Genomic DNA, 57501 nt, shown 5'->3' with positions numbered 1-57501 from the left:
AGATTTTTACCCGGCGTTCAAGATCGCCCGCGATGCCGGACTTGGCTGCACCACCCATGCCGGCGAGGTCGAAGGACCGCAAAGTGTCTGGGATGCGATTGAAAAACTTCCTGTGACACGGATCGGCCATGGGGTGCGATCAATCGAAGACCCCAAATTGGTCGAAACACTGGTTAAGCGTGATATCGTTCTGGAAGTTTGTCCGGGATCGAATATAGCCCTTTCGGTTTTCCCGGATTACACATCCCATCCGCTGCGCAAATTCTACGATGCGGGGGTCAAGGTGACCCTTGGCTCGGACGATCCGCCGTTTTTCTTTACCTCGCTTGCAGCCGAATATCAACGTGCCGAGGAGGTGTTTGGCTTTAGCCCCGAAGAGCTTGGTGGTCTGACCCGCACCGCGATCGAGGCTGCCTTTGTTGATGATGCGACCAAGGCGAAACTTCTGGCAAAGCTCTAAGGTAAAAACCACTCAAATCATCGCCGAGGTCTCCAGGATTTACTTTTTTGCGTGCGCGCGATGTGCGCATCGAAAATTTGCCAGAACCTGTTTCGATAAATGTCGCGTTCCTGAAGGACTTCGTGGCGGGCTTCGGGGATCTCCGCGATGGTGATCGATGGGACGTTGCCAAACAGATCTTCTGTCGTCTGGTTTGAAACAACCTGATCGTTCCCGGCCAGAACAATGGTGATGGGGGGCAGGGACCATGTGCCTGCCTTCATCTGTTCGATCCGGGTGGTCAGGGATGCTTGCGCCTTGAAACAGGCATCAAGCCAGCCGGCAGAAACGCCACCAACCACAAGGTTTGGGCTGCTTTGTAAGATGGCAACATTTCGCGCATGGCGGACTGGATCGGAAGTCAGAATGTTTTCGGCCTCAAACCCGGCAAGCGGGCTTAGTTTGCGTTGGCCGGGCAGGTACTGTTTGTCAAATCCATAGCGACACATGCTGTCGGCGACAAATTGCGCCGCCAGTGACAACCAGTCAGGGCCGCCCAGTCCAAAAAATGGCGCGACCATTACCACGCTTTCCCACAGATCCGGTTGATCGAGCATCATCGCCATCGCAACCAGCCCGCCGGTCGAGTGCGTTATCAGCAGCGGGCAGGCAATGCCGTAGACTTTATTGACATGATCAACAACATGGCGTGTATCGGCGATATATTGCGCAACATCATGAACGTATCCCATGACCGGATCATTCGTTTCGCGCGACGACCCACCGTGGCCGCGAAAATCAAAGGTCACACAGCCGAAACCACGTTCGGCAAGTTCGTCTGCCGTTTCCTGATAGCGTTCAATATACTCCCCGCGCCCTTGCAGGATCAGGACATGCTGGCGCGCGTTTTCGGGCGTCTGAACACCAAAGCGCAGATTTATCCCGTCCGGTGTTTCGAAAATGTCGGTCGCAAAAGTCATGGGGCGGGTTCAGTTCCTAGTCCTGCGCAGTGATTGCCTTTGCGATAAAGGCAGCCATTTTATCCATCATACCCGGGAAATCGGGATTGAATGTGCCACGACGCATTGTGCCGGGAGGCGCGTTGTCAAAAAGATTGCGTTCGCCATACAGGACATCCGTGCCGGATTGGCAGTTTGAGCGGGCAGCCTCGTCATCATAATGCCCGCAATCGGGGACCGCGCCATCAAGGCCATAAATGGGATCCTTGGGGCTCATGGTAATTGCGGTGTGGGCATGGTTGAGTGTGCGCATTTCGTCGTCTTCCGAGCGGACAATTTCAATGCCGTCACAAGTTGCGCTGTTAGCCGGCGGGTCGATTTTGCCCTGATACCAGATCAGGTGTTTTTGCGGGCTGGTGACCTTGTTGCAGAAGAAATCACGCATCAGGGCGGGGTTGATGGTCTGATCGTCCGAACTGACAACGCCTAAAACCGGCACATCGAAATCGGCCAACTTTCCTTGGCCAAAGGGCTTGGTCAGCAGATAAAACTCTGCTGCTGCGTTCATGGCCATCGAACCATATTTACCCGGATCGTTATTTTCACCCTCACTGACCCAGTCTTTGACATATCGGACATAGGGGGTAAGCCAGGCCTGTTCGCTTTTGGCTGCGAGACCGGGCGAAAGCATAACGAGTGCGCTGATCCGATCACTGTTTGCCTGTTGTTCGCTATAGACCCGCCCAATCAGGGCGGCCCCGGTCGAAAAGCCCATCGGGATGATGTGATCGATCTCATCCCCAAAGCTGTTCATGCCGAAACGAACGGTTTCAAGCCAGTCTTCATATTCGACATCAAGCAGATCGCCCGGCACCGTGCCATGCCCCGGAAGAAGAACACCGTGAAACGTCGCACAGGGAAAGCGTTCGCGAAGATCATCACGGATGTCACTTAACCAATAAGGGCTGTCGGTCAGTCCATGCACCATCAGGAAGCCAACACCATTTCCCTGCGCAGGGTCGGTTTCGTCGGTGGTGCAGGTGACGCTCACCGGTCCAAGTGCGAAAGGCGCGCGCATATCGACAACCTGATCAAGGGTATGGATGCCAAACGGTTTTTCTTCATGCGCAAATCGTGTCGTGGAAAGGACGTCGCGGAGTTGCTGGCGTGTGGAGCGGACATAATCTTCAAACGGCAATCCTTCGGCGGGCGGAGCAATCGCGGCACCGGATGGCGAAAGCGGGTCGTCTGATTTTGCGCAGACACCTGTCGTCAAAAGTCCCAGCAGGGCAAGGGATGCCAAACCAGTCTTAAATATGCGGGACGTACTCATGATGATTGCTCCGTTCGGTTCCCGGGATTGGACTTGGTTTTTCTATTGTTGTCAGAAGATGTTAACGCGGGAAGTCACATGGTGCGAGAAACAAAAAAGCGATCTGTGAACAGATCGCTTTTTCATCAATATCGCCGCTATGAGTAACCGGATTATTCCACCAGTTCCCAGCTGTGCGTGACCTCTGCGGCCTTTGACAGCATGATGGATGCTGAGCAGTATTTTTCTGCCGAAAGCTCGACAGCGCGGCCGACCTTGGTTTCATTAAGGTTTTCACCCTTTACCTTGAAGTGCAGGTGGATTTTGGTGAAGACCTTCGGGTCAGTTTCTGCACGTTCGGCCTTAACGTCGGTTTCGACATCAAGAACGTTTTCACGACCCTTTTTAAGGATATGAACAACGTCAATCGACGAACAGCCACCGATACCAAGCAGAAGCATCTCCATCGGGCTTGGGCCAAATCCGTTATCCCTGTCGCCATCCATGACGACACCATGTCCGGTACCACTCATTCCGGTGAAGGTCAGGTTTTCAAGCCACTTTACACGCGCTTCCATCTTCGCATTCCCATATGTGAACAATTGTTGTCTTAACCTCTAGCCCGCCTTGCGCTTACCTGCAAGGTGAGATCATGGAAAGTCGGCCGGGCTGTTGTCGCAAATGCGACCGTGAGTGGTAAGTTGTTATAGGAGTTTTTACTTTCCGGATGGATACTGGTGTAATTATTCAGATCCCTATGGTGCAGGAGTATCAGTCATGACAGAGGATCCGACGCGCAGCAAAAGCCGTTTCATGATGGGCATGGAGCATGTCCTGCGTGAGATCAATCACGAAATCATCAGCCCGGCCATTCCGGATATGTCGGTCGAAAATGCTGTGCCGCTGATGATCACCGTTGCACGGCTTCGGGCGGATTATCTGAAATTCGCCTTTCATCTTTGCGATGATCGCGCAGAGGAGCACCCGACGGTGGACGAGCTGGCAAAGCTCAAGCATCTGAGAGAAAGCTTTCAGGAAATGCTGGCCGTCGCCAAGGAACTCGAACACTGCATTGATCGCGGTTACATCGATCTTCCTGCGAAAAAATAACGATATTCTGACCTGCACCCGTGTTTGATGTCCTGCTATTCAAAAAAATAATGACTTATTCTCCAGTATATGCAATGGGTTGCGCATATAAATACACAAGGCCGTCTTAAAAGGTCTGATCTGGGACATCACATAAAACACGAATAAAGGGAGAGCGCTGTTTTGCAGCGCGCCGGGTGTCTTGTCAGTCAGTGCGGATGTGGTGGCAACTGCGGCGTTGTCACGCGACAGTCTTATTTTTCTTGATCCGGACGGCCTTACCGTCGTCTATGTCAACGCGGCTGCGGAAAAGCAGCTTGGCGATGCAAAGTCTGTTTTGCGTAAAGGTACAGAGGTCAAACAGCTTCTGGCCTATCTTGCCAAAAACGGTGAATTTACCGATGGCGACGCGGTAGCAGCAGTTCGCAACGCCCTCGCATCCATTTCGTCGGGCAAACATGCCGAACTTCCGGCTTTCCGTCTGGGGAAAACGCCGTTTAACTGGCATTGCGATGTCGGACCGTCCGGGACATTTGCGCTGGTGTTACGCGATGCCGGGCGCGCCCAGGAACTTGCCAAGGCACTGTCAGAGCACAAGACGTTCATTCAGCACCTGATTGATGTTTTGCCAACCCCGGTTTACCTCAAAAACCGGGAAGGGGTTCTGACCCGTTGCAACGGCGCCTTTGCCGAACTGTTTGGTACGGATGTCGAAACGGCGATTGGCAAGAGAATGGCGGACTTCGCGCCCAAATCACTTGCCAAAACCGTCGGTGAACTCGAGGCACCGTTACGCGATGCCGAGGGGCAGGTACGTGACGAGATTACCTTTGCGATTGATGACAAGGAATGCACGGCCCTGTTTGCAGCCGCCACCCTTAGGGGCCCAAGTGGCGCGATCGCGGGCACCATCGGGTCATTGATTGACGTGAGCAGCCTCAAAAAGGCGCAGGCCGAGGTCGCCGAGGCATCCCAGCGTCTGACAGGGTTGCTTGAAAGTGCACCGATCGGGGTCGGGATTTCCAACCGGGAAAGCGGCGTTTTCAAATTCTTCAACAGCACATTTTCCAAAATGCTCGGAATTGAAGACGAAAGCCAAGCAACGGATTCCATACTTCTTTCCGAACGTTATCGAGAGAAATCGCTCGAGGATATGGATGCGCTGGGCGAACTTCAGGATGTCGAGATCCGGTTGCGCCGATCTGATATGCCCGAAGCACGCTGGCTTAAAACATCGATCGAACCGCTTTCGTTCCAGGGGGAGGAAAGCGTGCTTTGGTGGACCAGCGACATCACCAAGCAAAAGCACGCCGCGCGTGAATTGCAAAACAAGGCCAATAATGATGAGCTGACCAGGTTGGCCAACCGTGCGCGGTTCATGCAGAAGCTTGATCAATGCGAAACCGTGTTGCGCGGAACCGATACGCCAGCGGCGATCTTTATCCTTGATCTTGATGGCTTCAAGCAACTGAACGACACGCAAGGTCATGCCGCGGGGGACTGGGTACTTGTTGAAACCGGCAAGCGCCTGAAACGTGCAGCCAGACGCGCTGAAGAAGTCGCACGACTGGGCGGGGACGAGTTTACCTTGTTGTTCTTAAACAAGGGCGCTGAGAAGGAAATGGCGGAGGCCGCCGAAGCCATTCTTGCCGAAATGAGCCGTCCATTTGTCTGGGAAGGACATGATTGCGATATTTCCGCCTCGATCGGGCTGGCTGTGTTTGATGGCGGCAACTGCGATATGAGCGAGCAACTCCGCCGGGCTGACAAGGCGATGTATGAAGCCAAGGCGGCAGGCAAGGCGCAATACCGCCTCTATGCCCCGGATATGGAACCCGATCTGCATACTGACGACTGAGCTGACGGGAATTCTTTTCCACGAAGTATCGGCGCGCTTGGTTCAATCGGGTTTGATGCCCAGGGCTTTCAACAGCGGTTTGATATAGGGTGCATACGGTTTCCAGCGTTCAACACTGGTCTGATAAAGACCTTGCCGGACCTGTGCCGCACTCGCAGTGCGGACAGAGCGCTCCGTCTTGTGGAAATCCAGCATCGCGCCATCCCAAGGCAGGCCGAGAAAATCGATCAGCCTGCGGGCTTCGGGCTCGATATTGGTGACCAGATCTTCGTAATTGATCTCGATAAACTGATCCTTTGGCAGGACGGCGCGCCAATGCGTCATCAGGTCCTCATAGGCGCGGTAAAACTCGCCCAGTTCTGTCTGGTTGCAGGTATAGACCTGCAGATTGGCAAAGCGTTTTGAATAGCAAGACAGACAGGTGTCGACCGGATTGCGGCGACAATGAATGATCTTGGCCCCCGGCACGGAAAGCAGGATCAACCCAACCCAGGAAAAATTCCCCAGCATCTTGTCGATGATCAGCTTTGTCGCCGGGGTGGGCGGATACATCGCGTGGACTTCTTCGCGATAGGATTTCGCGAGTTCCGCGAGCAGCGCAGAATTGCCGATTTTGTCATGGTCTTCCGGCTGACTGGGGAAAAGCGTACCAAACAGGCGATCCTTGAATTTCGGGAATGTCCGCAACTCACCCGTTGCCAATGTTTCTGGATGACTGCCAAGAATTTGTTCGGTCAGCGTGCTGCCACAGCGTGGCATACCAACGATAAAGGCATGAGCTGGGCCGTTGTCGTCTTGTTGCGGCAGGTCTTTGAACAGCTCCGCCGGAAAATAATCGGCAATCGCGCGCACCCGCCCGCAGGCAATTTTTGAGTCGTAGGCCTTTTGCGTCGGCGTATTTTCGGCGAAGTCCTGACGGCGCAGCGCATTGGCGGCATCAAGATGGTGGATGGCCTGCTTTGGGTCTTTGCTGTCGATATAGGCCTTGCCAAGTGCAAAGCCGATCATCTCCCGATCAACCTTTTGCAGCACGATGTCAGTATCGTTGAGGATATCGTTCATCATCTTGATTTCGGGACTGTCGGGCTCGAACTTCATGACATCGGCCAGATCATGCCAAGCACGCCCTGATGTAGGGTTTTGGGCGATGACTTTCCGGAAGCATTCCTGCGCACCTTCCAGATCGCCCATGTGACGTTTTGCTTCGCCGAGTTGTAGCAGATTGCTTGTTCGGCGTTCTGGATCATCCGGGCCGATCTCTTCTGCGCGGGCAAGGTATTCCAGTGCTTCTTTTTCGCGCCCGACCTTAAGCAATGCTGCCCCAAGATTGTTCAATGCCTGCCAGTTATCGGGGCTAAAGCTGACGGCCTTTTCAAGGATGGTGATGCCTTGGGTGATGTGTTCGCTCTGAATAAGGTAAACGCCAAGGTCGCTGTAGGTCTGTCCGTGCGTAGGGAATTTCCGGATCGCGGCAAACAGGATTTGCTGGACCAGATCATAGCGGCTTGCACTGGCAAAAATGCCAGCAAGTTCACGGAAATAGTCAATTTTACTGTCAGGCAGATTGCAGGCGCTTTGCAGTAACTGTGCTGCTTCGTTCAGATTGCCCGTTGCGCGGTGGATCTGCGCCATCATCATCAAGGCGGGGCCGTAGCCTGGCGCGGTTGACATCGCCTGCTGTGCGCGTGCCAAGGCATCTGCGGCATTGCCTGATGCAAGGGCGCTTTGTGCCGCCTGGATCAGTTTGTCAGCCTTTTGACGGCTGCGCTTTTCCGCGAAACTCGATGGTGATGCTGCCTTGGTCATGAAGCTGATTAAATCCCGATGCGAAAGGTAAGGTCAAGCTTAGCGGCAAAGGGGTAAGCAAACTGTTAGGGCAGGGACGGTGAAACGAAAAACGCCCGGCCGATGGCCAGGCGTTTCGCGTAAGCATTGTCTTCCGGATGGAAGATTAGCCGCTGTAGTACATGTCGAATTCGACCGGGTGCGGAGCCTGTTCGAAACGAACGACTTCTTCCATCTTCAGGGCGATGTATGCGTCGATCAGGTCGTCGGTCATCACATCGCCTTTTTTCAGGAATTCGCGGTCTGCATCGAGGCTATCGAGAGCTTCGTGCAGCGAACGGCAAACGGTCGGAACTTCTTTGAGCTCTTCCGGCGGAAGGTCATAGAGGTTTTTGTCCATTGCTTCGCCCGGGTGGATCTTGTTCTCGATACCGTCAAGGCCAGCCATCAGCATTGCAGAGAATGCGAGATACGGGTTGGCAAGGGCATCCGGGAAGCGGATCTCAACGCGCTTGCCTTTCGGAGACGCGGTGTACGGGATACGGCAGGAAGCGGAACGGTTACGTGCAGAATATGCCAGCAGAACCGGTGCTTCGAAGCCCGGGACCAGACGCTTGTAGGAGTTGGTCGTCGGGTTGGTGAAGGCGTTCAGAGCTTTGGCGTGCTTGATGATACCGCCGATGTAGTACAGAGCGGTTTCAGAAAGGTCAGCATAGCCATTGCCAGCAAACAGCGGCTTGCCTTCGTGCCAGATCGACTGGTGGGTGTGCATGCCCGAGCCGTTGTCACCGAAGATCGGTTTCGGCATGAAGGTTGCGGTTTTGCCATACTGGTGAGCAACCATGTGGATGCAGTATTTGTAAACCTGAACCGCGTCAGCATGTTCGATCAGGGTGCCGAATGCGATACCCAGTTCGTGCTGCGACGGTGCAACTTCGTGGTGGTGCTTTTCGCAACGCACGCCCATTTCGTTGATGTAGTTGACCATTTCGGCACGGATGTCGTTTGCCGAGTCAACCGGCGGTACCGGGAAGTAACCACCCTTCGGACCCGGACGGTGGCCGCGGTTGCCGCCTTCGAATTCGGTGCCGGTGTTGTACGGACCTTCTTCGGAGTCAAGCGCATAGGCCATGCTCTCCTGCGAGGTGCTCCAACGAACGTCGTCGAACATGAAGAATTCCGGCTCTGCGCCGAAATATGCGGTGTCGCCGATACCAGCGGATTTCATGTATGCCAGTGCGCGTTTCGCGGTCGAACGCGGGCAACGCTCGTAACCCTGGCCGGTGGCCGGTTCGATAACGTCACAAACAAGGATCAGGGTCGGCTGCGCGGTGAACGGATCAACAACGGCGGTCGACGGATCCGGCATCAGGATCATGTCGGATTCGTTGATTTCTTTCCAACCGGAAATCGAGGAACCGTCGAACATGATGCCGTCAACAAAGACGTCTTCGTCGATGGTGCAGATATCCTGTGCGGTGTGCTGCCATTTACCTTTGGTGTCGGTAAAGCGCAGATCGACAAACTGGATGCCTTTTTCTTTGATCAGATTAAGTACAGAAGCAGCGTCAGACATGATGCAACCCTTTAAAACTCATAAACAGTTACCGTATGGTGTTCAACGAAAGGCGTGACCGATCAGATCGCGTCGTTACCCCGTTCACCAGTACGAATACGGATCGCGTCCTCAAGTGAGGAAACGAAAATTTTACCGTCGCCGATACGCCCGGTATGAGCGGCTTGCTGGATTGCCTCAATCGCACGCTCTACCAGCGTGTCCTCGACGACGATTTCCAGCTTTACCTTCGGCAGAAAGTCCACAACGTACTCGGCGCCGCGATACAGCTCCGTATGACCTTTCTGACGTCCGAAACCTTTGGCTTCGGTGACGGTAATCCCTTTGAGACCAATCTCTTGAAGGGCCTCTTTTACCTCGTCAAGCTTGAACGGCTTGATGATGGCTTCAATTTTTTTCATTAGCGCCCTCTGCTTTTTGGCGAGAGTTGCGTTGAACTCTGTAAAGCGTAATGCTTCGCCCGCTGACTATTGCACGGACCATGCCAGTTTTCACCGGCAACGGCATTCTAAGGATTCTCTGTGCGAAAACCCAGCAAAACCCATGAAATTTTTAAGATTTTCTGGTTTGCTGGTGACTGTGTTTTAGGCAAGATGTTCAAAAAATATGCAAACACCCTGTTTGAAGGGCAGGCAGGCCGCATCAAACCTCTCCGGGCTTGCCATTCCGGGGCCATCATGCGACAGGATTTGCTATGCAAGGGTGTGGTCGGGCACAAAAATTATACCTGATGATCGGGACTCGACTGACCATGATACGCCGGGGGCCACCATCCGGTGAACGACCATAATATAAAGGACGCCTCATGACCGAATTCGTCGGCAATCCGCTTTTCGCTTCGGGCGGGATCACGATCTTCGAAGTGATGAACGAACTGGCCCAGAAACATAAGGCCATTAATCTGGGGCAAGGCGCGCCAGATGAAGACGGCCCGGCCGATATTCGCGAAGCCGCCGCCAAAGCAACGATGGAGCTGTCCAACCAGTATCCGCCGCTGGCAGGTGTGCCCGAACTGCTTCAGGCCGTTGCCGATCACAATAAACGGTTTTATGGCATCGAGGTTGATCCGAAAAAAGAAGTGCTGGTGTCGGTTGGTGCGACCGAGGGGTTGGCCGACGTGATCCTTGGCCTGGTCGCGCCCGGCGATGAAGTCATCCTGATCGAACCACTTTATGACAGCTACCTTCCGATGGTGAAGCTGGCGGGCGGCATTCCCAAACTGGTGCGCGTCACCCCGCCGCACTGGGAATTGCCACGCGAAGAACTGGCGGCGGCCTTTTCGGAAAAAACCAAGCTGATCCTGCTGAATTCGCCGCAGAACCCGTGCTCGAAGGTTTATGGCGATGACGAGCTGCAATTCATTGCCGATCTGTGCATCAAGCATGATGTGATTGCACTCTGTGACGAGGTTTATGAGCATCTGGTCTTTGACGGGCGCAAGCACAAACCGTTGATGACGTTCCCGGGTATGCATGAGCGCACCGTGCGGATCGGATCGGCTGGCAAGACCTTCTCGCTGACCGGCTGGAAGATTGGCTATATCACGGCTTGTGCAAAGCTGATGGAGCCGATCAAGAAGGCGCATCAGTTCCTTGTCTTTACCGTCGCACCCGATCTGCAACATGGTGTCGCCTATGGGCTTAACAAGGATGATGCCTATTTCGAAAACTTCACCGCCGAAATGCAGGCCAAGCGCGACTATCTGATGAAGGGACTTAAGGAGGTCGGATTTGACGTCCTTGATTCGCAAGGCACTTATTTCATCACCTGCGATTTCCGTCCTCTTGGCTATGATTGCGATGATGTCGAGTTCTGCCAGATCATGATCAAGGAAGCCGGCGTGGTCGCCATCCCGGTATCGGCCTTCTATCAGGGCGAAGACGGTGGCGTGCGCAACTTTGTGCGGTTCTGCTTCTGCAAGGACGAAGCCAAAATGGCCGAGGCGATTGCGCGGATGAAAAAGGCGTTTGCCAAGTAAGCCGTGGGCGCAAAACAAGGCATTTGAAAGAGCATCGGGCCGACATGGAAATGTCGGCCCGTTATGGTTGCGCGAGGGCGATAGTGTCAGGCCGTTTGTTCAAGTGTGCCCTGTCCCTGAAGCGGCAAGCCCGCCTCGCGCCAGTCATTCTTGCCTTCGTGATAATCGCGCACATTGCTGTAGCCAAGCTTGATCAGGGCCATCTGGGCAATGCCGGAATTCTTGCACGGGCCGCTGGCGCAATAGACAACAATCGGTGCATCCAGATCGGGCAGGATCTGTTTGATGCCCTCATCAATCGCATCATGGGGAATGTTGATCGCACCGGGAAGGTGGGCATCAACATAATACCGCGCCGGAAGCGCTTCGATCAGGGTCGGGGCATTGGCGGTGCCAAGGGCAGCCTTTAGCTCGTCACGGGTAATGGTTCTGGTCATTTTCCAATCTCCATCTGGAATATCGTTGGTTGATGGGATCAGTATTAATGTGCGTCTGTGCGAAGTAAATTTGCGATAATTCAAATAGTATGTGCAATAATGCGAATAATCAGATGGCGCGTTCGGAGGATGTCACATGCTGGAATGGGATGATTTGAAACTGGTGCTGGCGGTGGGGCGGGCGCGCAGCATCACGCAGGCTGCCAGACAAACCGGCATTCACCATTCCACGCTGTTTCGCCGCATGGCTGATATTGAAAGTCGCATCGGTGCCAAGCTGTTTGAGCGGCAGCAGGGTGATTATCAACCAACCCCGTCGGGATTGGCGGCCATCGAAACCGCCGAAAAGCTTGAAGCCGAAATGGCCATACTTGCCCGAACCTTGGCCGGACAGGATATCCGCCCGTCAGGCACGCTACGCCTGACCACAACCGATACGTTGCTTCATGCCGTGCTGGCAGATGATCTGGCGGCGTTTGCGCAGGCCTATCCGGAAATCACCGTGCAGGTCGTGACCGATAACCGGTTTTATGATCTCAACCGCCATGATGCCGATATCGCCATCCGGCCCAGCAATGCGCCGAATGAAAATCTGGTCGGACGGCAAATCGCCCCGATCCGGTCGGTGGTTTGTGCGGCAAAGGGCATGGGTGATCCCAAGAAGGGTGATGGGCCATGGATCACCTGTGATGAAAGCCTTGCCCATATCAAGGCCGCCCAGTGGCGCGACAAACATTTTCACGATCAGCATGTCGTGATGCGCAGCAATTCACTTTTGAATGTGGCGCGGTTGGTGAATGCCGGGGCGGGTTATGCGGTTCTGCCGATGTTCCTTGCCGGGGCATTTGACAACATCGCGATCCTTGGTGACGCGATTGACGGGCTTGATAATGATCTTTGGATGCTGATGCACCGCGATCTTAAAGCTGTTCCGCGCGTTCGGGCCTTCAACGACTTTATGTTCCCGCGGCTCAAGGCCAAATCCGCCCTGTTTGCCGGCGCTTGAGTACGAAAAAAAGCCGGGTTCCCCCGGCTTTTCATTTGAGTATCGGCAATACGTTGATCAGGATTTGACCATTTCCCAGCTACCGGTTTTGGCAGAGCGGGCAAACGCATCCAAAATCTGCATATTGGCAATCGCGTCTTCAATCGGATAATCGACCGGGCTGTCACCCTTGAAGATCGCGGTGGCTGCCTCACCCTGCAGGGTGTAGTGGTTGCAGACCGGGAATTTGATTTCGCGCGCGTCGTCAAAGCCCGGCTGTTTCTGACCGGCAACGCGAATGACGGCTTCGTTTTCCGGCACGGGATTGAACGGCATGAGGATTTCAATCCGGCCCTCGGTGCCCAGAATATGTACACGCTGTACGGCGGCAGACTGGGTGCCACACACAAAGCTTGCCTGCAGGCCGGATCCAAAATCAAGCATGCCAGATACCAAACGGTCGGTTCCGAATTTCGGGTCCTTGTCCATTAGCGACACCACGCGGACGGGCTCCTTGCCGGTGATAAAGCGCGGCCCGACAATGCAATAGCACCCGATATCAAGCAATCCGCCGCCGCCAATGTCCTTTTTATTGCGGACATTATTGGGATCGGCATTGAAATAGGTAAAGATGCTTTGCACCGTGGTAAGTGTGCCGATCTGACCGCTTTCAACGATTTTGCGGGCTTCAAGCCATTGCGGATGATGGCGGACCATAAAGGCCTCAAGCACCTGCTTGCCGCTTTTGTCGCGGGCGCTGATCAGGCGTTTGGCATCTTCGGTATCAAGGCCAATCGGCTTTTCACACAGCACATGCTTTCCGGCCTCAAGCGCCTTGATCGTCCATTCGACATGTAAATGGTTGGGCAGGGGATTGTAGATCGCCTCGATTGACGGATCAGCCAGCAGTTCTTCATACGAACCATAGGCGCGCGGAATGCGCATGTTTTCAGCGACCTCACGGGTCTTTTCAAGATCACGACCGGCAATCGCCAGGATTTCAAGCTGATCACTTTCCTGCATGGCCGGGATGACCTTTTCCGTGCCGATCTTGGCGGTGCTAAGGATGCCCCACTTCATTCCGATACTCCGTCTGTTTTTCTATTATTTGGCCGTTTCCATGCCAAGACAGGCAAGCAACGCTTTATATATGGTGTCTTGGTAACCTGCATTTGAGGCAATAGCCTGTTATTGAACCAGATTAATTAAGCCATGTGATCATGGATGCAAGATGTTCAGACGGGTGGGGTGCTCAATTTACGGATAGGAAAGGACAAAGAATCCCGATCAGGATTGCTCAAGCCCGCAAAAATCGGTGCTTTGAACAACTTGGCGGAAATCGGGCTAAAAAATTGAAAATATGCGCTTGACGTTGGGGGCCTCGGGCCATATAAACCGCGCCACACGATGGCGGGTGTAGCTCAGGTGGTTAGAGCACCAGTTTGTGGCACTGGGGGCCGTGGGTTCAAGTCCCATCACTCGCCCCATTTGTGAAAAGGTCAGGCAGAAATGCCTGGCCTTTTGTCTTTTACGTGCCTTTTTGCCGCAGCCCCGGTTGCCTTTGGCGGGTGATCGACTAGACTGCCCGAAAATATCAATGTTCGGGGCGATATGGGGCGGCATGGCGAAGCTCAAAGTTGATCAGGCAATGAAGCGCGCAAAGGCGCATATGCGCAAAGGCGAAATGGCCGAGGCGCGCGACCTTTATGAAGCCATCCTTGCCGATTTTCCGAAAAACGAACGGGTCAAAACGGCCCTTGCCGAACTCAGCGGTCCGGTCAAGGTTGCGGCGCCTGCAAAGGTTGCTGCGTCCGGTGCGGCCGAGCCACCGGCCGAGGTGTTTGCCAAACTTTCGCAGGCTTATCAGGCCGGTCGTTTGCAAGATGTGCATGCCATGACAGGCCAACTTCTGGGCCAGTATGGCAATTCCGGAAAACTCTGGAACTTCCGCGCCGCGGTCAGCAGCAATCTGAACCTGCTTTCCGATGCCGAGCAGGCCTTGCGAAACGTTGTCCGCCTGCAACCCGATATGGTGGCGGCCAAAAGCAACCTTGGGGTCATTCTGGAACGTCTGGGTAAACTCGATGAGGCCGAGGAATGCTATCGCGCGGTGATCGCGCGCACCCCCGAATTTGCCGAGGCGCATAACAATCTTGGCAATATCCTTAAAAGTGCCGGCAAGCTTGCAGAGGCGCAAGCCTGTTACCTGAACGCGATTGCGCGCAAGGCCGATTATGTTGACGCGCACTATAACCTTGCCAATACGCTGCGCGAACGTGACCTGCTTGAAGACGCCAAGCAGCGATATTTCAAGACGCTCAAACTGCAGCCAAAATTGGCCGAGGCCTGGTACGGGCTTGGTCAAACCATGGCCGCCCTTAAATCCCTGCCAGAGGCGGTCAAGGCCTATCAACGTGCACTGGCGGTCAAGCCGGGCTACGTCCCGGCCATGGTCGAACAACTGCGCGAACAAAGCCATCTGTGTGACTGGCGGGCGTGTGATCTGTTTGCGCAACATGCTGCTCAGCTTGGCATCACGGGCGATGCGGCCCTGCCATTCCCGCTTCTGCCGTTTGAAGATAATCCGGCCCATCAGCTTGCCCGGTCGCGCAACTTTGCCAAAAGCCTGTTGCCGCCAGCAGCCCCGGTTTCAACGATCAAGCCAACTTCGCCAGAGGGCCGCAAAATCCGGCTTGGCTATTTCTCGGCCGATTTTCATGATCACGCGACCATGTTCCTGATGGCAGGCATTTTGCGCCATCATGACAGATCAAAGTTCGAAATCTTCGTGTTCAGCTATGGCAAAAAGAAGGATGGTGCACAGCGTGACCAGGTGCTTGATAACGTTGATCAGTTCTTTGATGTGCGCGATATGTCCGATGGCGATCTGATCACGCTTGCGCGGGCGCAAAACCTTGATATCGCCATTGATCTTAAGGGCTATACCCGCGATAGCCGGCTGGAGCCGTTTGCCGCCCGTCTGGCACCGCTGCAGATCAGTTATCTTGGCTATCCCGGCACGCTTGGATGCGATTTCATTGATTATATCGTGGCCGACCCGGTCGTCATTCCGCCCGAACAGCGCGCAGGCTATCACGAGAAGATCATTTACCTGCCGGGTTGCTATCAGCCCAATGACAATACCCGCGAAATCTCGACCAAGCCGATGACGCGGGCCGATCTTGGCCTGCCCGAGGATGGCTTTGTCTTTTGTTGTCTCAACAACAACTACAAAATCATGCCAACCGAATTTGCCATCTGGATGCGGGTGATGAAGAAGGTTGAGGGCAGTGTGCTGTGGCTTTGGTGCAATCACGATATCGCCAAGGATAACCTGCGCGCGGCGGCTGAAAAGCACGGTATTTCGGGCGATCGTTTGATCTTTGCCGGTTACATGCCGCAATCCGAACATCTCGCCCGCCTGCGCCATGCCGACTTGTTTATCGATACCTTCCATGTCAACGCCCATACCACAGCCAGCGACGCGTTGTGGGCCGGGTTACCGGTGGTGACACTGGCCGGAAAACAGTTTGCGGCCCGCGTTGCTGCCAGCCTGCTGTCGGCTGTCGGCCTGCCGGAACTGATCACAGACACGCCAGAGGCCTATGAGGAACTCATCCTCAAGCTCGCACAAAATCCGGACATGTTGGCAGAATTGCGCACCAAACTTGCCGCCAACCGCCAGACCAAACCACTGTTTGATACCGAAGGCTACACGCGCGGGTTTGAGAAGGGGCTGGAGTGTGCTTTTGCGCAAAGACAGGCAGGCGAAGCATTTTCGGATATTGCAGTGAATGCCTAGGTCCTGACCCTGGCTTCTGGCCCTGACTCCTGGCCGGGGCTTGTCCGATTGTGATCTGATGTCACATTCCTGACGAATTAATTCCAGATAAGGAATGTGTCTTCTGGCTTGCTTGGCTGGAAGGTTGAGTGCGCATGTGATCCCGACCGCCAAGGACTATGGATATGCCAAGCGACAGACCCCACCCGATGCTGACCCGCCGCGCCTTCTCAGTGACCCTTCTGGGTGCTATGGCCGCTCCCTTTGTGGCGAGGGCCTTCGCGCAAACGCGGTCTGACATTCGGTCGCGAATTGCGAACATGTCCCAGTTTCATGCGATCATGGTCCAACGCGGGGACGAGATCATCGTCGCCGAAGCCCCGCGCGGGCCGGGTCTGGATCGGGTTGCGAACATCAAATCCTGCTCGAAAAGCATCATTGGTCTTCTGACGGGCAACGCGATCGCGGAAGGCGCTATCCCCTCGGTCGACGCAACCATCGGCGAAATCGCGCCGTCTATCATTCCAACCGATGCCACCCCCGGTGTGGAAGATCTGACCATCGAAGATCTGGTGACGCTCCGGGCCGGGCTTGAGGGCACATCAGGGCGTAATTACGGCGCTTGGGTCAATTCCGATAACTGGGTGTCCTTTGCGCTGCGCCGCCCGATGGTCGCAACACCCGGCAGGCGTATGATCTATTCCACCGGCACCACGCATATCCTTGGTGCGGTGCTTTCGGTTGCGACGGGGAAAAGCCTGCTTGAACAGGCGCGCGCTGTCCTTGGGCAGCCGCTTGGCATTGAAATCCCGGCTTGGACACAGGATCCGCAAGGCTATTATTTCGGCGGGAACCAGATGGCGATGACACCGCGCGGGATGTTGCGCATCGCGACCCTCATGCGCGATCAAGGCCGGTTCGATGGCGATCAGGTCATCCCGGCCGACTGGATCGACCAGTCAACCCAAGCCCACACGCGATCACCTTATTCGGGCCTTGCGTATGGTTATGGCTGGTTCCTGAGCCGCAGCGGCTTCATTATCGCCCGCGGCTATGGCGGCCAGATCATTGCGGCACATCCTGAAAAGAATCTGGCGGTGGCCATCACCTCCGATCCAACCTCGCCTGCACGATCCGGCGGATATTTCGGGGATTTGATGGATCTGCTTGAAGGGCCTGTGCTTTCACTGGCCTGACGAAAGCGGTAAATAGCATGCCGCAGGGGCGGCGTGCAGGATGGGCAGAAAATTAAATCTGTCTCCTTTTTTGCGGGCCATATAAACCGCGCCACACGATGGCGGGTGTAGCTCAGTCGGTTGGAGCGCCAGTTTGTGGCACTGGAGGTCGTGGGTTTAATCCCCATCACTCGCCCCACTTGTGAAAAAGTCAGGCAGAAATGCCTGGCCTTTTCGCATTCAAGAATGATTTTTATTCTGAGTCTTGCGTGTCATGATTAAAGACAAAATTTGATTTGGGGAAATTGGTAATAAAATTCTTCAGAATTTCTCTGTTGTGGTTTATTGATTCTTTTATTTCTAGGTTTTTATAAACTATTTCGGGATGTTTCGAAAATAAAGACATATGATTTTGTGTTATGTTCCAAATAATATCTATTTGATTGTACATGAGAGATAATTCTTTTTTAGTTGTTACGGGTTTCGTGGGGATTTTTCCCGGCATAAATTGAGTTTTTATAATTTCAAAGTTTAATTTGTTCTCTGTTCTGGATTTGTCATCCTTGGAATTTACAGCCTTCCAAAATTTCTCGCATAAGTAATTTATATCAAAATTAAATTTCTCCATTTCTTGAAGAAAGTTGATTCGTTGGAGTTCCTCTTCTCTCCTTATACTGCTCAATCTTTCTTCTTTTTGGTGATGAACTTGGATTTTTGCGGCAGATAAGGCAAAAAAACCAGCCCCAATTGCCATCGAACCTGCAAGAAGAGTTTCCCATTCTAGGTTTTCATGTTTGGTCTTGGTAAGGCATCCCGCGAAGAATGAAATTAGCATTAGTATTGCTAGCGGAATGCTGTCAGTCCAATGTTTAAGCTTGGGCATGAGTATCAACTTCGCATTTTTCGATGAGGTTGAAGGGGGGAACAATTATTGACATTGTTTCTTTCAGTGTCAAAAGTTGACAGCTTTTACGTTCCCAATTCCCAGCCAATCTGCTAGGTAACGCTCCATATTTCCCAAACGGGTTCATTGCTTGCCAGGAGATCGCCGCATGTCGACCAATCGCATTACCCTTCGCCGTCCGGATGACTGGCATTTACATTTGCGGGATGGCGAGATGCTTAAAGGTGTGATTGGCGAGACGTCCGAGCATTTTGCCCGTGCGATCATCATGCCCAATCTGGTGCCGCCGGTGGTCAAGACCGCCGATGCCGTGGCCTATCGCGACCGGATTACCGCCGCCATCCCGTCGGGCCATGATTTTACGCCGCTGATGACGCTTTATCTGACCGAGGGCAGCAATCCCGATGATATTGAGGAAGGCTACAAGGCTGGTGTGATCACGGCGCTGAAGCTTTATCCGGCCGGGGCGACGACCAACTCGGACAGCGGTGTGCGCAATTTCGATAATGCCATGCCAGCACTGGAGCGTATGGCAGAGCTTGGCATTCCGCTGTGTGTGCACGGCGAAGTGACCGATCCGGACATTGATATCTTTGACCGTGAAGCAGTGTTTATCGACCGGGTTCTCGATCCGCTGCGCAAGCGTCTGCCGGAGCTGCGCGTGGTGATGGAGCACATCACGACTGAAGACGGTGTCGAATATGTCAAAGCCAATGACAAGAATTTGGGTGCGACGATTACGACCCATCATCTGATCATTAACCGCAATGCCATTCTGGTCGGCGGCATTCATCCGCATATGTATTGCCTGCCAGTCGCCAAGCGTGAAAAGCATCGTTTGGCGCTTCGGGCAGCGGCCACATCGGGTGATGTGCGTTTCTTCCTGGGCACGGATTCAGCGCCGCATACCGATGAACGCAAGGAAAGCCCGTGCGGTTGTGCTGGTATCTTTACCGCCAACAACACCGTGCAGCTTTTAGCCCATGTGTTTGAGGAAGAAGGGGCGCTGGACAAGCTTGAAGGCTTTGCGTCGATCCATGGGCCGCAATATTACGGCCTGCCAATCAATGGTGATCAGATCACGCTGGAAAAACGCGCTGAACCGGCCAAGTTCGCCGAAAAAATTGAAACCGGCGAAGGTCCGGTGACGGTATTTAATCCGGGCTTTGATGTGTTCTGGCATTACGCGTAAGGAGGTTATTGATGCTACCCGAACGTCTGGAAGAGCTTTATCGCGGGTATATCGATTGCCTGAATGCACAGGACTGGGATCGTCTTGGCGAATATGTTGGCGGCGATGTGCATTATAACGGCAAGCATGTGGGTTTGGCCGGGTATCGTGCGATGCTGGAGCGCGATTTTCGCGAAATTCCCGATCTTCGGTTCAACATTGAACTACTTGTCGCCAATGAAACCCACGTTGCAAGCGTGCTGGCCTTTGATTGCTCGCCCCAGGGTGAGTTTCTCGGGCTTGCGGTGAATGGCAAGAAGATCGCCTTTACAGAGAACGTGTTCTACGAATTTCGTGATGGTAAGATCGTGAATGTGCGCTCGCTTCTCGACAAACTTGCGGTCGAAGCGCAGATTTCCAAACGATAAGGGGCGTCAGCCGCTCAGATCCACTTTGCCCGGCGCGGCATTGAGGCCAAGGGTCATGCGATAGCTTTCTGCCGCAGCACTGGCCTGTGAGGCGATCATTGCCGAGATGTTCTTTGATGCGCCCTTGGCGACATTGAAATCAGCCGCCGAACTTCCGGGAACCGATGCCGCACGTGAAATGGCGGCCTGATTGGCGATGGCTGCCACACCATCAAGGCCCTGAATGGGGCGGATGCTTACTTTGCCGCCGGTGGCGTAAAGCCGCCCGTCGGGACCTGCGGTATAGCTATAGCTGATCATGCCGGCATTGGCCCCGGCAAGGGTTTGGTGACTTTCTTCCTCTGTCCGGACAATCGCATCACGGGCACTTAGTTCGCGCACAATCTCACGTTCCGACGCGGTCAGGAGGGCCGGGTTTGTGGTGGGTTGGCGCGCATTTTCCGGGGTGGCTTCGCGTTCCTGCTGCTGGCGCTGTGTCGGGCTTTGGGTATTCGTATCGTCCGGTGCAGCACCATGAATGTCGCGCGGATCAAGCTGTTGAATGATCGTAACCACGGAGGCCGCACTGTTGACCGGTGCGGTTTGCGCAGGCGCCGGTGAAGGTGGCGGTGCCGATTGGCGGTCGCCTGTGCTGGAGGATTGCGACGGGTTTGCTTGCTCGGTCCGTGCCGAGGCTCCGTTTGCCGCGGCTTGCGTGGCGGCGATGGTGCTCGACAGCGGGACTAGCGCAACGGCGGCTGGCAATGTTTGCGGCGCAGACGCAGCTGTTCCGCCCGACCCGTTGGTCGGCGGTTGGCTCCCGGAGCCGAGCAGAGCACGTGTGGCAATAATCTGACCAAGTTGCCCGCCACTGCCGGGGATAACCTGTATTGCACCTGCCTGTATCATGACGCCCAGTATAACCCAACTTGGGGTTAAATGTATATAAGCCGATCAAGGGGATGACCGGGCGATATGATAGTGATCACGCCGGTTTGATGCGCCGGTTTTGCCCGCAGCGGGTAAGGTGGGATCAAATCTGTTGAAATCTGGTTTGGTGATCATGCGTGCGTTAAGTGTTGCCCTGTCCTTTTTGCTGATTGCTGTTGCGGTTGTTGTGTCTGTGCGCCCCGTGCAAGCTGCGCCGGATGCCGATTTATGGCCGGATTGGCAGGCGCATGATCCAAGCAGTACGGTTGAGATTGACCATGGTGATTGGCAGACGATGCTGGATCGATACGTGATCCAACATGAACCCGGTGTGACCAGCTTTGATTATGCAGCGGCCAGTCGTGATGGCGGGGCAGGGATGATCACGGGCTATGTCGATGCCATGACCAAGGTCAATGTCGATGCGCTTAACCGCGATCAACAATTTGCCTATTGGGTGAACCTGTATAATGCGCTGACCGCTAAGGTGGTTCTCGATCATTATCCGGTCGACAGCATACGCGATATCGATATCTCGCCGGGGCTGTTTTCATCGTTGCTGTCTTCTGGCCCATGGGGCAAGAAGCTGATCACGGTTGAGGGCAGGGTGCTGAGCCTTGATGATATCGAACATCGCATCCTGCGTCCGATCTGGCACGATGCGCGTATTCATTATGTGGTCAATTGTGCGTCGATTGGTTGCCCGGCATTGGCGCCAGATGCCTTTGATGCGGATAAGCTTGAAGCGCAGCTTGATCAGGCGGCGCGTGATTTCATCAACCATCCGCGTGCTGTGCGCATCAACGCCGATGGCGGCCTTGTGCTTTCAAGCCTGTATGACTGGTATCGGGATGATTTCGGGAAAAGCGATGCGGAATTCATCGCGCATCTGAGAAAATTCGCCGGACCGGAGCTGACGAAAGCCTTGGGCGATATCACGGAACTTGATATCGCCGACTATGAATATGACTGGGCGCTGAACACCCGATAGCACCAACCAAGGTGAGCAGGTGCATTAAGCCGCAGTGTTGTGCAGCCCTGATTTGACGGGGTTGGTGGTTGCCCATGCGTCGGCATGGGCGCCATCCACCGGATTTTCCGGCCGATTCTGATTTACCTGCTCGATCGTGTGACGAACATCACTGGCAGAGACGCCGTCATAGCGCATTAATGTCTGAACGATCGGGTCGGCAAGCATGTCTTCGACCGTCAATTCCTGATCAACATAACTCATCATCTCATATCCCGATTTTTTCGTTATGCGTAATGTAATGCAATTGCAAGTCATTCGCAACAGCTATTCTATGTCGATGGTGACTTTTTTTCATTTTTATCTCTGAAACGCTTTGATCTGCCTTAAGGCAGGGCCTCAATGCGAGAATTTCGCAAACTGCATTCAGCGGCCTGCGGCGTGCTGTTATTGGGGCAAAATCTGTGAAAAGGTATTTCCTTGATTAAAAAGCGTATGGGTCTTAACGCTTGATCTGGTCTGTTCGTGATCGCGATAAGGCCCAATAAGTATGGCAAAAATGGGCTGATAAAATGAAACGTCCGGGAATTCGTGAATATGGCTTGTTGTTGCTGCTGGCCTTGATGTGGGGAAGTTCATTCACCTTCATCAAAATCGGCGTGCATGCCTATTCGCCGCTGGTGGTGGCCTGTGGCCGTTTGTCCTTTGCCGCCCTTGTCCTGTGGTGTTTCGCGGCTATTCGTAAATCCGAACTGCCCAAGGGGCGGGGTGCCTGGATTTCGACCTTTATGGTCGCCCTGATTGGTAATGCCATTCCGTTCTTTTTGATCAGTTATGGTGAAACACAGGTCGATGCCGGATTGGCCGCGATCCTGATGTCGACTGTGCCGCTGACCACAGTGGTTCTGGCGCATTTCTTCACCCATGATGAAAAGCTTTCAACCGGCAAGGTTGTCGGGGTGATTTTGGGAACGATTGGCGTGATCGTTCTGTTCGGGCCGGAAACACTTTCCGGGCTGGGGGGCGAGTTCCTGTTCCAGTTGGCCATTCTGGTTGCAGCAATCGGTTATGCGATCTCGTCGCTTGTCGCGCGCAATCTGCGTGATCAGCCACGCATCGGATCGACGGCCGTGATCCTGACATTTGCCGCCTTGATGCTGATGCCCTTTACCTTGGTTATCGATCAGCCCTGGACAATGGACTGGGACCCTGAAGGCGCACTTTCCATCATGTATCTCGGCATGTTTCCGACCGGCATTGCCATGTTCCTGATTTTGCAATTGATTGCGGTGGCCGGGGCCAGCTTCCTTGTGTTTAACAATTATCTGGTGCCAGCCGTTGGCGTGGTCATCAGCTTTATCGTGCTGGGCGAAGTGCCCCAGCCCAATGCATTGATTGCCCTGGCGGTCATTCTGGGCGGTATTGCCGCATCACAGATGCGTTTTGGTCGTAAACCGAAGGATGTCGATGGGCCGGTTTTGAAGTCTGATCCGATGACACCGGTGATGGAAGTTCCCAAAGGCGACAAATCGGGCGGAAAGTGACGGTTTTAAATGCTGGAAAAACCGCGAATTTTCGCGAAATTTCGAACTTTATTGCCCAACCTTGCGCGATAGAATTTGTCAATATTGTTTGTGCGGGACAAACCTGATACTTTCCGCCTTTCTGGTCCGGCATGTGCCTTCAAATAGGTGTATGTCACGCCGATTGAATCATTTCTGATCAAGCGTTTAAGAGGTCACGGCCTTTGTCCACCAAAGAGACCAATCCCGAGAACCGCGATATCTTCCCGGTTTCCATCGAACAAGAAATGCGCCGCAGCTACCTCGATTACGCGATGAGCGTGATCGTCAGCCGCGCACTGCCTGACGTCCGAGACGGTTTGAAGCCGGTACATCGTCGTATTCTGTACGCCATGCACGAGAACGGGTTTGAATATAACAAGCCGTTCCGCAAATCGGCCCGTGTGGTCGGGGATGTGATGGGTAAATATCACCCGCACGGCGACAGCGCGATTTACGATGCCATGGTCCGTATGGCGCAGAATTTCTCCATGCGCCTGCAACTGATTGACGGGCAGGGCAACTTCGGGTCCATGGATGGCGACAAGGCCGCCGCCATGCGTTACACCGAGGCCCGCATGGCCAAGGCCGCGCACTTCCTTCTCGATGATATCGACAAGGATACGATTGATTTCCGCGATAACTATGACGAAACCACCAAGGAACCGTCAGTTATCCCGGCCCGTTTCCCCAACATGCTGGTCAATGGTGCCGGTGGTATTGCGGTTGGTATGGCAACCAACATTCCGCCGCATAACCTTGGCGAAGTCATTGATGGCTGCATGGCCTATGTCGATGATCCCAATATTTCCGTCGAAGGTCTGATGGAATTTGTCCATGGTCCGGATTTCCCGACCGGTGGTCTTATTCTTGGCCGTTCAGGCATCCATTCGGCATTCAAGACCGGTCGTGGTTCTGTCGTCATGCGGGCACGTACCCATGTCGAGGAAATCCGTGCCAACCGCGAAGCCATCATCGTGACCGAAGTTCCCTATCAGGTGAACAAGGCCACCCTGATGGAAAAGATCGCCGAACTGGTCCGCGACAAGAAGCTTGAAGGCATTTCCGATCTGCGTGACGAGTCTGACCGTTCGGGCGTGCGCATGGTGATCGAGCTTAAGCGTGATGCCAATGCCGATGTTGTCTTAAACCAGCTGTTCCGCTTTACAGCGCTTCAGACCTCGTTCGGTGTCAACATGCTGGCGCTGAACCGTGGCAAGCCGGAACTGATGAACCTGAAGGAAATCATTCAGGCCTTCGTCGAATTCCGCGAAGAAGTCATTACCCGTCGTACCATCCACCTTCTGAAAAAGGCGCGTGACCGTGCCCATGTCGTGGTTGGTCTGGGTATTGCGGTATCGAATATCGACGAAGTCATCAAACTGATCCGTAATGCAGCCGATCCGACTGTCGCACGTGAACAGCTGATGGAACGTGATTGGGCGGCGGGCGATATTGTTCCGCTGATCGAACTGATTGCCGATCCGAACCAGGTTGGTTCAACTGATGGCATGTATCGCCTGTCCGAAGCACAGGCGCGTGCAATCCTTGAACTGCGTCTGCATCGCCTGACCGGTCTCGAACGCGACAAGATCGCGGGCGAATTGACCGAGTTGGGTGAGAAGATCAAGGACTTCCTTGATATCCTTGCCTCGCGTGAGCGCAAGTTGACGATCCTCAAGGATGAACTGACCGAAATGCGCAATGAATTCGCCGACCCGCGTCGCAGCGAAATTCAGGAAGCAGAATTCGAACATGACATCGAAGACCTGATTGCCCGTGAAGACATGGTGGTGACCGTGTCGCACAGCGGTTACATCCAGCGTGTTCCGCTGTCGACCTATCGCGCACAGCGTCGCGGTGGCAAAGGCCGTTCGGGCATGGCAACCCGCGAGGAAGATTTCGTTTCCAAGCTGTTTGTTGCCAATACCCACACCCCGGTTCTGTTCTTCAGCTCCGAGGGGATGGTCTACAAGATGAAGGTCTGGCGCCTGCCGATGGGTACGCCGCAATCGCGCGGCAAGGCGCTTGTGAACCTGTTGCCGCTGTCAGAAGGCGAATATATCACCACGGTCCTGCCGCTTCCCGATGAGGAAGAATGGCCGAACCTGCATGTGATGTTTGCCACCTCGACCGGTAACGTGCGCCGTAACAGCCTTGCCGATTTCGTGAACGTGAAATCAAACGGCAAGATCGCCATGAAGCTTGAAGAAGAACGTGGTGACAAGCTGATCGCGGTTCAGACCTGTACCGATGATGACGACATCCTTCTGACAACCCGTCAGGGCAAGTGCATTCGTTTCCGTGTCGGTGACGTGCGCGTCTTTACCGGCCGTAATTCGGTTGGTGTGCGTGGCATCCGTCTGGCCGATCAGGACGAAGTCATCGCGATGTCGGTGCTGTTTGGCAACCATGTTTCGATGGAAGAGCGCGGTGAATACCTCTCGATCACCGGCAAGTTGCGTCGCGAGGAAATCACGGCCGATAGCCTTCCGCTCGAACTGCTGTCCGAAGAACGCTATCAGGAAATTCTCAGTGGCGATCAGATGATCCTGTCGGTCACTGAAAACGGTTATGGCAAACGGACGTCTGCCTATGAATATCGTGTGACCGGCCGTGGTGGTCAGGGCTTTGCCAATATCGAGATGTCGGAACGTAACGGTAATGTCGCTGCGTCCTTCGTGATCGAGGAAGGTGACGAACTGATGATGGTCACCAATGGTGGCAAGGTCATCCGTATGCCGACCCATGACATCCGTATTGCCGGGCGTAAGACCCAGGGTGTGACGCTGTTCCGTACTGCCGAAGACGAACAGGTCGTCGCAGTCGAACGTCTGTCAAACCTTGGTGATGAAGATGATGAGATCATCGATGGCGAGGAAGGTGTGATCGAGGGTGCCGAAGGTGCCGTTGAAACCGCCGACCAGGCCCCGGAAGCATCTGATGAAGATGCGGCTGAGGCACCGGCATCTGATGAAGCGGACCGCGACGAATAACGGGAAGTTCGATGACTGAAACGTCTTCTACCGTATCGCGTATCGGGATTTATCCGGGCACCTTTGATCCGGTAACCCAGGGGCATATGGATATCATTCGTCGTGCGACCCGGATCGTCGATCAACTGATTGTCGGCGTTGCGATCAACGCCGGCAAAGGTCCGATGTTCGGGGTCGATGAACGCTGTGCACTGGTTGAAGGTGCACTCAAGGCTGCGGGCGGTGAAGTTGCCGCCCGTACCTCAGTTAAGCCATTTTCATCGCTTCTGATGCAGTTTGCCCAGGAAAACGGATCCAGCACGATTATCCGTGGACTTCGGGCGGTATCGGACTTTGAGTATGAATTCCAGATGGCCGGGATGAACGCCCGGCTATCCCCGGAAGTTGAAACCGTCTTTTTGATGGCATCGGACAAACAACAGTTTGTCTCTTCGCGTTTCGTGAAGGAAATCGCCCGTCTGGGCGGGAATGTCACTGAATTTGTGCCGGCAAACGTGCTGAAACGGCTGCACGAAAAGCTGGCAGAAGAAAAGGAATAACGCAGGCCATGCGTCTTTTTCGTCTATTTTCAATTATCGCTCTCGTACTAGGATTTATCACCATGTCCAATGGAAACGACGCAGTCGCTCAGGATCTGGAAAACACGCTTTATCTTGACCTGAAAGATGGCCGCGTTGTGATCCAGCTTCGCCCGGATCTGGCACCGAAACATGTTGCCCGGATCAAGGAACTTACCCGTGAAGGCTTTTACGATGGGCTGAAATTCCATCGTGTGATCGAAGGTTTCATGGCGCAGACCGGTGATCCCAAAGGCAATGGAACCGGCGGTTCCGGTCAGAAACTTGATGCCGAGTTTTCGAATGAACGTCACGTTCGCGGCACCGTTTCCATGGCCCGTTCGGCCAATCCGAACAGTGCGGATTCCCAGTTCTTCATCGTCTTTGCCGATGCACCGCACCTTGATGGTCAGTACACCATCTGGGGCGAAGTGACTGAGGGCATGGAATATGTCGACATGATCAAAAAGGGTGCGCCCTGGGCCAATGGCAGCGTTGCCGACCCGGATCAGATCGTCAAAATGCAGGTTGCTGCCGACGCGCAATAATCGCGATATTCGAACTATTGCAACCGAAAGCCGTCCCTTCATGGGGCGGCTTTCGCGTTTTTGGGGCTGAATGCGCAAAAAGAGCCAAAATATGGAAAACAGGTGTTGACCGATGCCGCCTGTGCCATTAAAACGCGCTTCACCAACCTTGAGGGCCCGTAGCTCAGTTGGTAGAGCAACTGACTTTTAATCAGTTGGCCACAGGTTCGAATCCTGTCGGGCTCACCAATAAGCCCCTGAAACCCAACCGGTTTCGGGGGCTTTTTATTTGCCCGGATTCTCCCTGCATATCGCGATCTTTTCCAACCCCGGAACCCGTCTTGCCATTGGCGATATTTTGGTATCCGCAAAGGCACATTCGGGCATGCGATTGGCAGGTATTTTTCACCATTTGATGTCTTTTCATGGCTGATGTGCGTCTTCGCATAAAAAGGGGGGTTGACCGATCCCGTCTGGCCCATTAAAACGCCGCTCACCAACGTTGAGGGCCCGTAGCTCAGTTGGTAGAGCAACTGACTTTTAATCAGTTGGCCACAGGTTCGAATCCTGTCGGGCTCACCAATTCAAAACCCCCGGAACCCAGAAGTTCCGGGGGTTTTGCATATCTAGGTTTTGGCCCTGGCTTTCGCCATCGTATTTCCCGATCGATCACGCAAACCCTGTCCCGCCCTGAATGACCTGCTCGGTGCAGGGGATCAGCATGAAAATGTATTTTGGCCTGTTGGTTGCGATTGCATCGCAATTCTATTTCCTGTAAAGAATGCAAATCAGTTTCAAACGCACCAGAGCGGGACGTCTGGTGGTGATCAATTTTGTGATCGGGAAAGTTACATGTCTGACCCTGTGAATTCATCAGCCGCATCTTCGGATGCGCAAACGCCGCTTTCTTCCGATGGCGCACTCGTCCCGGTGGGGGCTGACTCTGCGACCGGAAACCTTAATGCGGACGGTTCTGTCATGGTGGACCCGAATACCGGGCTTGCCATTGATGCAACGGCAACGACCCAGTCGACCGGCATGCTGGATGGCTTTGTTGGCCTTCCGGTGATTGAACAGGTCGACCGGGCAGGCGTTGTTGGCTGGGTGCTGGCCGCGATGGCCCTGATCGGGCTTATGGTGTTCTTCTATAAGCTGGTCGGGTTCCTGCGCCGTGGTGTTTTTGCCGACGGCTTTGTAAAGGATGTCGAACGTCACCTGTCATCGGGTGACGAGCAGCAGGCGGCCGAAATTCTGGCACGCCGTCGCCATCCGGCCGCGCGTATTGCCCTGTCGGGCATGATGCTTCCGGTAAGTTCGTCTGAGGAACGCGAAGCAGCATCGGATCTGATTGCATCGCGTGCGCGCAAGGAAATTGATGGTCTCAATGGTGGTCTGCGGATCATGTCGGCCATTGCCGTGCTAAGCCCGCTCTTGGGCCTTCTGGGTACCGTCATGGGCATGATCGAGGCCTTCCAGCGTATGGAAGGGGCAGGCAGCCGTATTGATCCGTCTGTGCTGTCTGGCGGTATCTGGCTGGCACTTCTGACAACTGCCATCGGCCTTGTGGTCGCGATCCCGGCAACCGCGTTTCATATGTGGATGCAAGGCGTGATTGGCCGTGCTGCCGCCACGATGGAAGATGTTTGTACGCTGGTGGTTAATCGCGGTGAACTGGCCCGCAAGACGCTTAGCCGCGCATCAAACGTTTCCGAACTGCGCCACGCCGCCGAATAAACCCCGTTTCCGGAAGTCGCCCCATGCAGCTGCGCGAACGCAACAGCGGTTCTACACCGATGATCGGTCTGACCCCGCTGATTGATGTTGTCTTTATCCTGCTGATCTTCTTCATGCTGGCTTCAAGCTTCCTTGACTGGAAGGGCTTTGAGATGTCGGTCAGCATCACCGATGGTCGCGCCACCAGCCAAAGCGACACCCGACCGGTCACGGTCGAGGTCGATGTTAATGGTGGCCTGTCGATCAATGGCAATGCGATTGCGCTTTCGAATCTGGCGCCGACGCTTTTGCGTGATCATGACGGATCACCGGTACGCCTGCGGCCGATCAATGGTGCCAATCTGCAACGACTGGTCGAAGTGATGGATACGCTGGGCCGTGGTGGCGTCACGGATGTGGAGTTCATTGAATGAAACGCCGCATCCAGATTGCCGAGGACGGACCGGTTCAGGAACCGATGTTGCCTTTGATCAACATCGTCTTCCTGCTTTTGATCTTTTTCATGATTGCCGGAAGCCTGCAAAAACTCGGTCCCTTTGAAGTTGACCCGCCCGCCAGCCAAACCGCCGAAGGCCAACCGGAAGACACCATTGTCTTGTGGTTTGGCAGCAATGGTGAAATCGGGATTGATGATTTGACGGGTGGGCTTGATCGCCTGTCGTCAATGCTGCCAGCCGATTATATCGGCCGTCCGGTCGAAATCCGGGCCGACCGCGAAGTCGAAGGTGCCAAGGTCGTGACCCTTTTGGCGCGTCTTCAGGAACTTGGCATTGAGAAAGTCCAATTGATGACGGCCATGCAGCCGGGTCAGGAATAGCATGTCCAAACGTGTTGATCTTTTGATTGCAACCGGGCTGACCGGTCTTGTCCTGACCGGCGGGATCGTCCTTGCCATGCCCGACCCGCAGCCATCCGGCTGGGGCGGGGCAGGGGCTGTGCAAAGTATCAGCATTTCGCTGGGCGCCGGGCAGGCCGAAACCGGTGAAGCGGAAACCGATACCCAAAGTGCCGACGCGGTCGATAGCATGGCCGCCGAAGTGCCCGAAGAAATCGTTGACCCGGATCCGGAACAGGAAACCCAGCCCGAGCCGATCCCCGAGGAAGTGTTCGAGACGGAGCCAGAGCCTGAACCGGAAGTTCTCCCGGAACCAGAGCCGGAAGTGGTCGAGCAACAGCCAGAACCCATTCCGGAACCAGAACCGGTCATTGAACAAGTCGCCGAACCGGAGCCTGAACCTGTGCCCGAGCCGGTTGTCGAACAGCAACTGGCAGAGGTCCTGCCGGTGCGCATGAAGCCCAAACCACCCGTGGAGCAGGCAGAGGCCCCGCAACCGACCAAGGCGCCAGAGCCGGTCGAAAAAGCCGCCCAGCCAACGCCACAGCCGTCCGGACTGACAAACTCTGTCAAGTCAGAGGGCACGACGGGTGAAACCACCCAAAGTCAGGCCGCCAGTTCATCGGCTGGTAGCGGTGGTGGTGCGGCAAGCCAGGCCAAGATGGTGGATTATCAGGCGTCCGTTTTGCAAACGCTGGCGCGCTACCGCGAATATCCCGAACGCGCTATGCGCCGCCGGATCGAGGGCGAAAATCGTATTCGCCTTGTCATTGCGCGCGATGGCACGGTGCTTGAAGCCAGCATGGTCAGTTCAAGCGGGTCAAGCATCCTTGATCGCGAAACCGAACGCCTGATCGAACGCGTTCGGAAATTCCCGCCATTCCCCGACGAGATGACCGAACAACAAGTCGTCTGGACCGTACCAGTCGCCTATCAACTTCACTAGAATGACAAACGCCAGCCCATGAAGGCTGGCGTTTTTGTTTGCGTAAGGCGCGTTTAGGCATCAGGCGTTTCGCCATCTTCCCAATGATAATCAAGTGGTGCCTCGCGCCAGGCAAATTTGTCGAGATGGACGATAATCACACCCTTCATGCTTTCAATACCTTCTGGCTTGTGTGACTGCCCGTCAAAGGTCAGGCGGTCCTCATGGGCGGTAATGACGCACGGGCCCATGGGAAATGCCACATTGCCGGTGGTTTCGCCCAGATCGACCTCGACCTTGTGAGCGAAATGTTTGCACAGCTGGACAAGATACTTGGCGGCCTTATCGGTTTTGACCGATCCCTTTGTGGTAAACATCTGGCGATCTCTCTGTTTGCGTTTGCGGGGTTGGGTCGGCTTATGGTGACGGCGCGTCGTCAAGGCCGATCCAGTAGACACCGTTCAGATCAACCGCCTGAAAGCGCTCGAAAAATGTTGCCAGTTCGGCGTCTGGATCAAGGTCGGCATAGATGTCGGGATGCAGCCACTTTGCCATCGCCTGCAGGGCAAACACATTGATCGGATTGTTATAAACATGATGCCAGACGGAATAGACTTGGTTGCTTTTCACCGCACTTAGAAGCGGCAGGCCGGTGCGTTCCATGCTGTTTGCCAGCGATGCACGTGCCTGATCGGCATTCGTCTTTGCGCCCAGCACAATGCGCTTTGCATTGGCGTCCGCATCCAGCCCGGCGGATCCGATGGCTGTGGTGATATAGACGTCGGGATCGGAGACAATGACCTGTTCGACGGAGACCTGGCTGATGACGCCGGGAATGGTGTCGCCAAAGATATTCTTGCCACCGGCAAGGGTGACGAACTTGCCAATCATCTCGTTGCCCATGGCTTCGCAGCAATTCTCGGCAAGGCCGACACGGCTTTCAAGGAAGACACTGGGCTTTTCGGTTATCTTTGCTGTGCGTGAGGTCACCTTTTGAAGGTTCTCCTCATAGAACTTCACAAATGCTTCTGCCTGTTCTTCCCTGCCCATCAGCTTGCCCAGAAGACGTATGCTCTTGGGTGTGTTTTCAAACGGCTTGGCTCGGAAATCAATCATCACCACCGGGATGTGGGCAGCCCCCATGACAGACAGGACCTCGTGGCTGGTCGAGCCCGGCCCATGACCACCCGACATGCCGAAAATCGCAACATCCGGTTTAACCGTGATTGCCTTTTCAACAGAAAACGTTTCCTCGTTCTGACGGCCAACCAGCGGGATATCATCAATTTCGGGGAATTTTTCGCGGTATTGCGCAAAGGATGCCGGATCGAGTGATTTGAAGTCGCCCATCATTCCGGCAATCCAGCGCACCGGATTTTCCGGATCAAGAATGCCGATCGACGGCAGGAAACGTCCCTCGCCAAGGATCATGTGTTTGACCGGCACCTCGACGGTGACTTCACGTCCGGCAATATCAGTCAGTGTGACCGTTTCACCAGCGGAAGCACTTGCACCCCAGATCAGTGTTGCCACAGCAACGGCGAAAAGATTGCGAATTGTCATGTCAGGTCATCCTGAAGGTTTGTCTTGTCGTGCATTTCAAACGCCAAAACGGGCAGCACCCGATGTGCTGCCCATTTCGGTTCGATGAGTGTTTCTTCGCGTCCTAGAAATCGACCTTCGCCGAAATCAGGAAAGTGCGTCCGGGTTCGTGATAGGGCTCGACGTTGCTGTTGTCGTAGCCTGTTGTGGTACGGGCAACATAATCACGGTCAAAGATGTTCATTGCATCCACACGCAGGGTAACCGCATTGTTAAGGGCATCAGGGACCCATTCGGCATAAAGGTTGGCAACAAAATAACTGTCGAGTTTCTCGTTGCCATTGTCTTCCGGGCTGTCGTCAGACAATGCGAGTTCTGAATTGCCCCCGATCCGGATGCCGTAATCATCAAAACGGTGCGCTGCATCGATGTTAATGATGTCACCGACGATCACCCCTTGATAGGCGGCCGATGTGCTGACGGGCACAGCGCCATCTGATTTGACGTTGGTGTGCGTATAGCCCGCACGGACATAACCCGGACCATAGGTGTAGGTGGCCGAAAGGTTTACGCCGCGCGTATCAAGATCGACGGTGGTATTGCGATTTGAGGTCGACAGATCATGAGACTCGTTGATCAGATTGTAGAAAAGATTCCCGTCGAACGCCCAATCCTGCAGTGTGACGCGTGACCCCAGTTTTGCATTGTATGAACGAGATGGGCTAAAGCCGCTGTAATTCCAGATGCCTGAATAGTTGTAGATCGCGGATTCACCAAGTGGCAGGCCGCCAAAGGTTGTGCCCAAACCACCATATGCCATGACGGCATCGGTAACGTCATATTCGGTGTTGGCATTGCCACTAAGTCCGAATTCGCTGAAATCGGTTCCGTCTATGCCTTCAAACCATTGCTGATCACCACGACCGCCAAATGAAACGCGCCAACGGTCTGTCAGTGAAAGTCTTGCCTGTGAGAAAACACCAATATTGGTTGAAGTTTCAGTAAATCTTCCTGCCCGACCTGCTGGACGGGCAGTGTCCCCGCCGCCGGTGGCTTCGTCGTGGTAGAAGTCGAAACCGGCGGTCAAATCTCCCATGCCGACGTCAAACGTGTTTGCGGCCTTGCCATTCAGGGTTTCAATCACCGACTCAATGTGTGTGCTGTCATCAAGCTTGGGTACGTCAAGATGCGTCTTGCTGTAATTCAGGCTGAGTTCCGGGGCCAGCATGTCAGTTGGTTGTTCATCAACGTAGCTGACACCAAATGACGTATCCTTATAGGAAATCCATTGCGGCTGGGTGGTTCTGGTCGGTAGCGATGCAAAGTTCGGACGCACCGGGCGAACACCTTCGTCAACAAGATGGCTGGCAAAGGCTTCGAACCGGCCACCGTCATTGCCGGTAAAGGCAAACTTGCCCAGACCGCTCTCACTGCCATCGGCTGTGCCGGTTACTTCGTTGCCAGCACCATCCTTGTAATTCCCCTGATTGCTGTTCTTTAGATATGCCAGCGCTTCGACGTTTTCATATTGTCCGGCAACGGTAAGCCACTCGGCCAAACCCTTGGTATTGGAGTTATATTGGAGCTTTGCCCAACCACCAAATGACTCACCATTTTCAAGAACGTCGCGGGCATCGCGGGTTTCATAGAACATCGAGCCACCAAGCGCGTTCGGGCCGGCATCTGCTGGTGAGACACCTGACTCAACTTCGACTGATTTCAGCATCGCAGGGTCAATGATCGCAGTACCGATATGGTGGAAGGTTGAATCAACCTGCCGCGTGCCATCGACCTGTACATTGAGTTTGGTGTTCTCAATGCCCTGGACATAGACTTTCTGCGAAATCGCTGTTGGACCGCCAACCTTGACACCCGGCTCGTCGGCGAACACATCCTTGATCGTCTGTGGATTTTTGCGATCCAGTTCTGCCTGGCCGATTGAAACACCACCGGGTAGTCCCTGTGCGGATTTGGCCGATGCGGTGACTTCGAGTGGCTGTGTTACGGTTTCGGCGTCATCTGTCTTTGCATCTTGTGCAAGGGAAAATGAGGGCAAAACCGTAAGTGCAACACCGGCAAGGATGGTTGTGCGCAAAAGGGCGCTGATCCGGGGCGATAAGATTGGCGAGGGTGACTGTGGCATTTTGGTTCCCTGAGAAATAGATTTGCAAATGCGAATGATTGTGAATATTATTTTCGTAGGCGGGGACGCAACAGGAATGATGTTTGCCAAATCGCCGGACATGTTTGCGAAATCGTCAGCATGTTTACGCAAAGACCGTTCAGCGTCATTTGCATATGTTCAAAAATGCTTTGTGAATTCAAAACGGGAGAGAGGTTTGTGGGGGTAACAGCACACCGGCAGATAACACGGCGTGACTCAATTACCAGGTGGCAACTGGAAGAACTTGGCAGTCGTGTCGAGGGGGTGAATGGTCCTTTGGCAGGCACAGGTTCGCTTATGAATGGTCGAATGTCATTTAGTGATGCGCCGCAATCCTTTCTTGGTATTCACACATCCGACACGATGGAAATGAAGGATGCCATTGCCGACTATAGTGTCGGTGCGGCAGTCAAGGTCGCTATCATGTTGAAGGGGCGGCTTCAGGCCGAGTTTGATGGTGTGCCCGTTGATCTTGACGCACGTGACCACCCGGTTGGCTTTATCTTGGCGGTACCGCATCCCTCAAAGGTCCGGCGTTATATCCACAAAGGCAGCGAAATCAGCAAGGTGATGATATCCGCGCAGTTTGACTGGGTGTTGCGCCAGCTTGGCAAATCACCGGCTCGTTATCGCGAAATCACCGATTTTTTCAATGCCGGTATTTCTGTGCGCAGTTGGCGGCCCTCACGCCGTGTCTTGGCACTGGCCGATCAACTGATCTATCCGCACGTGACCGATCCGGTCATGCGCGAGCTTTATGAAGAAAGCCGTGGCCTGGAAATTTTCGCCGAAGCACTATCTGCCATTCAGAATGACACCGACGAAAAGGCGATGCTTGGCAAACGTTCCGGTCCGGATGCACTCGATCGCCATCATCGTGCACAGGAAATCCGTGATTTCATTTTGACCACTGATCCCGAGCAACAAACCCTTGCGACCATTGCTTCTGCTATCGGGGTCAGTGTGACGAGCATGCAACGCATCTTCAAGGACGCCTATGGCATGACGGTAAAGGATTTCATCCGTGAAAGTCGCCTTGTCGCGGCCCGCGACGCGATGGAAAAGGACGGCCTGACGATTGCGCAGGCCGCCTGGGCAGCGGGCTATAAAAGCCCGGCCAATTTCGCAACTGCTTTCAAGCGGGTGTTTGGTATTACCCCGTCCGAGGCGCGCGGCCGCTAGGGGCGCAAACCTCGGAACAGGGTTGGTTTAAGATGTCAGTTTGGAGATGAAGGCATCGACATCTTTGCGCAGTTGCTCGGAATTCTGTTTTAGTGTCTGCGATACTTCTGAAACGTTCAAGGCGACCGAACTGGTTCGGGTTGCCGTGCCATTGACGGTTTCAAGGCTGCTGTTTACGTCACGGTTGGCCGAGGATACGGCATTGATGTTGCCACTGATTTCGGTGGTGGCAGCAGCCTGTTGCTCAACCGCTGCCGAGATTGCGGTGACAGAATCAACGATGTTGCTGATTTGCCCTGCCACGCCATGAATGGCGTTAACCGCTGCTACCGTGCTTTGCTGCACATTGTTGATCTGCTCGGTGATGTCACCGGTGGCCTTGGCCGTCTGGTTGGCAAGGTTCTTGACCTCGCTTGCGACCACGGCAAAACCCTTGCCGGCTTCGCCAGCACGGGCAGCCTCGATCGTGGCGTTGAGTGCCAGAAGGTTGGTCTGACTTGCGATCTTGTCGATCAGGTCGACAACAGTCCCGATCTGCTCGGCGGCAGCATTGAGTGTCTCAATCGTATCTGATGTTTGCCGAACGGAACCTTCGACCTCGGTGGAAATCGTCGAGGCGCGCGATACCTGGCTTGAAATTTCGCGAATGGAACTGTCGAGCTCCTCTGCTGCGCCTGCGACGGTGGTGGCGTTATCGGCTGAAATTTCTGCCGCGCCGCGTGCCTTTTCGACTTCGCTCTGGGTTTCCTGCATGCTGCTCATCAGGGATTCAGAAGCCTGTGACATGTCTGTCGCCGAGCTTGAAACAGCTGAAACAACTGTCCCGATGGTTTTTTCAAACTCGTCGGACATTTCATTCAGTTTTGCGGAATAGGTTTTCTGCGTTTCTTCGTAATAGACCGTAATGGCCATTTCGACATCGATCAGCAGGGCTTGCGTAGAGGCGGTGATCAAGACGGGCAACTGACCGTCGCGGTGGAAGTTCTTGCACAGAACAGAAATGATTTCGCCCAGCATGAAGTTATAGGCCGACACATAGGATTCCGGGGTTAATCCGATGCGTTCATGGGCTTTGCCGATGCGCCGGACATCATCATAAAACGATTGGTCAAAAGCGCCTTCAAAAAGCTTGGCCCAGTGTTTGCTCTGGGCATTCTTCAAACCTTCGATATTTGAAGGGTCGCCGACAATTCTGGCCAGCCCTTCGTCATTCATCACGCGGCGGTAAAATTCATCAAGCATGGCCGGCAGGTTTTTTTCGATAACAGGCCATGCCCGCTTCAGTTCTTTGATCTTTGGTCCGTCCAGGCCAATGAACTCAAGGCGGCGTTTCATGTCTGGATGCATCACTTTATTCTCCCCGAGAAACAACAAGTAATTAGAACAATTAAAAAGTTCTCTTGGTTACTACAGGTTGGTTTAAGGGGGCATAGTTTAACTATACATACGTATATACATTTGTGCTTTTAAGGAGGAGGATGGCTGATTTGGTGTTAGCGCTTTCGCGCTATAGGCGAAAATACGAAAAATATTTTCTCATTTTGGGTTTGGCAGCGTCGTAGTGGCATGAATGCTTTTAAGTGAATGGAGAGTTCTATGCCAATCGACGCCACGCAGCTCCGCACACTGGTTGTTCAACCGGTTTTGGCAGCCCTGGATTTGCCATCATCCAATGTCGCCGAAAACCTGATTATGGGGACGGCCGCCCATGAAAGCCATTTGGGGGATTACATCAAACAGGTCGGCGGTGGCCCGGCTCTGGGCATTTTTCAGATGGAACCCGCAACCCTGCACGATTGTTACGAGAATTTCCTGGATTACCGTTCAGACCTCAAGGCCAAGGTGGACGGGTTTCTTGCCCCTCAGCCGGCGCAGGCAGACGGTACGCCAGACAAGGATGCACAATTGGCAACCAATCTGGCCTATGCCGCAGCCCTGTGTCGCATTCGCTATTACCGTGCACCGGCTGCGATGCCAAGCGACCCGAACGATGTCAATGGTCTGGCCGCCTATTGGAAGCAGTATTACAACACCCCCCAAGGGGCCGGGACGGTTGAACAGTTTGTGGCCGATTACAATACCTACCTTGGGTCGTAAAAGTCGGAAGAAGGTCTGAAAGCCTTGTTTCCGTAACGTCAGGAAAAAATATTTCCCAAATTCGGCAAAAATAGTGGAAAAGGACAGTCGTTTTAGCCAAAATCCCCCTCCGCAGGCTGGTGGTTGCGCAAAAAACCACCAAAACACAAGAATATAGGGGATCGAAATGAAACGTCGTCAGTTTCTTAAAGGGGCTGGATTGGGTGCCGGTGCGGTTGCTGCCTCTGTTGCAGCGCCGGCTGTTGTATCCGCACAGGAAACTCTGAATTGGCGCATGGTCATGCCATGGCCAAAAGGCACGCCGGGCCTTGGCACCAATGCCGAAAAATTCGCCGCCATGGTCAAAGAGATGTCGGGCGGTCGCCTGAACATCACGATCTATGGTGCGGGCGAACTGGTGCCGCCGTTCGAATGCATGGATGCCGTCGAACAGGGCGTGGTCGAAATGGCGCACGGTACCCCGTATTACTGGCAGGGTAAAAATCCAGCGCTTAACTTCTTCTCGACCATTCCGTTCGGTCTGACCGCGTGGGAACTTTCAAGCTGGATCCGCTTTGGCGATGGCCAGAAGCTTTGGGAAGAAGCCTACGCAGAATTCAACGTTGTGCCGTTCTATGCCGGGAACTCGGGCATGCAGGCCGGTGGCTGGTTCAACAAGGAAATCAATTCCCTTGATGACCTGCAGGGCCTGAAAATGCGCTATGCCGGTCTTGGCGGCGAAGCGATGCGCCGTGCCGGTGCCAATGCCACCATGATCCCGCCAGGCGAAATCCTGCCGGCCATGCAGTCGGGTGCGATTGACGCGGCCGAGTGGGTTGGCCCATGGAACGATATGGCCTTTGGTCTTTATCAGGTTGCCAAATACTACTACACCCCGGCCTTCCATGAACCCGGCCCGGGCCTTGAGATCTTTATCGGCAAGGACAAGTTTGACGCATTGTCGTCCGACCTGCAGGCGATCATTCGCTTTGCCGCACAGGCGATTGCCGAAAATACCCTTGCGGACTTCACCTTCAACAACATCCAGTCCTATCAGCCACTGATCGACAAGGGTGTTGAAGTGCGCCAGTTCCCGGATGAAGTGATCATGACGCTGGCCGAACATTCCAAGGCCGCTGTTGATGAGATCGCAGCCCAGAATGATCTCTCTGGCCGGATCGCGGCAAGCTATCTTGACTTCGTCAAGAAAGCTGCCCGCTATGGCAAGGAATTCGAGGCAACCGGCCTGATGCATCGTGCAAAGGTTTGGGGTTACTAAGCCCAGACTGACATCTTTATCGAGCCTTGCGGTTCGATCCCCGATCAGGGACTGCCAGTTTGGCAGTCCCTTTTTTTGAACTTATGGGTGAAGATTTGTCGATAAAATGTCGATGTCATGCGTTCAGGGCGATGCTGCATCCCGCAATCATGAATTGTTGCCCGCGCCAAAAAACGTAACTTTGACCGCAAACAAGGTTACGAAATTAGCTTCGTTAGCTTTTCACGCAAAATCTTACCAATATTGGGAGCCCCACAATGAAACGTCGCGCGTTTCTGAGCGGTGCAGGCGTTGCCGCAGGCGCATTTGCCGCCACTGCCGCCGCACCATCAATCGTCAAAGCTGATGAAACCATTAACTGGCGCATGGTTATGCCCTGGCCGAAAGGAACCCCGGGCCTTGGCGCAAACGGCGAACTGTTTGCCGAACGTGTAAACAAGATGTCGGGCGGTCGCCTGAACATCACCGTTTATGGTGCCGGTGAACTGGTCCCGGCCCTTGAATGCATGGATGCAGTCGAGCAAGGCGTTGCCGATCTTGCCCATGCCACCCCGTATTACTGGTTTGGCAAGGATCCGGCAGTTTCGTTCTTCACCACCATTCCGTTTGGTTTGATGGCGTGGGAGCTTTCCGGCTGGTTGCGTTTTGGCGGTGGTCAGGCACTGTGGGACGAACTTTATGCCCAGTTCAATGTCAAACCGTTCCTGGCTGGCAACACTGGTCTTCAGGCCGGTGGTTGGTTCAACAAGGAAATCAATTCGGTTGATGACCTCAAGGGCCTGAAAGTCCGTTATGCCGGTATCGGTGGCGAAGCCATGCGACGACTTGGTGCGACCCCGTCGCTTTTGCCGGCGGCTGACATCCTGCCAAGCCTGCAGTCGGGCGCAATTGACGCGGCCGAATGGGTTGGTCCGTGGAACGATTATGCCTTTGGTCTGGCATCGGTTGCCAAATACTACTACACCCCGGCATTTGCCGAACCGGGTTCAGGCATCGAGGTCTTTATCAACAAGGACAAGCTTGCCGAGCTGCCCGAAGACCTGCAGGAAATCGTTGCCGTTGCCGCACAGGCCAATGTTGACCAGACGGTGTCGGATTTCGCGTTTAACAACATCCAGTCCTATCAGGCGATCCTGGATAAGGGTACCGAGATCCGTCACTTCAATGACGATCTGATCAATGCCTTCGCCGGTGCTGCCAAGGAAGCGATTGCAGAAATCGCAGGCAAGAATGACCTTAATGGCCGCATTTACGCGTCGCTTATGGACTTTGCCAAGAAAGCCGCACCCTATGGCAAGGAATTCGAAGCAACCGCACTGAACCAGCGCGCCAATGTTTTTGCCAACGGCAGTTACTAAGTCGCCAAGTCGTACGACTGCTGAAATGAGAAAGGCCGGCACCTTCGGGTGTCGGCCTTTCCTGTTTTTGGGATTTGATTGCGCTTAGTGAACTGTCGGCGCATTCGGGGCGGCGGGCAGGTCAAAGGTGAACCTGTCCTGATCCTTGAGCTCCTCGTTGGCGGCACGCTTTACCAGTTCGGCAGCCAGCACAAGCGATGTTTCAATCGTCCATTTAAGCTGTTCGACAGCGCCCTCGTTCCCGGCATTCAGGGCCTCGGGCAGGATGCGTTCCTGCAGGAACTTGGCAACACCGGCAAAGGCGCGCGCGGCACTTTCGCAATTGTTGCGTTCGACCATAAATCGACCCGTCTGTTCGATTGCGTCTGAAATCCCCTTCAGATGCCCCATCATGATACGGATTTCCGGGTCTTCGGTTTCGGTTTTCTTTGCCACAAACCGTAAAATACCAGCGTAAAAGCCATAATCAGAAGCCATTCGAACCACGCTTTCCTTGAACTTTATTCTCAAATCGATTTGCGCCGTTTTAGACAATAACGCCGCCGTGGTATAGTCCCGGACACAAGATTGTTTTAACCGCCTAATATGGCGGCCGGTTACAGAATGACACACAGGGCCACGCGCGGATGATTCAGGGCGGACTGATCTTTATTGTTGCCATGACCTATATCGGGTTGTTGTTTGCCATAGCCCATTATGGCGACAAATATGCCGACAAATGGCGTGCATCAAAGCTCAAGCCGACCATCTATGCCCTGTCACTGGCAGTTTACTGCACAAGCTGGACCTTCTTTGGCTCCGTCGGATCGGCGGCCACAGGGGGCTGGGCGTTTCTGCCGATCTATATCGGCCCGATTGTGGTGATGATTGTCGGTTTTGGCATCATGACCAAGATCGCGCGTGTCTGTCATAAACAAAACATCACCTCAATTGCCGATTTTCTCGGCTCTCGCTATGGCAAAAGCCAAAGTCTGGCCGCCCTTGTTGCCCTGATCGCGGTTGTCGGGGTGCTGGCCTATATTTCGCTGCAGCTCAAGGCCGTGTCGATGTCCTTTGATGTCTTGATCGGCGATCTGGGGCAACAGGTTGTCCGCCATTCCGAGGGCCATTTTTCCAAGGATACGGCACTTTATGTCACCGTCCTGATGGCGGTGTTCTCCATCCTTTTCGGTGTGCGCTATATCCACTCATCCGAACACCATGACGGCCTTATTCTTGCCGTGGCGTTTGAAAGCCTGATCAAGCTGGCGGCACTTTTGATGGTCGGGTTCTTTGTCGTCTACGGAATGTTTGACGGCTTTGCCGATATCAACAGGCGGGCGCTTGCGGACCCAACCATTCGCGAGTTGTTCATCCCTGATACGTGGATGACCTCGAACTTCTTTATCGCAACCATGCTGGCCGGTTTTGCGATTTTCTGCCTGCCGCGACAATTCCATGTGACCTTTGTTGAAAATGATGATGGCCGCAACCTGACGAGTGCACGCTGGCTGTTCCCGGCCTATCTGATTGCGATCAACATCTTTGTCGTGCCGATTGCGATTGCCGGACTGTTCATGTTTGGCGACGATCCAACGGTCAATCCCGATACCTTCGTTCTGACCTTGCCGTTGCTTGGAGGGCAGGACTGGCTGGCGGTTGTGGCCTTTGTCGGCGGCTTGTCGGCCAGTACCGGCATGGTGATTGTGTCCTGTGTCGCGGTCTCGACGATGGTTTGTAATGATCTGGTCATGCCGCTTTTGCTGCGTTCAGAGCGCATCCAGAAACGCATGTCAGGTGATGTCAGTCAGGTGCTTTTGAAAATCCGCCGTGCGGCGGTTATCGGGCTTCTGTTTTTGGCGTACGGGTTTTATCGGTTTCTGGCGGGAAACTATGCGCTGGCCGATATTGGCATGCTGTCCTTTGCGGCCATGGCGCAATTTGCCCCGGCTGTTCTGGCCGCGATCTACCTTAAAAACATCAACCGTACCGGGGTGCGACTTGGTCTGATTTCTGGGTTCGGACTTTGGGCCTATACGCTCTTGATGCCGACATTTGTGCAGGGCGGGTTGTTGCCATCCTCGATCCTGACAGACGGTCCGTTTGGGATTGGCATTCTGAACCCGCAGGCGCTTTTGGGTGTGGGCATCCAGGATCATTTGACCCATGGGGTTGTCTGGTCACTGGGGGTGAACTTTGTTCTGATGTTTGTTGGTTCCGCTGTTGGGGTTCAGGGTGTCACCCAACGCCGTCAGGCACAGGTCTTTGTCGATGTCTGGCGCAAGGATACCAAGGCGCGCAACGATACCTGGCCGGGCCGGGTGACGCTGGGCGATCTGGAAGATCTGGCGGCAAGGTTCCTTGGCAAGCATTGGGCACAGCGCGCCTTTCGCAATTATCTGCAATCGCGCGATGGCGAAACCAAGCGATCCGATCTTGCCGATGTCGATGCCGCGAACTTTACCGAGCATCTGCTGTCTGGTGCCGTGGGGGCCGCATCGTCGCGCGTGGTGATGGCGCTATTGCTGCCCGACAAGGCCGTGTCGCGCCGCGATGCGATGGAACTGCTCGATGAAGCATCCGAGGCCATCAAGTTCAACCGCGATCTGTTGCTCAATACGCTTGAAAACATCTCGCAAGGCGTCGGGGTGTTTGATCATAACCTCAGGCTTGCGACCTGGAACCACCGTTTCATTGATTTGCTGGGCATTTCGACCAGCGACATTCAGGTCACTTTGCCGCTGTCCGATCTTGTTCAAATCTGTCGTGAAAATGGCAACCGGGCGGTGGATATCGATATTCTGCTCGGCCGTAATGCCGCGCCGCAGATGCGCCGTTTGCCACATACCTATGAGCGCAAAAGGTCCGATGGCATGGTGCTCGAAGTGCGTACCAACCCGATGCCTGATGGCGGCTTTGTTGCCACCATTGCTGATATCACCGCACGCGTACGCACCGAAGAGGCCCTTCGTGACAGCGAACGAAATATCAGGATCTATACCGACAACATTCCGGTGATGATTGCTTATGCCGATAAAAATCAGCGCCTGCGCTTTACCAACCGCCCGTATGAACGGATGTTTGGCCTGCGGCGCGTCGAGGCACACGGCATGTCGGTCCGCGAAGCGGTGGGCGAGGAACGCTTTGTCCATCTCGCCCCGATGATTGACCTGGTTTTGCAAGGCTATCGCCAGAGCTTCGAAATCGAATTCCCGGCGATTACCCGCAACCGCAATGACGAACGCGCCACCCTTGGCGTGCGCGAAGGCCGCTATGCCGAAGGCACCTATATTCCGCACTTTGATGAAACCGGCGAAGTGCTGGGTTATTTCTGTATCTATCACGACATTACCGAACGCAAGATCGCCGAACAGGCCCTTAAGGAAGCCAACGAAGGCCTTGAGGCGCGCGTGACCGAACGAACGCATGCGCTTGAGGTGCTCAATTCCGAGCTTTCAGACGCCAAGGAGCAGGCCGAAACGGCGAACGATACCAAAACCCGCTTCTTTGCCGCGGCCAGCCACGACTTGCTTCAGCCGCTTAATGCCGCGCGCCTGTTTACCGTGGCCCTTGGCGGCAAGCAGGGTTTGGCCGAAGACGTGCTTGATCTGGTCGGCAAGGTCGATTTGTCGCTTAAGGGGGTTGAAGAACTCCTCAACGAACTTCTTGATATCTGCAAGCTGGACGCCGGCGCGATGCAACCGACCATTCGCGACTTTGCGATCAATGATGTGCTGGGTGCGCTTGAAACCGAATTCGGCCCGATTGCTGAAAATGCAGGGCTCAGCTTCAAGGTCCATAAGCGTGATCTGTGGGTGCGCAGTGACAGTCGCTTGCTGCGGCGTATCCTGCAAAACTTCATTTCCAACGCCATGCGCTATACCCGCACCGGCGGGGCGGTGGTCGGCTGTCGCATGCGTGGTGACACGCTCAAACTCGAAGTCTGGGATAGCGGGCCGGGCATCCCCGAAGACAAACTGAAAATCATCTTCCGCGAATTCCATCGTCTCGAAGGCCCGGAAACCACCGATGTGAAGGGGCTTGGCCTTGGCCTTGCCATCGTCGACCGCCTTGGCAAATCGCTGGGCCATCCGGTTTCGGTGCGTTCACGCCCCGGTCGCGGCACGGTCTTCTCGGTCGAAGTACCGCTGGGGGTTGCCGACACAGCCGCCACGCCCAAACCCAAACGCCGCATGGCGGGCGAATTGGGTGGGCTTCGGGTGCTCTGCCTTGATAACGAACCGGCGATCCTTGATGGCATGCGCGCCATGTTGGAAAACTGGGATTGCGTCGTGGTTACCGCCCAGTCGGGCCGTGCCGCCGAAGACACCCTGACCAAAACCGTCGATGGCAGACCGCCCTTCGCACCGGACATCATTCTCGCCGATTACCACCTTGATTCCGGCCAGACCGGCCTGGATGTCCTGATCCGGTTGCGTGATGTTCACGGCGTTAACGTCCCCGGCGTCATCATCACCGCCGACCGTTCAACCGAGACCGCCGATCTGATCGCCGCCCAAGGCTACTCTCTGCTCAACAAACCGCTCCGTCCAGCCAAATTGCGCGCGCTGATGACACGTGCGTTGAACCGGTTGGGGAGTGACGCGGCGGAGTAATCGGCTATCTTCTTTCTTTCGACTGCCTTTCTGATTTTTCCAAGTTCTCCGAGTGCGCCACTGGAAAAGATGCATTGTGAAAAGAAAAAATACGCGTGTGCACGGGCCTAATTTTGAATTGGTGAGCATATTCTTCAGGAGACAGTATTCGGGTTTTTAGCTTCTTGATTGCAGGGTGTCCGGATTGTGACTTAATGGCATCAATCAATCGGAAATCCATCGTCATGAAGCAATAAAATCCATTCCGTTCCGCAGTGGCTATATGAATGGCATCTTGAGAGTTTTTTTTACCTAATGCCTTCTCAAGCTCTTTTGCACGAGGATCAGAGCTGAGAATATCCACCCGCCTTGATGATATTTGTTCTTTTACAGTGGGCCCGGTTCCAGGTTGGAGACCGAAAGTCAAACTGTGCGATGAGTCTGGTATTAAGGTGAGAGGAACATCTTTAAATAAACTCAGGTCGAAAAGTCCATAACCAGAATATCTCCCTGTTGGATGAGGTATGGTTTCGTCTTGCAATTCGAAAGATCTGTACAGCGTAATTGATCCGCTTTTTGCGAGATCAACAATACATGGCAGAAACCTTACGGATTTAGCGACCGATCTTTGATCACTCTTATTGTGGACAGGAACACGGGCTGCATAGCCTATATCGACTGGAACGGTATTTCCCCAAAGCACAGTGCCATTTGAAACCCAACCTGTCTCATGCGTAATCCCGTGTCCGAGGACAGAGTTATCAATAAGTATCGAATGTGCCTGAGACTTAGGGATTAGTCTTCTAGCCTCGAAGTTTGATAGGTGAACTAACCAATCAACAAGTTTGGGCAGATATCTAAAGTAGAATCTGCTTCGTATCCTTCCAAATAGGTTCAATGTCTTAAGCACTCTCCCGAACCGGCTGGATTAAAATATCTGCTGGAATATTCCAAGCCTCATTCAGTTTCCTGATCTGCGTCAGGGAGAGACTAGTCTTATGATTGAGGAATTCTGAAGCGCGGGAACGACTGCCAAGCAGTTTACCAAGTTCAGAGCGATCCAGTCCGTTTTGCTCCATGTAAAACAGCACAGCTTCGACGGCATCGGGGGCGGCAATCGGGAATTGTTGCGTTTCGTACTGGTCAATCAGGATACCAAGCACTTCAAGTTGATCGGCTTCTGGCGTGCCGGGTTTGGCATCCCAAAACTCTTCAAGCTGTTCCATCGCTGCTTCATAGTCCACTTCGGTCTTGATGGGCTTGATGGCATAGGTCGTTTGCATTGTTCGGTCTCCTTCCCAACCCGATCAGAACTTGTCGACGGTTTTGGCGTCAATTTTGTCGTAATCGGCGTGGGTGCCAATAAACTTGATCCACGCGATCTGAACGTCATAGCGAAAGGCAACAATCAGGCGATAGTCATTGCCATGGATTTTAAACCTGATCCGTTCAGCATTGATGCTTTTTGCCGTACCAAAGACAGCCAGAACATCCTGATGGTTTTGCCAGTTCGCTTTACGCGTCCGATCAAACCAAGCCCGCAAGGGTTGTTCGGTTTCGGGGTGTTTGGTCCAGAAATCGACAAGCACCTTTCGGGCAATGATGCGCATTTAGCGTCCTTGTCTTAGCATGTTTCAATATTTCGATTTGACGGAGGATAGCATGTTCCAAAAAATGGAACAACGCTATTCTCTTGCGCGAGGATCCTATCGTTCTGTTAGCATAAGTTTCAGTCCCATCAGAACAAAGGCCCCCGCAAAGCTTTTGCCGATCCAAGCCATGACCTTTGGGCGTTCGATGATGTGGCTGCGAAGGGCGCCTGCAAAACATCCATAAACCACAAACACAGCAAATGTCATCGCCATAAAGATCAGGCCGAGCAGGGCCATTTCCAGCGTTGTATTGGGCGTGTTAGCGCTAACAAATTGCGGCAGGAAGGCGAGGAAGAAGAGCGACAGTTTGGGGTTCAGTAGGTTGAGCAATATGCCATCGCGGATGATTTTAAGCACGCCGCTGGTGGTTTCATTGGCGGTGACTTTCATCGCGCCGGTCCCATGCCACATGCCCCAGGCCATATACAGCAACCACGCCACACCAAGATAGCGAACGATTTCAAAGGCGAGCGCGCTGGCATGGAGCAGGGCGGCGAGGCCGAGGATGCTGGCGGTCATATGCGGGACGATGCCAAGCGTGCAGCCGAGTGCCGCCCAGATGCTGGCTTTCATGCCGCGCCCCAGTCCAAGTGCCAGGGTATAGATCACGCCCGTACCGGGCAAGACGACGATGATAAGGGAGGTTATCAGGAAATCGAGACTGATCATTTTGCATCCGTTTGTTTGACTGCGTTGCGATCAATCTACGGATGGCGAGCCAAGCATTCTTGAACGGAATTGCAGGATATGAGGATTGCTCAGTTTCCGCGAACGGCGAGGGCATAGCGGCCCGGTGTCAGGCCGAAGGCACGAACAAAATGACGGTTGAGGTGGCTTTGATCGGCAAAGCCCGCATTGCTTGCGATATCGGCAAGGGTTTCGCCGGATTTTATCATCGCGCGCGCCAGATCAATCCGCCGCTGGATCAGATAGGCATGCGGGGTGAGGCCCGTCGCACGGGTGAAATCGCGGAGCGTCTGAAATTTGCTCAAGCCCGTTGCGTCGGCGAGGTCATCAAGGCTGTGGCTGTGTGTCGGGCTGTCATCGAGCAACGCCTTGGCGCGTTTGATCCGGGCATGGGCAACAGCAGTGCGCGCGTTTGATTTCGACGCTGGTTCGCCCGGTGCAATCATGGCGTGGTGGAGCATAAGCAGCAGCATTTCTTCGCGCCGGAGCTTTGCACTTTCTTCCAAACCGTTGGTGATGGCATCGAATAATGCCCCAAAGCAGTGCCGAACATCGGGGCGATCCATCACGGGCTGCGTGAATTCATATTGGTCGGTGGCCGTTTCGGAAAGGTCACTTGCGGCGCGCGCAATCAGGGCCGGGTCGAAATACAGCATATTCCAGCCGCGCGGGCCTTCGCCGATTGGGTGGCCATCATGCACTTCGCGCGGATTGACTGTGATGATGTTGCCAGCCCCGGCCTCGACCATGCCGCGCCCGGAGGCCGATTTTTGCGCACCCGCATACATGAAGCCAATGCCAAACGCCTCGTGGGTGTGTTTGGCAAAGGAATGGCGTGTTTCGGCCATGACGGCTTCCACACCCAGACAATCATGGGCAATGATTTCGACCTTGTTCATCGCACAAAACTGGCAGTGTTTGAAGATTTTGGCAATGGCGTAGGGTGTGGTGGCTGATAACGCTACTTGCTGTTTGCCGGAATGGTGCGGTCGGGCGTGTTACTGGCTGCATGCGGGCCCAGCAGTTCGCGAAGCCCGCCCAGGCCTTCGACGTGATTGGAAATGACGCTGGCAACGATCAGAAGCGGGACGGCAACCAGAATGCCGACAAAGCCCCAAAGCCAGCCCCACAGTGCAATGGCAAGTACAATCGCGACCGAATTGATTTTAAGCCGGCTGCCGACAAGCATCGGGGTGATCAATTGTCCCTCAATCACCGTGCAGGCCAGATAAAGTGCCGGTGCAATCAGGGCCTGTCCGGTTGTTTGCATCGACACAAGCGACACCACGCCAACAATCACCACACCGGTCATTGCACCAAGGATCGGTACATAGTTCAGCACCGCCGCCGCGATCCCCCAAAGAATAGGGTTGGGCAGTCCGATAATCGCCATCAGCGTCCCGATCACAATGCCAAGCAAGATGTTGATCGCAGTAATGGTTGCGAGATAGCGCGAAACTTCGCGTTCCACGTCATGGGCGATCCGCAATCCCTTGCGTCGGTCACCAAAGGTCGGAAGCGAGCGGATCAGTTTCTGATAAATCCGATCACCCCCCGACAGGATGAACAGCAACAAAACAAGCATCAGCGCAATGCCCGCCAGAATATCAGGTGCACCTTGGGCGGCCTGACTGATCAGGTTGGGTTCGGCAACCACGACCCTTTGAACGTCTTCATCGCCATTATTCTGATCGGTGGCCTCGGATACCTGCTTTTGGGCTTCGCGGAGTTTATCAAGCGGTTCGCTTAGATCGGCAAGGCGCAGACGCAATTGGCGTTCGATATTTGGCGCTTCATCGATCCAGCCCGATACCGGGCCACTCAGACCATAAATCCCGGCAATCACAGTCGCGCTGAGTGTCAGAACAATTGCAAAGGCCGTCACGGCATTGGGGATGTAAAATTTCGCAAAGGTGCGGACAACCGGCGAAAACACAAGCGACAGCAAAAACGCCAGAACAACCGGCAGCAAAAGACTTTGCGCGACGTAAAGACAGCCTAGCGCCAAAACCACAAATGTGCCGATCACCGAAATCGTCCGCGCCCGGCGGTACACCCGCGCACGCGCATTGGTGCGGCGTTCCGCATCACTGGGAACGGTCGCATCCGTTTCTGCCGCTGTGCCATTGGCGGGCGGATTGGCGTCCGATGTTTCGGAGGCTTCAGGTGTTTCTGGCGAATGCGCGCCGCATCTGGCCGACATACAAGGACTCCCGACAGGGCAGGGCAACCGCCTGCAAACGTGTTTTTATCTGGATGTATGGATTAAACGGCTGAGCGACGGGGAAGTTCCGCGGGCTGAAACCCCAAGGTGGATTTAGCCAAATTCGACCAATCAGGCCTCGATTGCCGGTTCCTGCAACTGCAATTCGCGTGCGATGATAACGGCCTGTGTCCGGCTATGGACCGAAAGCTTGCGCAGGATGGCCGATACATGGGCCTTGACCGTCGCTTCGGTGACATCAAGCTCATAGGCGATTTGCTTATTGAGCTTGCCTTCGGTCAGCATGTTGAGAACACGCAGCTGCTGCGGGGTAAGCTGGCCGATCTTTTCGGCCAATCCGGTGGCTTCGTCGTCGGTCGGGCCGTTTTCCATGGCCTCGCGTGCCCAGTCGGGCATCCACATGCCACCATCCAGAACGGTTTTGACCGCAAGGCCGATCTGATCGACCGGGGCTGATTTCGGGACAAAGGCCGAGGCGCCATATTCAATGGAACGGCGCACAACGGGCAGTTCCTGACTGGCGGAAACGATGGAAACCGGAATGTCGGGATAGGATGCACGCAGGGTAAACAGTCCGGTAAAGCCGTTCATGCCGGGCATATGAAGATCAAGCAGGACAAGATCGATATCACCTTTGTGGGCTTCGATCTGATCGATGGCTTCATACAGGCTGCCGGCTTCAAGGACCGATACGTTTTCCAGTTCCGAGCTTAACGCCTGTTTGAGGGCTCCGCGCACAAGCGGATGGTCATCGGCGATCAGAACCTGGAACGTTTCGGACATTGGCGATTTTTCCCCTGAAAGTTATCATTCCCCGACTGGTCGCAATTATTCTATCCCGTTCAAGCGGAACTCACAAATTATTAGGTGAGAAAAGGATGGGATATTTTTGATTTTGGTAGGGTGCGACCCGGTGGACGCCGATCTGCATGAGAAGGTGTTTTGTCTGGAAAACCGGCAGAAAGGTTGAGGGAAACCAAAGATCACTCTCGCCCCACGAAATGTGAAACTTTGGCCCCCCTCGCGCCACCGTTTGAGAGTATGCCCATTAAAATCGGCGCCGTAAACTCCGCATTTGAGGAAAAATGAAATTTATCCTATCAGTGTTATCGCTGACCGAAATTCAGTTCTGAAACACCACACTGCATTGCGAAATTGGCGATTTTATACAATCCGTTCCAAAACCGCGCAGCCCAAGGAAAAAAGGACCCTTAAATGTCTGAACAGCCGCAAGAGATTCGTCGCGAAGACTATAAGGAACCTGACTTTATTGTCGAAAAGGTCGAACTGGTTTTTGACCTTGATCGTGACGTGACAAATGTCAAATCGCGCCTGTTTATGGCTGCGAATCCTGTGCGCGGTACCGGAAAGGGGGACAAGGTTTTCCTCCATGGCGAGGATATGAAGCTTCTTTCCGTCACCCTCAATGAAACCCGCCTGGCGTCCAGCGATTTCACGGTTGATCAGGAAGGCCTGCGCTTTAAGGCACCGGGGCAAAACTTCATTGCCGAACTTGAAACCCAGATTTCGCCAGCCAACAACACCCGGCTTGAAGGACTTTATGTTTCGCAAAGCGCGTTTTGCACCCAGTGCGAGGCCGAGGGATTTCGGCGCATCACCTATTTCCCGGATCGTCCGGACGTCATGGCGACCTATAAGGTCACGATTAATGCGAATAAGGAAAGCTGCCCGGTTTTGCTTTCGAACGGCAATCTGATCGACAGTGGTGATCTTGACGACGGCCGTCATTTTGCCGTGTGGGAAGATCCGTTCCCGAAACCATCCTACCTGTTTGCGCTGGTTGCCGGTGATCTGGCCTGTGTCGAAGACAGTTTCAAAACCATGTCGGGCCGTGATGTGGCGCTGCGCATCTTTGTCGAGCACGGCAATGAGGATCGCTGCGATTATGCGATGGACAGCCTGAAACGGTCAATGAAGTGGGACGAGGAGGTCTATGGCCTCGAATACGATCTGGACCTGTTTAACATCGTTGCCGTTTCGGACTTCAATATGGGCGCGATGGAAAACAAAAGCCTCAATGTGTTTAACGCCAAATTCGTTCTGGCCCGCCCGGATACCGCGACCGATGGCGATTATGAACGCATCGAATCCATCGTTGCACACGAATATTTCCATAACTGGTCGGGCAACCGCGTCACCTGTCGCGACTGGTTCCAGCTGTCGCTCAAGGAAGGTCTGACCGTATTCCGTGATCAGGAATTCTCGGCCGATCAGCGTTCCCGCCCGGTGCAGCGGATCAAGGATGTCAATGCGCTCCGCGCTGCCCAGTTCCCCGAGGACGCCGGCCCGCTGGCCCATCCGGTACGCCCGGACAGCTATATGGAAATCAACAATTTCTATACCGCCACGGTCTATGAAAAGGGCGCGGAACTGATCCGCATGATGCACACGTTGCTTGGCCCGGATGGCTATCGCAAGGGTATTGACCTTTACTTTGATCGCCATGACGGGCAGGCGGTGACCTGTGATGATTTTGCCAAGGCGATGGAAGACGCCAACGGCATCGATTTCAGCCAGCTCAAACTCTGGTATTCACAGGCCGGAACACCAAAACTCAGCTGGCAGGGCGACTATGACGCGGATGCCAAACAATACCGTCTGACCATTTCGCAGAAAACCGACCCGACCCCGGGACAGCCGGACAAGCAACCGTTGCACATGCCGATTTCAATCGGGCTTCTGGGTGCGGATGGTTCTGATCTGGTCGCCAAAACGGTGGAACTGACGGAAGCCAGCCAGGAATTCATCTTTGATGGTGTGACTGAGGCGCCGGTGCTGTCCTTTAACCGGGGATTCTCCGCACCCGTGAACATCACCACCGATCAGCCGGATGACGAACTTGTCTTCCTGATGGGCAATGACAGCGATGCGTTCAATCGTTGGGAAGCCGGGCAGAAATACGCAACCCGTTTGATGTTGTCTGCCATTGCCGCCTATGAGGCGAATGGCGGCGATGTCGAGGCGGCCTTTGCCGATGAACAGGCCCGCGTTGATGCCTTCATTGCCGCGATGCGCGCGACACTTACCAATGATGATCTTGATAAGGCGTTCCGTGCCGATGCGCTTGTCCTGCCGGGCGAGGCGTTCCTGTCCGAACAACGCAAGCCCGCCAATCCCGAGGCGATCTATCAGGTGCGCACGGCCTTGCGCAAACGCATTGGCCAGGCGCTTTCCGATGATTTCGCCAACACCTATCACCAGAATGCCTCAAACGCGGCCTTTACCCCGGATGCGACGTCGGCGGGGCAGCGTGCCTTGCGGGCAACCGCGTTGGCCTATCTGGTGGCAAGCGGGGAGGATGAATTTGCCGACGTGGCGGTCGCGCAATATGGCACGGCTGATAACATGACCGATCAGATGGCCGCCCTGTCGGTGCTTAATAACCTTGATCATCCGGGCCGTGAAACCGCATTGGCCGATTTCGAGGAACGCTTTGCCAATGACGGTGTCGTTCTCGATAAATGGTTCTCCTTGCAGGCGATGTCATCGCGTGATGATACCTTGGCGCGCATCAAGGATCTGATGAGCCACCCAGCCTTTACCATGCGCAATCCCAACAAGGTGCGTGCGCTGATCGGGGCGTTCGCCATGGGCAATCCGCGTCATTTCCATGCCAAGGATGGTTCGGGCTATGCGTTTTATGCCGATCGCCTGATCGAGCTTGATGACATCAACCCGCAGGTTGCCGCACGCCTGTGCGCCCCGCTTGGCAAATGGGCAAAATACGATGCGGATCGTGCGGACAAGATGAAGGCCGAACTCAACCGTATCCTCGCCAAGCCGGAAATCTCGCGCGATTTGTATGAAATCGCCTCGAAATCCGCGGCAAGCTGATCACGCGACCATATCTGGTGAAATGACAAAGGGCGGCACCTTGCGGGTGCCGCCCTTTGCGTTGGAAAATATCACAAAGCCGATCAGGTCAGCTTCATCCGCTCGCTGAATTCGCGCATTTTCTCTGACAGGTTGCGCGCCACTTCCGAAAGGTTATGGCTGGCGGTGTTCAGATCATGCGCGCTGCGCCCGGTGCTTTGTGCGCCGTCATTCACAAACGTGATCATTTCGTCCATCGATCCCGCACCGGCGGCGATGCGTTGAACGTTTTCGGAAATCTCACCTGTGGCACGGCGTTGTTCATCAACCGATTGGGTGATGGTCGACTGGATGTCGTTGACCTGATGAATAACTTCGCCAACCGTGCTGATCGAATGGGCGGCCTTTTGCACTTCTTCCTGAATGGCTGCCGTCAGGTCACCAATCTGGCCGGTTGCACTCGCGGTTTGATCGGCAAGCGATTTGACCTCGTTGGCAACCACCGCAAAGCCCTTGCCAAGTTCACCGGCACGTTCGGCTTCAATCGTTGCATTAAGCGACAAAAGCTTGGTGCGGTGCGCAATGTCGTTGATCAGATCAATGATCGATCCGATCTCGGAACTGGCCTTTTCAAGCGATCCGATATTGCGCTGGCTTTCCTCGGCTTCTTCACGTGCCCGTCCAGTCACGGTGGAAGCCTCGGTTGCCTGACGGTTAATTTCGGCGATCGAGGATGAAAGTTCCTCAACCGCGGTTGCAACATTGCGGGTATTTGATGCCGCCTCGCGCGAGACATCCAGCGCACCGCCCGATTGCTGCACTGTGTTTTCCGACTGGTTTGTCAGTTCACTGGCAAGGCTCAGCAACCCTTCGGACTGTTCGGTCACGGATTGGGCCACACGGGCAACCTCGGCCATCAGTTCGGTGACCGCGATTTTGCTTTCCTCACGCTCGGACACGTCATTCCAGGCCAGCATGGTGCCCAGAAGGACATTGTCCTTGTCGCGGACCGGGGCGGCAAGGATATCAAGATAGCCACGGTCGGTCTGGATGATCTCGGTAAAGGGCAGATTGTTCGGATTGGCAAGCTTGGCCTGGAAGTCCGATCCGAGGTTAAGGAAATCACCCGAAATCGTTGCCGTTGTCCCGCCAAGATAGTCTTGCGCACTGGCGTTAAGGTAGCTCAGCTTGCCATCAGGCAGGATCATTGCGGTCATGGTCGGGGTATTTTCGACCATGTTTTGCAGAATCAAGGCCTGACGCACCGATTCACGCAAGGCAATCAATGCCTTTTTCATCTCGCCGATTTCGTCATTGCCGACATTGGGCAGATTGACGTTGGTGTCCCCGTTCGAAATTGACGTCATCGCACCGGCAAAGGCGCGCAGATTGCGCAGAACCGTGGTGCGCAACAGGATCCAGCCAACAATCCAGGCCGCCAGAAGCACACCGACAAGGATTTCGATCGACAGCAGGCGAAGGCTATCTGTCTGGGCATAGAAATCAGACACGTCGCGATCAAACCGGGCCTCGGCCCAGACGCCGCCACGACCATCACTGATCATAACCTCCACTGCCGCACGGTGCGTCGTATCACCTGCTTTGGCCGTTTCGGCCTCAGGTGCATCATTGCTGGCTTCTGGCGCTGCATCTCCGCCATTTTCGGTGGCGGCATCGCCCTCTGCTGGCGGGGCAGCTTCGGCTTCTGCCTCAGCCGGGGCTTCAAGGCTTTCAAACAGCACGTTGCCGGAATTATCAAGAATCTGGAAGTTGCCGCCAAGAACCTTGCCAATACCGGCCAGCTGGGGCAGGGGATCGGTGATGACTTCAAGGAAGCCAACAGCACGGAACCCGCCAACTGGCAGGATCAGGCTAAAGACCGGACGCCCGTCCGGGGTTGCCCACATAAAGCTTGCCGGTTTGCGGGCTTCGGCCTTGTCGCGACCGATCAAATAGGCTTTGACGTCCGGATCATCAGTGACGCTGGCGCCAAGATTGGCTTCGGACGTCGCCAGTTGATTGAATTCCTGATCATAGGAAATCGCCGCAATCAGGTTCACATCGCCCTGAACCACTTCGCGTGCGTTCGAAAGGATGTTGAGTTCGGCTTGCATGCGCGTCTGGTCATTTTCCTGATAACTTTTGACCAGGCTGCCAAGCCGCGACCATTCATTGGCAATGGGGGTAATTTTGTCGGCATAGTCGGTGGCAATACGCGATCCGACAAAGAAATTGACTGTACCACTGACCGAGTTGTTCAGTGTTTCAATCGCAAAGTTGCGATAGGTATCACCGGTCCAAAGAAGCATCCATGTCACTGCACCTGAAACCAGTAACCCGGTTACGAGCAAAATCCGCCGTAACGTCAGAAGGCTGGTAGCACCTCCTGCAATAGCCGTCTTCGCGGCCTTGTCTCCCGTCATTTTTGTCACTCCAGAGCAAACCAAGTTTATTTTTTGTCTTTGGTCATATTGGCTCGCGTCTCTCCCGCTCACACCTCTACTTCTCAAGAGTAGTTGTTCTGATCCAAGCAGAGCTTGGTTTGGAACACAATCCCTTATTTATCGATTTCCATAGGGTTGCTGCGGCACACAGCCGGTTTGAAGCGGTCCGAAATCTGGAATTTCTCGTTTTGGTTGGGGGGCTTAGCCCCGATTTACGAGCGCGATTTCGACACATTGAAATTTTTTCTGCGAATGTGTGTGATAATCGTTTGCAATTGCAAAAACGATGCTCTATGACTGTGTTTGTCAAATGCAGACGACAACGTCGTTTGTGACCGGCCATCGGGCCTACATGGCGTGCCTGATGGCTTCTATCTTCGGGACTCTCTCTCCCCGAAGGTCGATCTCTCTCACTCGAGGGGGCTGGTATCCGGATCATTGTGCGGGACAATGCCGGAATTCATACCAGTCCCCCTTTTTTTATCCAAAACACATTGACCCATATCGATCTTTGGCACGCTGCCTGGTTGCATCCGTGCACGGCTTTAGCGTTTTATAAAGGTGCTGTTGGTTACAAAAGCAGGGTAACTTTGATGTCGTGAAGGATGGCCAAGTCCATGGCTGGCGAAGACAACACCAACAAACCCGATTTGCGCGCAACCCCGGAACCGCAGACTGATCCGGATGCAGGGCAAAAGGATGCACCGCTTCCGGCCTTTATATATGGCCGGGACGGGCACGGTGATGGCAGCGCACGTGGGGCAGAACGCTCCGGTGATCGGCAAAACCTTAATGCACGGATAGCGGATATGGATCGCAAAACCCTTCTTGGCCTGGTCACAGGCGCAGGCATGCTCGGCCTTGTCTTGTTCTTTGCCGGAATGCTGGTCGGCGCAGGCTTGTTCATGGATTCTGAAGACGGTGCGCGCACCACCCAGACAGAACAGCCGCAGGTCGAAATGCTGGCCTCCGCCCCGGAAGAACCAACCGAAATTCCCGATGCCACGCCTGAGGCAACCGAGCCGACAGCAACAACACCTGCACCGGAAATCAGCGCCGATAGCGAAGACCCGGTTGGTGATCTGATCGCGCAGCGTACCGAGGCACTTTCGGATGATGCCACGACCGAGAGCGAAGCCGCATCGAATGTGGCTGAAACCGAAGAAGCCGCAGAAGCCACAGGATCAGAAGATCAGGCGATTGCGGCCCCGGAAATCCGCGACGTAACCGGCGACACCGATGCGCCAGCCGCACCAGAAGCCCCGGCAGTTGAAGACGCGCAAGACAGTGCTGCGACCGAAACGGCGACAACTACTGAACAGGCACCCGCGCCAGAGGCATCCGAACCGGCCGCTGAAACCGCCGAAACCACGCCGGAACCAGCACCTGCAGCCTCGGCGTCAGATGCCAGCAAGCCTTTCTCGGTTCAGGTTGGTGCCTTCAAGGTGCATGAAAATGCCAGCCAGCGTGCCGAGGAACTGCGCGGCAAGGGACTTGAAGTCGCCGTTGTCGTGCGCGGGCCTGAGGACGAAGGGGCTTGGTACTATGTCCGGATCGGGTCCTATGCCAACCTTGCAGCAGCTCGCGATGATG

Annotated in this window: 50 protein-coding genes and 4 tRNA genes (2 of these 54 cut by a window edge); 30 read left to right on the top strand and 24 right to left on the bottom strand. The window is 54.4% G+C overall.

Features of this window, described 5'->3' with window-relative positions:
• Window positions 1–460 carry the final stretch of an adenosine deaminase gene (locus DY252_RS14420; RefSeq protein ID WP_064789815.1) on the top strand. 515 nt of this gene lie to the left of the window's left edge, so the window shows 460 of its 975 coding nt (coding positions 516–975); the start codon falls outside the window, past its left edge; it ends in the stop codon at window positions 458–460.
• Window positions 461–477: 17 nt separating this feature from the next.
• Here the strand turns inward: DY252_RS14420 and DY252_RS14415 are convergent, their stop codons facing one another.
• From DY252_RS14415 to DY252_RS14405, 3 genes are all read right to left on the bottom strand, one after another.
• Complete coding sequence (locus tag DY252_RS14415; protein WP_064789816.1) at window positions 478–1419, bottom strand: alpha/beta fold hydrolase; 942 nt, start codon at window positions 1417–1419, stop codon at window positions 478–480.
• Between the two features lie 16 nt (window positions 1420–1435).
• A complete protein-coding gene (locus tag DY252_RS14410) occupies window positions 1436–2731 on the bottom strand; it encodes an alpha/beta hydrolase (protein ID WP_064789817.1) in 1296 nt (431 codons plus the stop codon).
• Window positions 2732–2883: 152 nt separating this feature from the next.
• Window positions 2884–3288, bottom strand: coding sequence for an OsmC family protein (locus tag DY252_RS14405; protein ID WP_063088127.1), 405 nt, complete (start codon window positions 3286–3288; stop codon window positions 2884–2886).
• A gap of 199 nt (window positions 3289–3487) precedes the next feature.
• Here DY252_RS14405 and DY252_RS14400 point away from each other — a divergent pair, with 199 nt between their 5' ends.
• Entirely contained in the window at window positions 3488–3820 is a 333-nt protein-coding gene (locus tag DY252_RS14400) for a hypothetical protein (protein WP_008890686.1), read from the top strand.
• Window positions 3821–4001: 181 nt separating this feature from the next.
• Window positions 4002–5657 (top strand): sensor domain-containing diguanylate cyclase, encoded by a 1656-nt coding sequence (locus DY252_RS14395; protein ID WP_231959777.1) that lies wholly within the window; start codon window positions 4002–4004, stop codon window positions 5655–5657.
• Between the two features lie 42 nt (window positions 5658–5699).
• On the opposite strand, the gene DY252_RS14390 is transcribed toward DY252_RS14395, so the two are convergent.
• The 3 genes from DY252_RS14390 to DY252_RS14380 all read right to left on the bottom strand — a co-directional run bounded on the left by DY252_RS14390 (window position 5700) and on the right by DY252_RS14380 (window position 9419).
• Complete coding sequence (locus DY252_RS14390) at window positions 5700–7463, bottom strand: tetratricopeptide repeat-containing sulfotransferase family protein (protein WP_064789818.1); 1764 nt, start codon at window positions 7461–7463, stop codon at window positions 5700–5702.
• Between the two features lie 145 nt (window positions 7464–7608).
• The gene (gene glnA, locus DY252_RS14385; RefSeq protein WP_008890688.1) at window positions 7609–9018 is read right to left on the bottom strand and encodes a type I glutamate--ammonia ligase; all 1410 of its coding nucleotides are present in this window, start codon (window positions 9016–9018) and stop codon (window positions 7609–7611) included.
• 62 nt (window positions 9019–9080) lie between these two features.
• Window positions 9081–9419 carry a P-II family nitrogen regulator gene (locus DY252_RS14380; RefSeq protein ID WP_007091888.1) on the bottom strand — a complete coding sequence of 113 codons (339 nt, stop codon included), beginning with the start codon at window positions 9417–9419 and terminating at the stop codon, window positions 9081–9083.
• A 404-nt stretch (window positions 9420–9823) separates the two neighbouring features.
• Between DY252_RS14380 and DY252_RS14375 the strand changes: the two genes are divergently transcribed.
• Complete coding sequence (locus DY252_RS14375; protein ID WP_063088117.1) at window positions 9824–10996, top strand: aminotransferase; 1173 nt, start codon at window positions 9824–9826, stop codon at window positions 10994–10996.
• Between the two features lie 86 nt (window positions 10997–11082).
• On the opposite strand, the gene DY252_RS14370 is transcribed toward DY252_RS14375, so the two are convergent.
• A complete protein-coding gene (locus tag DY252_RS14370; protein WP_064789820.1) occupies window positions 11083–11433 on the bottom strand; it encodes a rhodanese-like domain-containing protein in 351 nt (116 codons plus the stop codon).
• A gap of 136 nt (window positions 11434–11569) precedes the next feature.
• Between DY252_RS14370 and DY252_RS14365 the strand changes: the two genes are divergently transcribed.
• Window positions 11570–12439 (top strand): LysR family transcriptional regulator, encoded by an 870-nt coding sequence (locus DY252_RS14365; RefSeq protein ID WP_064789821.1) that lies wholly within the window; start codon window positions 11570–11572, stop codon window positions 12437–12439.
• Window positions 12440–12496: 57 nt separating this feature from the next.
• Here the strand turns inward: DY252_RS14365 and DY252_RS14360 are convergent, their stop codons facing one another.
• Entirely contained in the window at window positions 12497–13498 is a 1002-nt protein-coding gene (locus DY252_RS14360) for a Gfo/Idh/MocA family protein (protein WP_064789822.1), read from the bottom strand.
• Window positions 13499–13828: 330 nt separating this feature from the next.
• Between DY252_RS14360 and DY252_RS14355 the strand changes: the two genes are divergently transcribed.
• The 4 genes from DY252_RS14355 (at window position 13829) to DY252_RS14340 (ending at window position 17573) form a co-directional block, all read left to right on the top strand.
• Window positions 13829–13905 (top strand) — tRNA-His (locus tag DY252_RS14355).
• Between the two features lie 134 nt (window positions 13906–14039).
• On the top strand, window positions 14040–16220 hold the full coding sequence (locus tag DY252_RS14350) for an O-linked N-acetylglucosamine transferase, SPINDLY family protein (RefSeq protein ID WP_165374910.1): 2181 nt from the start codon (window positions 14040–14042) through the stop codon (window positions 16218–16220).
• A 299-nt stretch (window positions 16221–16519) separates the two neighbouring features.
• Complete coding sequence (locus DY252_RS14345; RefSeq protein ID WP_197482591.1) at window positions 16520–17395, top strand: serine hydrolase domain-containing protein; 876 nt, start codon at window positions 16520–16522, stop codon at window positions 17393–17395.
• Between the two features lie 101 nt (window positions 17396–17496).
• Window positions 17497–17573: transfer RNA gene (locus DY252_RS14340), tRNA-His, on the top strand.
• A gap of 54 nt (window positions 17574–17627) precedes the next feature.
• Here DY252_RS14340 and DY252_RS14335 read toward each other — a convergent pair.
• Window positions 17628–18257: a hypothetical protein gene (locus DY252_RS14335; protein WP_064789825.1), complete on the bottom strand. Its 630-nt coding sequence runs from the start codon at window positions 18255–18257 to the stop codon at window positions 17628–17630.
• 169 nt (window positions 18258–18426) lie between these two features.
• Here DY252_RS14335 and pyrC point away from each other — a divergent pair, with 169 nt between their 5' ends.
• Window positions 18427–19470: a dihydroorotase gene (gene pyrC, locus DY252_RS14330; RefSeq protein WP_008890697.1), complete on the top strand. Its 1044-nt coding sequence runs from the start codon at window positions 18427–18429 to the stop codon at window positions 19468–19470.
• A gap of 11 nt (window positions 19471–19481) precedes the next feature.
• The gene (locus DY252_RS14325; protein WP_064789826.1) at window positions 19482–19877 is read left to right on the top strand and encodes an ester cyclase; all 396 of its coding nucleotides are present in this window, start codon (window positions 19482–19484) and stop codon (window positions 19875–19877) included.
• Window positions 19878–19883: 6 nt separating this feature from the next.
• Here DY252_RS14325 and DY252_RS22515 read toward each other — a convergent pair whose 3' ends face one another.
• Window positions 19884–20432 carry a putative metalloprotease CJM1_0395 family protein gene (locus DY252_RS22515; RefSeq protein ID WP_231959778.1) on the bottom strand — a complete coding sequence of 183 codons (549 nt, stop codon included), beginning with the start codon at window positions 20430–20432 and terminating at the stop codon, window positions 19884–19886.
• Here DY252_RS22515 and DY252_RS22510 point away from each other — a divergent pair.
• Window positions 20419–20712, top strand: a complete 294-nt coding sequence (locus DY252_RS22510; protein WP_231959779.1) for a hypothetical protein — start codon at window positions 20419–20421, stop codon at window positions 20710–20712. The two genes, DY252_RS22515 and DY252_RS22510, sit on opposite strands and share 14 nt — an antisense overlap.
• Before the next feature lie 186 nt (window positions 20713–20898).
• Window positions 20899–21777, top strand: a complete 879-nt coding sequence (locus tag DY252_RS14315) for a DUF547 domain-containing protein (RefSeq protein WP_231959780.1) — start codon at window positions 20899–20901, stop codon at window positions 21775–21777.
• Between the two features lie 24 nt (window positions 21778–21801).
• Here DY252_RS14315 and DY252_RS14310 read toward each other — a convergent pair whose 3' ends face one another.
• Complete coding sequence (locus DY252_RS14310; protein ID WP_129542740.1) at window positions 21802–22023, bottom strand: hypothetical protein; 222 nt, start codon at window positions 22021–22023, stop codon at window positions 21802–21804.
• A 305-nt stretch (window positions 22024–22328) separates the two neighbouring features.
• On the opposite strand from DY252_RS14310, the gene DY252_RS14305 reads away from it, so the two are divergent.
• From DY252_RS14305 to DY252_RS14260, 10 genes are all read left to right on the top strand, one after another.
• Entirely contained in the window at window positions 22329–23300 is a 972-nt protein-coding gene (locus tag DY252_RS14305) for a DMT family transporter (RefSeq protein ID WP_064789829.1), read from the top strand.
• A 203-nt stretch (window positions 23301–23503) separates the two neighbouring features.
• Window positions 23504–26314 (top strand): DNA gyrase subunit A, encoded by a 2811-nt coding sequence (gyrA, locus tag DY252_RS14300; RefSeq protein ID WP_064789830.1) that lies wholly within the window; start codon window positions 23504–23506, stop codon window positions 26312–26314.
• Between the two features lie 11 nt (window positions 26315–26325).
• Window positions 26326–26853: a pantetheine-phosphate adenylyltransferase gene (coaD, locus tag DY252_RS14295; RefSeq protein WP_008890703.1), complete on the top strand. Its 528-nt coding sequence runs from the start codon at window positions 26326–26328 to the stop codon at window positions 26851–26853.
• A 62-nt stretch (window positions 26854–26915) separates the two neighbouring features.
• A complete protein-coding gene (locus tag DY252_RS14290) occupies window positions 26916–27419 on the top strand; it encodes a peptidylprolyl isomerase (RefSeq protein ID WP_063088087.1) in 504 nt (167 codons plus the stop codon).
• 152 nt (window positions 27420–27571) lie between these two features.
• A tRNA-Lys gene (locus DY252_RS14285) sits at window positions 27572–27647 on the top strand.
• Between the two features lie 257 nt (window positions 27648–27904).
• Window positions 27905–27980 (top strand) — tRNA-Lys (locus tag DY252_RS14280).
• Window positions 27981–28250: 270 nt separating this feature from the next.
• The gene (locus DY252_RS14275; RefSeq protein ID WP_064790822.1) at window positions 28251–29132 is read left to right on the top strand and encodes a MotA/TolQ/ExbB proton channel family protein; all 882 of its coding nucleotides are present in this window, start codon (window positions 28251–28253) and stop codon (window positions 29130–29132) included.
• Window positions 29133–29155: 23 nt separating this feature from the next.
• Window positions 29156–29545, top strand: coding sequence for an ExbD/TolR family protein (locus DY252_RS14270; RefSeq protein ID WP_008892303.1), 390 nt, complete (start codon window positions 29156–29158; stop codon window positions 29543–29545).
• Window positions 29542–29949: an ExbD/TolR family protein gene (locus DY252_RS14265; protein WP_008892304.1), complete on the top strand. Its 408-nt coding sequence runs from the start codon at window positions 29542–29544 to the stop codon at window positions 29947–29949. The genes DY252_RS14270 and DY252_RS14265 overlap by 4 nt, the downstream gene beginning before the upstream one ends.
• A 1-nt stretch (window position 29950) precedes the next feature.
• The gene (locus tag DY252_RS14260; protein ID WP_064790821.1) at window positions 29951–30913 is read left to right on the top strand and encodes an energy transducer TonB; all 963 of its coding nucleotides are present in this window, start codon (window positions 29951–29953) and stop codon (window positions 30911–30913) included.
• Between the two features lie 53 nt (window positions 30914–30966).
• On the opposite strand, the gene DY252_RS14255 is transcribed toward DY252_RS14260, so the two are convergent.
• The 3 genes from DY252_RS14255 to DY252_RS14245 form a co-directional block, all read right to left on the bottom strand.
• Window positions 30967–31269: a DUF2218 domain-containing protein gene (locus DY252_RS14255; protein ID WP_064790820.1), complete on the bottom strand. Its 303-nt coding sequence runs from the start codon at window positions 31267–31269 to the stop codon at window positions 30967–30969.
• Between the two features lie 40 nt (window positions 31270–31309).
• Entirely contained in the window at window positions 31310–32455 is a 1146-nt protein-coding gene (locus tag DY252_RS14250; protein WP_064790819.1) for an ABC transporter substrate-binding protein, read from the bottom strand.
• A 103-nt stretch (window positions 32456–32558) separates the two neighbouring features.
• Window positions 32559–34577 (bottom strand): TonB-dependent receptor domain-containing protein, encoded by a 2019-nt coding sequence (locus DY252_RS14245; RefSeq protein ID WP_064790818.1) that lies wholly within the window; start codon window positions 34575–34577, stop codon window positions 32559–32561.
• A 330-nt stretch (window positions 34578–34907) separates the two neighbouring features.
• Here DY252_RS14245 and DY252_RS14240 point away from each other — a divergent pair, with 330 nt between their 5' ends.
• Window positions 34908–35780: a helix-turn-helix domain-containing protein gene (locus DY252_RS14240; RefSeq protein WP_231959837.1), complete on the top strand. Its 873-nt coding sequence runs from the start codon at window positions 34908–34910 to the stop codon at window positions 35778–35780.
• 27 nt (window positions 35781–35807) lie between these two features.
• On the opposite strand, the gene DY252_RS22690 is transcribed toward DY252_RS14240, so the two are convergent.
• Window positions 35808–37127: a globin-coupled sensor protein gene (locus DY252_RS22690; protein WP_064790817.1), complete on the bottom strand. Its 1320-nt coding sequence runs from the start codon at window positions 37125–37127 to the stop codon at window positions 35808–35810.
• Window positions 37128–37376: 249 nt separating this feature from the next.
• On the opposite strand from DY252_RS22690, the gene DY252_RS14230 reads away from it, so the two are divergent.
• From DY252_RS14230 to DY252_RS14220, 3 genes are all read left to right on the top strand, one after another.
• Window positions 37377–37877 (top strand): hypothetical protein, encoded by a 501-nt coding sequence (locus DY252_RS14230; protein WP_064790816.1) that lies wholly within the window; start codon window positions 37377–37379, stop codon window positions 37875–37877.
• 166 nt (window positions 37878–38043) lie between these two features.
• A complete protein-coding gene (locus DY252_RS14225) occupies window positions 38044–39135 on the top strand; it encodes a TRAP transporter substrate-binding protein (protein WP_064790815.1) in 1092 nt (363 codons plus the stop codon).
• Between the two features lie 257 nt (window positions 39136–39392).
• Window positions 39393–40493, top strand: coding sequence for a TRAP transporter substrate-binding protein (locus DY252_RS14220; protein WP_064790814.1), 1101 nt, complete (start codon window positions 39393–39395; stop codon window positions 40491–40493).
• Between the two features lie 84 nt (window positions 40494–40577).
• Here DY252_RS14220 and DY252_RS14215 read toward each other — a convergent pair whose 3' ends face one another.
• Window positions 40578–40970 (bottom strand): hypothetical protein, encoded by a 393-nt coding sequence (locus DY252_RS14215; protein WP_064790813.1) that lies wholly within the window; start codon window positions 40968–40970, stop codon window positions 40578–40580.
• Window positions 40971–41119: 149 nt separating this feature from the next.
• Here DY252_RS14215 and DY252_RS14210 point away from each other — a divergent pair, with 149 nt between their 5' ends.
• A complete protein-coding gene (locus DY252_RS14210; RefSeq protein ID WP_064790812.1) occupies window positions 41120–45088 on the top strand; it encodes a hybrid sensor histidine kinase/response regulator in 3969 nt (1322 codons plus the stop codon).
• A gap of 4 nt (window positions 45089–45092) precedes the next feature.
• On the opposite strand, the gene DY252_RS14205 is transcribed toward DY252_RS14210, so the two are convergent.
• The 7 genes from DY252_RS14205 to DY252_RS14175 form a co-directional block, all read right to left on the bottom strand.
• A complete protein-coding gene (locus DY252_RS14205; protein ID WP_129542739.1) occupies window positions 45093–45608 on the bottom strand; it encodes a hypothetical protein in 516 nt (171 codons plus the stop codon).
• 361 nt (window positions 45609–45969) lie between these two features.
• A complete protein-coding gene (locus DY252_RS14200) occupies window positions 45970–46350 on the bottom strand; it encodes a helix-turn-helix domain-containing protein (protein WP_064790810.1) in 381 nt (126 codons plus the stop codon).
• 24 nt (window positions 46351–46374) lie between these two features.
• Complete coding sequence (locus tag DY252_RS14195) at window positions 46375–46677, bottom strand: type II toxin-antitoxin system HigB family toxin (RefSeq protein WP_064790809.1); 303 nt, start codon at window positions 46675–46677, stop codon at window positions 46375–46377.
• Between the two features lie 96 nt (window positions 46678–46773).
• Complete coding sequence (locus tag DY252_RS14190; protein ID WP_129542738.1) at window positions 46774–47388, bottom strand: LysE family translocator; 615 nt, start codon at window positions 47386–47388, stop codon at window positions 46774–46776.
• 89 nt (window positions 47389–47477) lie between these two features.
• Entirely contained in the window at window positions 47478–48305 is an 828-nt protein-coding gene (locus DY252_RS14185; RefSeq protein WP_064790808.1) for an AraC family transcriptional regulator, read from the bottom strand.
• A gap of 62 nt (window positions 48306–48367) precedes the next feature.
• Entirely contained in the window at window positions 48368–49609 is a 1242-nt protein-coding gene (locus tag DY252_RS14180; RefSeq protein ID WP_231959836.1) for an AI-2E family transporter, read from the bottom strand.
• A gap of 132 nt (window positions 49610–49741) precedes the next feature.
• Window positions 49742–50413, bottom strand: a complete 672-nt coding sequence (locus tag DY252_RS14175) for a response regulator (protein ID WP_064790807.1) — start codon at window positions 50411–50413, stop codon at window positions 49742–49744.
• A 432-nt stretch (window positions 50414–50845) separates the two neighbouring features.
• Here DY252_RS14175 and pepN point away from each other — a divergent pair, with 432 nt between their 5' ends.
• Window positions 50846–53485 carry an aminopeptidase N gene (gene pepN / locus DY252_RS14170; RefSeq protein ID WP_064790806.1) on the top strand — a complete coding sequence of 880 codons (2640 nt, stop codon included), beginning with the start codon at window positions 50846–50848 and terminating at the stop codon, window positions 53483–53485.
• A gap of 83 nt (window positions 53486–53568) precedes the next feature.
• Here the strand turns inward: pepN and DY252_RS14165 are convergent, their stop codons facing one another.
• Window positions 53569–55887, bottom strand: a complete 2319-nt coding sequence (locus tag DY252_RS14165; protein ID WP_231959835.1) for a methyl-accepting chemotaxis protein — start codon at window positions 55885–55887, stop codon at window positions 53569–53571.
• A 638-nt stretch (window positions 55888–56525) separates the two neighbouring features.
• Between DY252_RS14165 and DY252_RS14160 the strand changes: the two genes are divergently transcribed.
• On the top strand, window positions 56526–57501 hold the 5' portion of the coding sequence (locus DY252_RS14160) for an SPOR domain-containing protein (RefSeq protein ID WP_165374909.1). Its footprint extends 77 nt past the window's final position; 976 of the gene's 1053 nt are visible here — the first part of the coding sequence; its start codon is at window positions 56526–56528; the stop codon falls past the right edge of the window.

It is taken from the genome of Thalassospira indica (assembly GCF_003403095.1).
In the GTDB taxonomy this organism is placed as follows: Bacteria; Pseudomonadota; Alphaproteobacteria; order Rhodospirillales; family Thalassospiraceae; genus Thalassospira; species Thalassospira indica.
The sequence above is the reverse complement of the archived record's forward strand: the minus strand, read 5'-3'. Positions and strand labels throughout refer to the sequence as shown.

What these genes read in the sequence shown, in the direction of transcription:
- DY252_RS14415 (WP_064789816.1), bottom strand. Translation starts at nt 1,419, where the DNA reads ATGACTTTTGCGACCGACATTTTCGAAACACCGGACGGGATAAATCTG.
- DY252_RS14410 (WP_064789817.1), bottom strand. Translation starts at nt 2,731, where the DNA reads ATGAGTACGTCCCGCATATTTAAGACTGGTTTGGCATCCCTTGCCCTG.
- DY252_RS14405 (WP_063088127.1), bottom strand. Translation starts at nt 3,288, where the DNA reads ATGGAAGCGCGTGTAAAGTGGCTTGAAAACCTGACCTTCACCGGAATG.
- DY252_RS14400 (WP_008890686.1), top strand. Translation starts at nt 3,488, where the DNA reads ATGACAGAGGATCCGACGCGCAGCAAAAGCCGTTTCATGATGGGCATG.
- DY252_RS14390 (WP_064789818.1), bottom strand. Translation starts at nt 7,463, where the DNA reads ATGACCAAGGCAGCATCACCATCGAGTTTCGCGGAAAAGCGCAGCCGT.
- glnA (WP_008890688.1), bottom strand. Translation starts at nt 9,018, where the DNA reads ATGTCTGACGCTGCTTCTGTACTTAATCTGATCAAAGAAAAAGGCATC.
- DY252_RS14380 (WP_007091888.1), bottom strand. Translation starts at nt 9,419, where the DNA reads ATGAAAAAAATTGAAGCCATCATCAAGCCGTTCAAGCTTGACGAGGTA.
- DY252_RS14375 (WP_063088117.1), top strand. Translation starts at nt 9,824, where the DNA reads ATGACCGAATTCGTCGGCAATCCGCTTTTCGCTTCGGGCGGGATCACG.
- DY252_RS14370 (WP_064789820.1), bottom strand. Translation starts at nt 11,433, where the DNA reads ATGACCAGAACCATTACCCGTGACGAGCTAAAGGCTGCCCTTGGCACC.
- DY252_RS14365 (WP_064789821.1), top strand. Translation starts at nt 11,570, where the DNA reads ATGCTGGAATGGGATGATTTGAAACTGGTGCTGGCGGTGGGGCGGGCG.
- DY252_RS14360 (WP_064789822.1), bottom strand. Translation starts at nt 13,498, where the DNA reads ATGAAGTGGGGCATCCTTAGCACCGCCAAGATCGGCACGGAAAAGGTC.
- DY252_RS14350 (WP_165374910.1), top strand. Translation starts at nt 14,040, where the DNA reads ATGGCGAAGCTCAAAGTTGATCAGGCAATGAAGCGCGCAAAGGCGCAT.
- DY252_RS14345 (WP_197482591.1), top strand. Translation starts at nt 16,520, where the DNA reads ATGTCCCAGTTTCATGCGATCATGGTCCAACGCGGGGACGAGATCATC.
- DY252_RS14335 (WP_064789825.1), bottom strand. Translation starts at nt 18,257, where the DNA reads ATGCCCAAGCTTAAACATTGGACTGACAGCATTCCGCTAGCAATACTA.
- pyrC (WP_008890697.1), top strand. Translation starts at nt 18,427, where the DNA reads ATGTCGACCAATCGCATTACCCTTCGCCGTCCGGATGACTGGCATTTA.
- DY252_RS14325 (WP_064789826.1), top strand. Translation starts at nt 19,482, where the DNA reads ATGCTACCCGAACGTCTGGAAGAGCTTTATCGCGGGTATATCGATTGC.
- DY252_RS22510 (WP_231959779.1), top strand. Translation starts at nt 20,419, where the DNA reads ATGATCGTAACCACGGAGGCCGCACTGTTGACCGGTGCGGTTTGCGCA.
- DY252_RS14310 (WP_129542740.1), bottom strand. Translation starts at nt 22,023, where the DNA reads ATGATGAGTTATGTTGATCAGGAATTGACGGTCGAAGACATGCTTGCC.
- DY252_RS14305 (WP_064789829.1), top strand. Translation starts at nt 22,329, where the DNA reads ATGAAACGTCCGGGAATTCGTGAATATGGCTTGTTGTTGCTGCTGGCC.
- coaD (WP_008890703.1), top strand. Translation starts at nt 26,326, where the DNA reads ATGACTGAAACGTCTTCTACCGTATCGCGTATCGGGATTTATCCGGGC.
- DY252_RS14290 (WP_063088087.1), top strand. Translation starts at nt 26,916, where the DNA reads ATGTCCAATGGAAACGACGCAGTCGCTCAGGATCTGGAAAACACGCTT.
- DY252_RS14275 (WP_064790822.1), top strand. Translation starts at nt 28,251, where the DNA reads ATGTCTGACCCTGTGAATTCATCAGCCGCATCTTCGGATGCGCAAACG.
- DY252_RS14270 (WP_008892303.1), top strand. Translation starts at nt 29,156, where the DNA reads ATGCAGCTGCGCGAACGCAACAGCGGTTCTACACCGATGATCGGTCTG.
- DY252_RS14265 (WP_008892304.1), top strand. Translation starts at nt 29,542, where the DNA reads ATGAAACGCCGCATCCAGATTGCCGAGGACGGACCGGTTCAGGAACCG.
- DY252_RS14260 (WP_064790821.1), top strand. Translation starts at nt 29,951, where the DNA reads ATGTCCAAACGTGTTGATCTTTTGATTGCAACCGGGCTGACCGGTCTT.
- DY252_RS14255 (WP_064790820.1), bottom strand. Translation starts at nt 31,269, where the DNA reads ATGTTTACCACAAAGGGATCGGTCAAAACCGATAAGGCCGCCAAGTAT.
- DY252_RS14250 (WP_064790819.1), bottom strand. Translation starts at nt 32,455, where the DNA reads ATGACAATTCGCAATCTTTTCGCCGTTGCTGTGGCAACACTGATCTGG.
- DY252_RS14245 (WP_064790818.1), bottom strand. Translation starts at nt 34,577, where the DNA reads ATGCCACAGTCACCCTCGCCAATCTTATCGCCCCGGATCAGCGCCCTT.
- DY252_RS14240 (WP_231959837.1), top strand. Translation starts at nt 34,908, where the DNA reads ATGTCATTTAGTGATGCGCCGCAATCCTTTCTTGGTATTCACACATCC.
- DY252_RS22690 (WP_064790817.1), bottom strand. Translation starts at nt 37,127, where the DNA reads ATGCATCCAGACATGAAACGCCGCCTTGAGTTCATTGGCCTGGACGGA.
- DY252_RS14230 (WP_064790816.1), top strand. Translation starts at nt 37,377, where the DNA reads ATGCCAATCGACGCCACGCAGCTCCGCACACTGGTTGTTCAACCGGTT.
- DY252_RS14225 (WP_064790815.1), top strand. Translation starts at nt 38,044, where the DNA reads ATGAAACGTCGTCAGTTTCTTAAAGGGGCTGGATTGGGTGCCGGTGCG.
- DY252_RS14220 (WP_064790814.1), top strand. Translation starts at nt 39,393, where the DNA reads ATGAAACGTCGCGCGTTTCTGAGCGGTGCAGGCGTTGCCGCAGGCGCA.
- DY252_RS14215 (WP_064790813.1), bottom strand. Translation starts at nt 40,970, where the DNA reads ATGGCTTCTGATTATGGCTTTTACGCTGGTATTTTACGGTTTGTGGCA.
- DY252_RS14210 (WP_064790812.1), top strand. Translation starts at nt 41,120, where the DNA reads ATGATTCAGGGCGGACTGATCTTTATTGTTGCCATGACCTATATCGGG.
- DY252_RS14200 (WP_064790810.1), bottom strand. Translation starts at nt 46,350, where the DNA reads ATGCAAACGACCTATGCCATCAAGCCCATCAAGACCGAAGTGGACTAT.
- DY252_RS14195 (WP_064790809.1), bottom strand. Translation starts at nt 46,677, where the DNA reads ATGCGCATCATTGCCCGAAAGGTGCTTGTCGATTTCTGGACCAAACAC.
- DY252_RS14190 (WP_129542738.1), bottom strand. Translation starts at nt 47,388, where the DNA reads ATGATCAGTCTCGATTTCCTGATAACCTCCCTTATCATCGTCGTCTTG.
- DY252_RS14185 (WP_064790808.1), bottom strand. Translation starts at nt 48,305, where the DNA reads ATGAACAAGGTCGAAATCATTGCCCATGATTGTCTGGGTGTGGAAGCC.
- DY252_RS14180 (WP_231959836.1), bottom strand. Translation starts at nt 49,609, where the DNA reads ATGTCGGCCAGATGCGGCGCGCATTCGCCAGAAACACCTGAAGCCTCC.
- DY252_RS14175 (WP_064790807.1), bottom strand. Translation starts at nt 50,413, where the DNA reads ATGTCCGAAACGTTCCAGGTTCTGATCGCCGATGACCATCCGCTTGTG.
- pepN (WP_064790806.1), top strand. Translation starts at nt 50,846, where the DNA reads ATGTCTGAACAGCCGCAAGAGATTCGTCGCGAAGACTATAAGGAACCT.
- DY252_RS14165 (WP_231959835.1), bottom strand. Translation starts at nt 55,887, where the DNA reads ATGACGGGAGACAAGGCCGCGAAGACGGCTATTGCAGGAGGTGCTACC.